The organism is Telluria antibiotica (assembly GCF_011682055.1).
In the GTDB taxonomy this organism is placed as follows: Bacteria; Pseudomonadota; Gammaproteobacteria; order Burkholderiales; family Burkholderiaceae_D; genus Telluria; species Telluria antibiotica.
Window position 1 is genome coordinate 1 of the sequence record NZ_JAAQOM010000030.1, and the last position, 45088, is coordinate 45088.

Consider the following 45088-nt stretch of genomic DNA (forward strand, 5'->3'; position numbering starts at 1 on the left):
GATCAAGGCTCTCAAGAAATTCGGTCTGATCGACCAACCTGCCTGAGTCGCGAGCTGCACAATTTTTGATGGCCTACCCCGGCCAGGCATCCGCACGTCTTTTGGATACGTTCTTTCACGTTACGGAGAATGTCGTGGGGCGCACTCTCCGAGCCCATGACCATGTGATTGCCGTAGGGTGGGCTCCCCGAGCCCACCATTGCGCGGCCACCCGGGCAGACGTATGGACGTCCCGTGCGCCACGTTGTCACTGCCGTCGTTATGATATTGCCATTAAGCCCAATCCCCTCGGCATCTGGGTCATCTTGCCGCGTTAAATGGTCCTTCGGAGACACTTTGTTCTCCAGGTATCAACGGACCTTCTCGCGCGGAAAATGTATTTTTTTTCACAGCCGTTCCAGCTTATGCATTTGCGCATAGAATGACCGCTTTCGGACTCGGAAGCGATCAGTATGGAAGCAGCGACGCGCGACTTTCATCTCCTCGACAGTACAGGCGCCGTCCGCGCCGGCTACCACGTCCATGACTGGTCGTCGTCCCCGCTCGGCCCGCCGGACCAGTGGAGTCCCGCACTGCGCAATGCGGTCAGCCTGATCCTCGAATCCGAATTCCCCATGTACGTTGCATGGGGTCCTCAGCTGGCGCTGCTCTACAACGCCGCCTTCATTCCCCTCCTCGACGGCACGCATCCCGCTGCGCTCGGCCGGCCGCTGGCCCAGGTCTGGCCCGACCGCTGGCCCTGCCTGAAACCGCTCGTCGAGCGTGCGCTCGCCGGCCACGCGACGTACGGCGAGGACGTGCCGAGCCCCGTCGACCGCGACGGCAAGCCGTACGACGCCTGGTTCACGCTCGCGTATTCCCCCGTCCGCGACGAAGCCGGCACCGTGCGCGGCATGCTGTGCGTGACGAGCGAGACGACGCAGCGCGTCCAGCTGGAACGGCGCCACGCCGTGCAACTGCAGGTCGTCGACAGCCTGCGCCGCCTGCACCACCCGTCCGACATCATCGAAAGCGCGTGCACCCTGCTCGGCAAGCACCTGGAACTCGAACGCGCCTGCTATGTTGAAACGGACGAGGCCGACGGCAGCTTCGAAGTCATGCACGACTGGGCCCGCGACGCGGGTACCCCGCTCATCGGCCGGCGCGCCCGCCTCGACGATTTCGGCCCGCAGGCGCTCGCGCTGCTGCGCACGGGCTCGCCGCTGGCCGTGCGCGACGCGATGGCCGACCCGCGCCTGCCCGCGCGCGGGGAGCGCTATGCGGCGGCCGGCGCGCGGGCGATCCTCGTCGTGCCCAAGATCCGGCGCGGCCAGCTCGTGGCGGCCCTCGTCGGCTACGCCACGCAGGCGCGCGACTGGAACGAGGAAGCGCAACGCCTCGCCGCCGACATCGCCGAGCGCAGCTGGGAAGCGCTCGACCGCGTGCGTGCCGAGCAGGCCTTGCGCGACGCCGTGGCACGCCAGACGACGCTCCTCGACATGAACGAGTTCCGCCTGGAAGTGTCCGACCTGCTGCGCCGCCTGAACGACCCGGCGCAGATCTTCACGCAGACGGGCGCCATGCTGGGCCGCTTCCTGCAGGCGAGCCGCGTGCTGTACGGCGACTACGACGCCGACAAGCAGCTCGTCACCTTCCACTCGAACTACACGGACGGCATCGTCGCCGAGTTGAATGGCACGTTCCCCGCCGCCCTGTTCGGCACGGCGAACCTCGCGTCGCTGGGCCAGGCCACGTGGGTGTCGAGCGACCTGCAACGCGACCCGCGCACGAGCGGCGCCGACATCTGGCCGAACTACGGGGCGCTGCAGATCCGGTCCGCCGTCGTCGTGCCGCTGAACCGTAACGGCGCGCTGACCTCGTGCCTGTTCATTCACGACAACCTGCCCCGGCTGTGGAGCGCCGACATCGTGCGCCTCATCGAGGACGTCGCCGAGCGCGCCTGGAGCGCCGTCGAACGCGTGCGCGCGGAGGACGCGCTGCGCCTGGCCGACCGCCGCAAGGACGAGTTCCTCGCGATGCTCGCGCACGAGCTGCGCAACCCGCTGGCGCCGATCTCGGCCGCCGCGCAGCTGTTGACCCTGGGCCCGCCGGACAACGCCCGCATCGAGCGCACGAGCGCCATCATCGCGCGCCAGGTCGCGCACATGACGGGCCTGATCGACGACCTGCTCGACGTCTCGCGCGTCACGCGCGGCCTCGTCGTGCTGGCGCGCGAGCAGGTCGACCTGCGCCGCGTGATCGGCGACGCCGTCGAACAGGTGCGCCCGCTGATCGAGGCACGCCGCCACCAGCTGGCGCTGCACCTGTCGACGGAGCCCGCGATCGTCGAAGGCGATCCGAAACGCCTCGTGCAGGTCGTCGCCAACCTGCTGAACAACGCGGCCAAGTACACGCACGAGGACGGCCGGCTGTCGATCTGGATGGGCATCACGCCGGAGCAGGTGCTCGTCTCCGTGTCCGACAACGGCATCGGCATCTCGGCCGAACTGCTGCCCACCGTGTTCGAGCTGTTCTCGCAGGCCGAGCGCACGCCCGACCGCTCGCAGGGCGGCCTGGGCCTGGGCCTCGCGCTCGTGAAAAGCCTCGTGGAACTGCATGGCGGCATGGTGACGGCGGCAAGCAAGGGCCGCAACCACGGCAGCGAATTCACGATCCGCCTGCCGCGCGTGCACACGGCGGCCGCGCCGGCCGGCGGCGCGGATGCGTCCGGCACGCCGGCGCCCGGCGCCGCGAAGGGATTGTCGCTGATGCTCGTGGACGACAACGTCGACGCCGCCATGACCCTGGGCCTGCTGCTGGAATCGGGCGGCCACCACGTGACGGTGATGCACAACCCGTGCGACGCGTTGCAGCGGGCCGCGGAGGCGCATTACGACGCCTTCCTGCTCGACATCGGCCTGCCCGGCATGAACGGCTACGAACTGGCGCGGCGCCTGCGCAAGCTGCCGGGGTGCGGCGACGCGACGCTCGTCGCGATCACGGGCTATGGCCAGCAATCGGATCAGGCGAGTGCGGCGTATGCGGGGTTCGACAGTTATTTCGTGAAGCCGGTGGATCCGGCTGGCCTGTTCGCGTTATTGGACCGCGTGGCGCAACGATGACGTAACGCCGGCACGTCGCAAACCTCCGCGTGGGCACGGGGTGCCCACCCTACGCAATGTCAAACGCCGTAGGGTGGGCGGCCTCCGCCCACGCGAATGTTCACGTTATTCGGCGACTTCCGGCGCCGCGAATTCGCGCGGCTGGAAGTGTTCGAGGCGCTCGAACACGCCGATCGATTCCACGTGCGACGTGTGCGGGAACATGTTCGCCACGCCGGCCTTCTTCAGCACATAGCCCGCGCGGTGCGTGAGGATGCCCGCGTCGCGCGCCAGCGTCGACGGGCTGCACGACACGTACACGATCCGCTGCGGCATCAGCTCGGGATGCGTCAGGCGCAGTTCCGCGAGCGCGATCGCCAGCGCGACGGCACCGTCGCGCGGCGGGTCGACGAGCATGCGGTCGAACTTGCCGAGCGCGATCAGGTCGTCCTTCGTCACCTCGAACAGATTGCGCGTGTAGAACGTCGTCTTGTCGGCGAGGCCGTTGGCGCGGGCGTTTTCCAGCGCGCGCGTCGTCAGCGCCGTGCTGCCTTCGATACCGACGACTTCCTTCGCCTGCGTCGCCAGCGGCAAGGTGAAATTGCCGAGGCCGCAGAACAGATCGGCCACGCGATCGGTCGGCTGCACGTCGAGCAGCGTGAGCGCCTTGTGCACGAGCAGGCGGTTGATCTGGTGATTGACTTGCGTGAAATCGGTCGGCTTGAAGGGCATCCTGATGCCGAACTCGGGCAGCGTGTAGTACAGCTCCTTTCCCGGCGGGTAGAACGGCGCCGCCGTGTCCGGGCCCTTCGGCTGCAGCCACCACTGGATGTTCCACTCGTCGGCAAACGCTTTTACCAGCACCTCGTCGGCGGGGCTCAAAGGCGCCATGATGCGCAGCACGAGCACGGTCGTCTCTTCGCCGACGGCGATCTCGATCTGCGGCATCTGCTGGTAGATCGACAGCGCGCGCACCAGCTCGCGCAGCGGCACGAGCATGGCGGACAGATGATCCGGCAGGATCTCGCAGCTCGTCATGTCGGCCACGTACGACGAGTGCCGTTCGTGGAAGCCGACCAGCACCGTGCCCTTCTTCGCCACGTAGCGCACGGACAGGCGCGCGCGGTAGCGGTAGTCCCACGTGGGGCCGTACATCGGGCGCATGATGTTCTCGGCCTTCGTCTTCCCGATGTGCCACAGGTTGTCTTCCAGGACGCGCTGCTTCATCGCGACCTGGGCCGACGGCTCGAGGTGCTGCATCGAGCAGCCGCCGCAATGCCAGAAGTGCGGGCACTTCGGCTCGACGCGCATGCTGGACGGCTTCTGCAGGGTGACCATGCGGCCCGATTCCCAGTTCTTCTTCTTGCGCAGCGTCTCGAAGCTGACGCGCTCGCCCGGCAGCGCGCCCTCGACGAAGATCACTTTGCCTGGCGTGCCGTCCTCGTTCTCCAGGTGGCCGACGCCGCGCGCGTCCATGTCGAGGGATTTGATGTTGATGAAGGTTTCTTGCATGGGGATAGAAGAAGCAAAACGGGAAGACCAGACAGCGGGAGACCTATTCAGGCCAGCCGGGCATCATAGCAAGGAATCGCGGACGACGCCACGGGCGGCCATGGCCCGCTTCAGTTTGACGAGGGCTTCCTGCTGGATCTGGCGCACGCGCTCGCGCGTCACGCCCATCTCCTCGGCCAGCGTTTCCAACGTGGCGGGATCGTCATTGTCGAGGCCGAAGCGGCGCATGACGACGAGGCGCTGCTTGTCCGGCAGCTTCTGCAGCCAGTCGCGCACGAGCACCATCATCTCGTGCTGCTCCGCGTGGGTGTCGGGGCTGACGTCGCCCTCGTCCGGCAGCATGTCCATCAGGCTGCTCTGCGGATCGTTGTCGAGGGGCGCGTCGAGCGACGTCGCATGCTCGGACAGCGCAAGGATGTCCTGCACTTCTTCCACGGGCCGGCCGACGAGGCTCGCGATGTCTTCCGCGCTCGCTTCCTTGCCGTCGTGGTGCTGGGCTTCCAGGTGATACTTCGCGCGCAGCACCTGGTTCAGCTCGCGCACCATGTGCACGGGCAGCCGCACGGTGCGGGCCTGGTTCATGATCGCGCGCTCGATGCTCTGGCGGATCCACCACGTGGCGTACGTGGAAAAGCGGAAGCCCCGCTCCGGCTCGAACTTGTCGATGGCGCGCATCAGCCCGATATTGCCCTCTTCGATGAGGTCGAGCAGCACGACGCCGCGGTTGATGTAGTGCTTGGCGATGGAGACGACGAGCCGGAGGTTATGCTCGATCATCTTCTGGCGCGCATTGAAGTCGCCCGCCTTGGCCAGGGTGGCGTGATGCACTTCCTGCTCGGCGCTGAGCAGCGGCTTGGCGCCGATCCGGTTCAGGTAGTGCTGCGTGGTGTCGGTCGAGAGCTCGGCCTGCAGCACGCTCTTGAGTTCGTCGACAGTGTCGGCGACGGTCACCACCGCGCCGTCCGGCAGCATCTCGGCGCGCTCGACGCCGTCGGCCCCGAACTCGCCGTCGTCCAGCGGCTCGTCCGGATTGTCTTCCGGCGTGTCGTGGTCCAGCGGATCGGGGGGCAGCGTCATCGGCTCTCTCTAGCGACTGGGCAGGAACTTGGCCGGATCGACCGGCTTGCCCTGCTGGCGTATCTCGAAATGCAGTTTGACCCCGTCGGCATCCGAATCGCCCATTTCAGCAATCGGCTGGCCCTTGGTCACGTTCTGACCTTCCTTGACCAGGATGGTGCGGTTGTGTGCGTACGCCGACAACAGGCTGTTGCTGTGCTTAACAATCACGAGATTACCATATCCGCGGATGCCGCTGCCCGCGTACATCACCTTCCCGGAGCCGGCCGCCATCACCTGCTGGCCCATCTTGCCCGCGATATCGATGCCCTTGTTCTTGCCTTCGTCAAAGGTGGCGATGATCTTGCCGTCGGACGGCCACATCCAGCTCAGTTTCTCGTCGTCGTTCGCGGTCACGGTCGTGCCCGGCGTGACGCCGGCCGTGACGACCTTCTCCGCCTTCGGATTGTCTTCCTTGGCCAGGTTCGCCTCGCTGTACGGCTTCTTGGCGCCGCTCGGCTCGGTCTTCTTCGGCACGGCCGGCACCTTCTCGACGCCCGGCATCGTGACGGGCGACGTGACGACGCCGTTCGCGGTGCGCTCGGGCTGCGCCACTTTCAGCACTTGCCCGACCTTGATGTCGTCCGGATCGGCCAGGTTGTTCCAGGCGACGAGGTCGCGGTAGTTCTGGCCGTGGTCGAGCGCGATGCGCAGCAGCGTGTCGCCGCGGCGCACGGTGTACGTGCCGCGCGCGTCCGGTTTCGCCTCCTCGACGGCCGGTGCCGGTTGCGGGCGCGGGCGGAACGAGGAAGCGGTCGGGGCCGGTCGGTCGATGACGGGGGCTACGCGGGTCTCGGTACTGCAGGCGGACAGGATGCCGAGACTGAGGATCAACAGGGCTAAGCGGGGTGTGGGTTTCATTCTCTCTTTAATTCTTTACAACATTCTGGCACTCAAGCGGTGCCTGGCCGCAGCGGGACGAAATGACAGGCTTCCAGCGTTTCGCTGGTCCATTCCGCCTTGCCGGTACGGGTAATGCGCTGCAGGTGCTGGACCTGAGCACCGACGGGCGCCACCAGGCGGGCGCCGATGGCCAACTGCTCGAGCAGTGCACGGGGCACCTCGAGACCGGCCGCCGCCAGGATAATGCCGTCGAACGGGGCCACCTGCGGGAGCCCTAGCATACCATCTCCGTACTGCAAGCGCAGATTGGCGATACGCAACGGGCGCAGGTTGGCCTTCGCCAGCTCGTGCAGCGGCTTGATCCGCTCGATGGAATACACTTCCTGTGCCACGCACGACAGCACGGCGGCCTGGTAACCGCAGCCCGTGCCGATCTCGAGCACGCGGCGCAGCGGCTGGCCGCCCTCCTTCAGCAATTCGATCATGCGCGCCACGATGTACGGCTGCGAAATCGTCTGGTTGTGGCCGATCGGCAGCGAGATGTCGACGTACGCCTGCGCCAGCATGCCCGGCTCGACGAACATATGGCGCGGCACGATTTCCAGCGCGCCCAGCACTTGCGCATCCTTGACGCCCTGGCGCGCGGCGCGGGCCGCCATCGCACGGCGCGGCGCTTCCGTCGCGGCGAGGTCGGACCGTGCCACCGTCTGCTGCGGCTGGGCCGGTGCCGGCTTCGCCTGTCCCGGCGCGCCGGGTTGCGCACCGCGCTGGCCGCCCGGCGGCTGCGCCTGGCTGTTGTTGCGCGCATTCTGCGTCGCCGTCTGCGGCGTCGCGACAGGCGCCGGCGGCGTGTTCTTGCGCGTGCTGCCACCCGTCACGGACGACAGCGGCAGGGGAAACTGGCTGCGCTTCTCGCTCATGCCAGGCCTCGCCGCAGTTGGTCGAGCTGGTCGCGATGCGTGAGGTCGACCTGGAGCGGGGTCACCGACACGCAGCCCTTGGCCGTCGCGTAGAAATCCGTGCCTTCGCCGGCATCGCGGCAGGCGCCCGGCGCGCCGATCCAGAAGATCTCGCGCCCGCGCGGGTCTTGTCCGCGGACGACAGGCTCGGACTGGTGACGCCGGCCCAGGCGCGTCGGTGTGAGCGGTCCCATCTGTTCGTACGGCAGGTTCGGGATATTTACATTCAGCAAGAACGGCGAGTCGAGCATCTCGAAGCGGCGGAGCACGATATCGCGCGCCACTCGCGCCGCGGAATCGATTTCAGCCCAGCCCCCATGAACCTGGGAAAAGGCAATCGCGGGGATGCCAAACAGATAACCTTCCGTCGCCGCGGCCACCGTGCCCGAGTACAAGGTGTCGTCGCCCATGTTCTGGCCGTTGTTGATGCCGGAGACGACCAGGTCCGGGCGCGTGTCGAGCATCCCCGTCAATGCGATGTGCACGCAGTCGGTGGGGGTGCCGTTGACAAAATAAAACCCATTGGCAGCCTTCGACACCGACAGCGGGCGGTCCAGCGACAGCGAGTTGGACGCGCCCGAACGGTTGCTGTCGGGGGCGACCACCACGATGTCGGCGACCTTTGCCAGCGCGTCGGCCAGGGCGTTGATGCCGGGGGCGAGATAGCCGTCGTCGTTACTGATAAGGATACGCATGCAGCGATTTTACCTGAAGCAACGACGAGATCGACCTGTCGGAATGCACATTTATTGGCGACCGGCCAGGGCGACCGGCGAGGGCCACCGGCGCGCGCGCAGGGTCAGCCCGTCACCACGGGCTGCCCTTCGGCCGCCTGGATCAGCGCGCCTTCGAGGGACGAGACCTCGTCCAGGGTAAAGGCCAGCAAGGCGTCCTTGTCGCCTTCCGCCAGGTAAACCTGCTTGATCATCGCGGCGCCGCGTCGTCGTAGCGGATGCGCCACACTCGGCCGCAGGATCGTCGAGCGCAGGCTGTCGGCCAGCGCGCGCGCCTCGCGCGGGCTGCGGCTGTCGATCAGTTCCTGGAGGCGCGACAGCTTGTCGTCGAGCGCGTCCGGCGGCGGCTCGCCGGGACGCCGCGACGCCAGGTGACCACGCTTGCCCTCCTCCATGGCGTGCAGGCCCTGCTCCAGCGCGATCACGTGCTGCTCGATGCGGCGCGCCGCTTCCAGCTCGCTTTGTTGCCCTAAATACAATTGCGCGAGCCGGGCCAGTTCGCGCACGAGCGCCGGGGCCTCGGCATCGGCGGCGCGGTCGCGCAACGCGCCGACCGCCTGCACGAGCCGCACCTCGGGCAGCGGGCGCCACGGGAAATGGCCGGGCTCCAGCCATTCGAGCAGCGCCTCGATGGCCCGCTGCGACCCGAGCCGGTCGGACGCGCCGGCGAGCGCTCGCCCGCCGGCCGCCGGCATGCCGACGACGGCGGCCTGCGGCAGCTGCACTTCGTCGAGGTAGCTGTCGAGCACGACGCCGGACAGGCCATAGCACTCGGCCAGCATGCGCTCCAGCGCGGCCTGGTAGCCGGACGGGCCCGCCTGGCCGCGCGCGCCGTCGCCGAAGCGCCAACGCAACCGCGCCTCCCCCGTCCCGTCGACGGGACAAGGCAGCGGATACACGAGCAACGGCCGCTGCTCGTCCTCGTGGCTGCAGCGGTAGTCGAGCGCGCGCGCGACGACGCCCCGCAAGCCGTCGAGGCTGCGGGCGTCCGGTGTGAACAGGCCAACGATCTTGTCGGGCAACAGCGCCGTGCAGACGCTGGCCGCCGCCGAGCGCCCGCTGCGGCAATCGATGAGGACGTGGGCAAAGCGCCGCGCGACGCTGGCCGCGAACGTGCGGAACAGGGCTGGACAGGCGCAGAACAGCGCGTCCCAGTCGAGCCGGTCGACGCGTTCGCCATAGCTGTCGTCGAAGCGGCCGGCGCGCATCAGGTACAGCGGCCGGCTGTCGTCGACGCGCACGATATGGTCGTCCCAGTCGACGGCGTCGAGCACGCGCGCCGCCAGGGCCTCGGCATCGTCGCCCGCTGTGCTGCCTTGCAATTGCTCGCGACAAGTCTCGAACAGCTCGAGCAGGCCGGCGCCGCCATGGCCGTCGTCCGCGCGGGAGAAATAATGGTGGAGCCCTGGCGCTTCCAGGTCCCAGTCGATCATCAGCACCGGCTTCTTCGCATGCGCGCGTCCGGCGAGCAGCCAGGCGGCATGGGCCAGCGCGAGGCTGCGCACGGGGGCGCTGTCGTAGGAGTAAAACGTCGTCACCTCGCCGGCCCTGGCGGCCGGTGCTGCGGTGATGCGGTTGGTTTCCATAAGGCTCCTCATTTTGGGGGGAAGGTAGGTTCCGGTAACTCACGCCATGCGGGTGGGACAGCGGGAAGCACGAATTGGTTGCAGTCGTGCCCCGGCGGCATGGTTTTTTTCTGATACTGGTAATGGGTGACGATGCGCCGGACCATCTTGTCGATGTCCGGCAAGAAATCGGGATTCGACTTGAGGTCGGCCGTGGCCATCGTGAAGCGGGAGAAGTCGACATAGAACGTGGACTCGCTGATCTGCGGCGGCAACCGGTCGGGGTGCTGCGTCATGATGACGGGAATGATCAGCTGGCTGGGCAGCGTGTACCACGTGGCGCGCTCCGCTTCGATGAGGCGCATCGCGGCGTACTCGCGCCGCGTGTAGGCGTGGGCTTCGTACTTGGGCGTGTAGATCAGCACCATGCACGCGCTTTCGCACAGCGCGCGCGCGATCTTGCGGTCGAGGTCGTCACCGCCGCCCAGTTGTTCGGTGTCGATGAACAGTTCGTGTTCGTTGTCGAAATACGGTTCGAGGTAGCAGCGCAGTGCATCGGCCAGCGTGGCCTTGAAGCGCTGCATCAGCTCATGCCGGCCATGGGCATAGCTGAAAAAGCAGCCGTAACGAATCGCCATTGCTCCCCCTTGTAGTCTGCCGTCGGCCAGGCCTACAAGACTCTAAACAACGCACCCATGGTGCATGTTGTGGAAGCGCAGGGGTCCGAGCCCGAGCGCAGGGGTGAGCGCAGGGGGCAGAGCCCGAACTTGCTTTTTGGGGCTCTGACCCCGAATCGAAGCCCGCGATGCGAAACCGGGGGTCAGAGCCCGAATTTGCGTTTTTAGGGCCCTGACCCCGAATTTCCTGACCCCGAATCTCCGAAGCCCGCGGCCCGACGACGTTCGCGGGATCGCAGGCGATCGGTGGGCACGGGGTGCCCACCCTACTTTTGCTTGAAGAACTCGATGACGTCCGCCTGCACGCGCGTGCGACGGAACGGCGGCAGGCTCTGCCAGACGCGGCGGCCGTACGGCTTGCTGATCACACGCGGATCGCACAGCATCAGCACGCCGCGATCCTCGACGTCGCGGATCAGTCGGCCCGCGCCCTGCTTCAGGTTGATGATCGCTTCCGGCAAGGTGTGGTGGACGAAGCCGTTCATGCCCTTCTTTTCCATCACTTCGATGCGCGCCGCGAGCACGGGGTCGTCGGGTGGCGCGAACGGCAGCTTGTCGATGATGACGAGCGACAGCGCCTCGCCGCGCACGTCCACGCCTTCCCAGAAACTCTGGCTGCCCACGAGCACGGCGTTGCCCGCGTTGCGGAACGAGTCCAGCAATTCCGTGCGGCCCCGCTCGCCCTGCACGAACAAGGGAAAGTCGAGGCCGCGCGCGGCGAATTCCTCGCGCAGGCGTTCGGCCACGCGATTGACGGCGCGGATCGTCGTGCACAGGAAGAAGCAGCGCCCGCCCGCCGCTTCGATGACGGGGAGCGCCATGTCGACGACGGCGTCCGTGTAGCCGAACGTGTTCGGTTCCGGCAGGCCCGTCGGCACGTACAGGATGCCCTGCTCCTGATAGTTGAACGGGCTGGGCCAGCTCTGCGCCGGTTCGCCCGTCATGCCCAGCTGGGCACTGAAATGCTTGAAGTCGTTTTTTACCGCCAAGGTCGCGGACGTAAAAATCCAGCTGCGCGGCGTGCCCGCGCGTTGGCCCGCGAAGATCGGCGCGATCGACAGCGGCGTCTTGTGCAACTGCAGCGACGAGGAAAACGCCTCGACCCACAGCACGGCATCGTCGCCCTCGACTTCCTTGCCCTTCTTCGGCTCGGATTTCCACGCCTTGTATTGTTCCAGCAGCTCGACGGCCCGCACGCGGCATTGCTCGATCGTCTCGGCGCGCTCGGCCTGCGCTTCCAGCACGTCGATGAGGCCTGCCAGTTCTTCCTTCAACTTTTCCAGCGCCGGGAAGAATTCCGAGGTGGGCGGAATCTGCGGCAGGGACAGGCGCGTGCTGCCTTCCGGAAACGTCAGGCGCAGGTCGCGCGCCGCCTTCTCGACGACGGTCACGACCTTGGCCCAGTCCACGCCGCCGCGCGCGTGCGCGAGCCCTTCGGCCAGCACGTCGCGGCACAGTTCCAGCACCTGCCCGGTGGACACGGTGGTGCCGAAGAACAAGGTCGCCACTTCCGGCAACTGGTGCGCCTCGTCGAAGATGATCGTGTTCGCGGACGGCAGCAGCTCGGCCATGCCGCCTTCCTTCAGCGCCACGTCGGCAAAGAACAGGTGGTGGTTGACGACGACGACGTCGGCCTGCTGCGCCTCGCGGCGCGCCTTCATCACGAAGCAGTCCTGGTAGTACTGGCACTCCTGGCCGACGCAGTTCTCGCGCGTGGACGTGACGAGGTTCCACACGGACGCCGTTTCCGGGACCTTCGTCAACTCGGCCTTGTCGCCTGACTGGCTCATCTTGACGAAGCGCGAGATCTCGCGCAGGTGCCCCACGTCGTCGCGCGACGTCAGGCGGCCGTTCGACAGCGTGCGTTCCAGGTGATAGTGGCACAAATAGTTGGAACGGCCTTTCAGCAACGCGACGGACACCGGTGCGCGCAGCGCGGCGCGCACGGTCGGGATATCGCGCGAAAACAGCTGGTCCTGCAGGTTCTTGGTACCGGTCGAAATGATCGTCTTGCCACCCCACAGCAGCGCGGGGACGAGGTAGGCGAACGTCTTGCCCGTGCCCGTGCCGGCCTCGGCGATCAGGGTGCCCTGCTCGCTGATGGCGTGCGCGATCGCCTTCGCCATCTCCGTCTGGGACTCGCGCGGCTTGAACGTGCCGACGGCGGGCGCGAGCGGACCGCCGGCGCCGAAGATACGTTCGACCTCGGCGTCGTATTTGCCGACCGGCGCGGTGGGTGCCGGCGCGGCGTCGGGCTCGCCGGCATCGGCGCCGGACTGGGGAAGGTAATCGGTCAAGGTGGACTGCTAGGTGAACTGGGAAACGACAGGGCTAATGCCGGACGAGCTTACGCCGGAACGTCCGGCACCAACTGCATCTTCAGCAGTGTGATATGGTCCTTCAACTGCAGCTTGCGCTTCTTCAGGCGGCGCAGCTGCAACTGGTCGGCATGACCATCGCGGGTCAACATTTCTATGACAGCGTCGAGGTCGCGATGTTCCACGTCGAGTTCAATAATACGGCGCTGGATCTCCTGGACGTCGATCATGGTAGGCAATTCCGAACAGTTAAGCGTAAAGGGGATGGGAACACTGCCCGCTGGCCCGGGGCGCGTCGTCATTACGGCTTGCAACTCCACTGCAAACCGGTGCATAGTTTAAACTACACCGTCGTTGCCGCCAACAAAGTCCGGCAGGGCGGCATCGGAAAGCCACGTTTATGACCTCATACAAGTTAGAAGCGGGAACCGCGCAGCACGTCGGTAACCGCCCACAGCAGAACGACCGGGTCGCCCTGATGACCGGCGCGCGCGCCCCCGGCCACGTGCTGGCCGTGCTGTCCGACGGCATCGCCGGGTCGGTCGGATCGGAACAGGTCCTGCACACGGCCAAGCAGGTGTTCGACGAATTCAAGCCGGGCGACCGCGCCAGCGTGGAGCGCCTGCAGGACCTGCTGCGCGACATCGTGCAGGAAACCCACATCGTCACCAACATGAACGCGGTCACGACGCAAACACAGGCGCACGCCAGCTTCGTCGGCCTCGTGCTGACGCCGCACGGCGACGCCGTCTGGGCCCACGTCGGCGATTCGCGCCTGTACTACTTCCACGGCAGCGAATGCCTCGCGCGCACGAGCGACGCGGCCTATGTCGAGCACCTCGTGTCGAGCGACCGCCTGCCGCTGGACGCCGCGAAGAACCACCGCAAGTCCAAGCTGCTGCTGAACGTCATCGGCAACAGCCGCAAGGAACCGTTCGTCACGTTCGGCCAGCGCACGGACCTGGGCGCGGGCGATTCGTTCCTGCTGTGCTCCGACGGACTTTGGCATTTCTTCACGGATGCGGAACTGGGGTCGGCGATCGCGAAGTCCAGCCCGCGCCAGGCGTCGGAAATGCTGATCAACAAGGCCGGCGAGCGCTCGCGCGGCAAGGGCGGGAATTGCAGCATGGCGATCGTCAAGCTCGTCAAGCCCACTCTCGAGCAGGCGTAACGCCGGCGAGACGCGGCCGGCGCGCGTGGGCACGTGATCGATGCCCACGGCATCAATCACCCCACCCTACGCCTCACTGGATCGTAGGGTGGGCGGCCCTCCGCCCACGCGGACGCCAGCAAACCGCATACGTCGTTATTTTTTGGCCGGATCCGGCGCCGCCTTCGCATCCTCGGCCGCTTTCGCCTCTTTCGCAGCCTTGGCCGCCTTCTCCGCCTTGCGCTCGGCGACCTTGCGCTGGCGCTCCGCCGATTCCGCCTTGCGCGCCTCGTAGTCGCGCACGTTCTGCGCGCGCTTGCCTGCGTCGGCCGCTTCCTGCTGCTGCTCCGCGCGCAGCCGCGCGTCGCGCTGGGCCTTGCGGTCGGCCACGGTCGGCTTGCGCGGCGGCGGTGCCGGCGCGGGTTCCGGAGCGGGCTTCGGTGGCTCCGTAGCCAGCTTTGCTTCCTGTTCCTTGAAGCGGCGGTCCGCTTCCGCCAGGTTGCGGTCGCGTTCCTCGACGACGGCCTGGCGCTTGAAGCGTTCCGCCTGCACCTCGATCGCGCGCTGGGCCGCGAGGCCATTGCGACGGCGTTCCTTGGCTTCGTCCAGGCAGTTATTCACGAAAAACTTGTCGTAGCAGACGCGTTCGCGCTCGGCAAAACGGGCCTCGATCGCCGCGCGCTCGCGGGCCACCGCAGCCAGTTGCTGGTCGGCCTGGGCGACGGACGTCACGGGCGGCGGCGGCACCTCGCGCGGCGCCACGTCCGGGCCGGCGCATGCCGCCAGCAGCGCGGCCGCGAGCAGCGCGGCGCCTGCGCGCACGGTGCGGGTGTCTGTTACGAAATCAGCTTTCATCCGGTTCCTTTGATCGTGTCAGGCCAGCGCGTCGGCGGCGCCGCGGCGCTCGGCCAGCATGTATTCGCGCGACTGCATCTCAATGATACGCGACACCGTGCGATGGAACTCGTTCGACATCGCGCCCTCCGTGTACAGCCGCTCCGGCTCGACCTCGGCCGACATGATCAGCTTGACCTTGTGGTCGTAGAACACGTCGATCAGCCACGTGAAACGGCGCGCCTCCGACGACATCGCGGCCGACATGCGCGGCACGCCCGACAGGATCACCGTGTGGAACTGGCTCGCCAGTTCCAGGTAATCGTTCTGCGAACGCGGCCCGCCGCACAAGGTGGAGAAGTCGAACCAGATGACGCCGCCGGCACGCCGCAGCGCACGGATCTCGCGCTGCTCGATGTGCACGCGCGGGTCTTCGTCCGCGGTGTCGGCGACCTTCGAGTACGTGTCGCGGAGCAGCCGGTCCGCGACCGCGCCCAGTGGCGTATAGTAGGCCTGCACCTGTTCCAGCGCGCGGTGGCGGTAGTCGATGCCGGCGTCCACGTTCATCACGTCCAGCCTGTCCTTGATGAGGGCGATCGTGGGCAGCATGCGGTCGCGGTGCAGGCCGTCCGGGTACAGCTTGTCCGGGTCGTAGTTCGACGTCATCACGAACGACACGCCGTTCTCGAACAGCGCGGACAGCAGGTTGTACATGATCATCGCGTCGGCGACGTCGCTGACGTGGAATTCGTCGAAGCAGATCAGGCGGTATTTCTTGGCGATGCGGCGTGCGACCTCGATCAGCGGGTCTTCCATGCCTTTCAGCTCGTCGAGCTGGCGGTGCACCGCGCGCATGAATTCGTGGAAGTGCAGGCGCGTCTTGCGCACGACCGGCACCACCGAGTAGAAGCTGTCCATGAGGAAGGACTTGCCGCGCCCCACCCCGCCCCACATGTAGACGCCCTGCGGCACGTCGGGACGGTTGATCAGGCGCTTGAACGCGGACGAGCGCCGCGACTTGTACCCGACCCAGTCGTCGTACGCCTCTTGCAAGCGGTCGACGGCGCGCTGCTGCGCGGGATCGGACTTGAATCCGCGCTCGGTCAGCGCGTGCTGGTAGTACTCTTGGACGTTCATGGAAAGCTTCAATAAAAACGGATGGCCGTTAACGTAGGGTGGGCACCCCGTGCCCACCAAAACGTCCGCGTGATGCAAACGCTTGGTGGGCACAGGGTGCCCACCCTACGAGGCGATTGCCTCAGATGCTGCTTAGAAGTTCAGCGACCGCTTGTCGACGGCGAGCGCGGCTTCCTTGGTCGCTTCGGACAGGGACGGGTGGGCGTGGCAGATGCGGGCGATGTCTTCCGCCGATGCGCGGAATTCCATCGCGACGACGGCTTCAGAGATCAGCTCCGACGCGACCGGACCCACGATGTGAACGCCCAGGATTTCGTCGGTCGTCGCGTCGGCCAGGAATTTCACCATGCCCGACGTGTCGCCCAGCGCGCGCGCACGGCCGTTGGCCATGAACGGGAACGTGCCGGCCTTGTAGGCGACGCCTTCCTTCTTGAGCTGCTGCTCCGTCTTGCCGACCCACGCGATTTCCGGCGACGTGTAGATCACCCACGGAATCGTGTTGAAGTTGACGTGGCCGTGCTGGCCGGCGATGCGCTCGGCGACGGCGACACCCTCTTCTTCCGCCTTGTGCGCCAGCATCGGGCCGCGCACGACGTCGCCCACGGCCCAGATGCCCGGGACGTTGGTGCGGCATTCGTCGTCGACGGCCACGAAACCGCGCTCGTCCAGCTGCACGCCGACGGTCTCGATGCCGAGGCCGTTCGTGTTCGGCACGCGGCCGATCGAGACGATCAGGCGGTCGAACGTCGCGCTCTGCGCGGCGCCGGATGCATCGGCGTAGTCGACGGTGACGCCGTTGTCGCCCTTGGTGACGCTGTTGATCTTCACGCCCAGCTGGATGTCCAGGCCCTGCTTCGTGAACAGCTTGTGCGCTTCCTTGGCGATCTGCTCGTCGACCGCGCCCAGGAACGTCGGCAGGCCTTCCAGCACGGTGACCTTGGCGCCGACGCGGCGCCACACGGACCCCATCTCCAGGCCGATCACGCCGGCGCCGATGACGCCCAGCTTGGCCGGGACGGCGTCGATGGTCAGCGCGCCCGTGTTCGACAGGATGACTTTCTCGTCGAACGGTGCACCCGGCAGTTCGCGGGCGTTCGAGCCGGTCGCGATGATCACGTTTTTCGCACTGATCGAATCGGTGGTCGAGCCCGACACGTTGACCGTGTAGCCTTCGCCTGCCTTGCCGGCGAACGTGCCGCGGCCGTGGAAGAACGTGACCTTGTTCTTCTTGAACAGGTAGACGATGCCGTCGTTGTTGGCCTTGACGACGCCCTCTTTACGCTTGAGCATCTGGGGCAGGTTCAGCGACAGGCCGGCGACGTCGATGCCGTGCTCGGCGAACGCGTGACCCGCGTGCTCGAAGTGTTCCGACGATTGCAGCAGTGCTTTCGACGGGATGCAGCCGACGTTCGTGCAGGTGCCGCCCAGTGCCGGGCCGCCCTTGGCGTTCTGCCATTCGTCGATGCAGGCGGTCTTGAAGCCCAGCTGTGCTGCGCGGATCGCGGCCACGTAGCCGCCGGGGCCGCCGCCGATCACGACGACGTCGAATTGTTTTTCAGTGCTCATGAATCGATTCCTTGTTTATCCTGATCGCGGAACGCCGGAGTGCCGTAGGGTGGGCACCCCTGTGCCCACGCGGACGTTCGCGTCGTGCATGCGTCACGCGTGGGCACGGGGTGCCCACCCTACGACGTGACCGCATCGACGCCGATCAGGCGTTCAAATTATTCTTCGGGTACGAAAATCCACAACAACAGGTAAATCACGATGCCGAACCCGAACGTGACGGTGAACAGCGTGAACACGAGCCGCCACACCCACGCATCCACACCCGATATGCGGGCGAGGCCGCCGCACACGCCACCGAGCCAGCGGTCGGTGCGCGAGCGGCGCAGGGTGTTCAGCTCGGAGGCGAAGTCGCCCTCGGCCTTGTTCAGGTTCACCGTCGACGAGGCGCCGGACAACACCTTCGCCTTCGCCTGTTCGTATTCGGCGTCAGTCAGGGCGCCCGCCTGGTGCAGCTCGTGCAGACGCTTGATTTCATCGGAGATCATCATCATTCCCTTCCATCAGACACAGCACGAGCGCGCCAGGCCGGCGCGCCCTTCCCGAAGCGCGTGATTACAGGTCGAGCAGCAGGCGGGCCGGATCTTCCAGCGCGTCCTTCATCGCGACCAGGCCCAGGACGGCTTCGCGGCCGTCGATGATGCGGTGGTCGTACGACATCGCCAGGTAGTTCATCGGACGGATGACGATCTGGCCGTTCTCCACGACGGCGCGGTCCTTGGTTGCGTGCACGCCCAGGATCGCCGACTGCGGCGGGTTGATGATCGGGGTCGACAGCATCGAGCCGAAGGTGCCGCCGTTCGAGATCGAGAACGTACCGCCCGTCAGGTCTTCCAGCGTCAACTTGCCGTCCTTGGCTTTCTGGCCGAATTCACCGATCTTCTTCTCGATCTCGGCGATCGACATCTGGTCGGCGTTGCGCAGGATCGGCACGACGAGGCCGCGCGGCGACCCGACGGCGATACCGATGTCGAAGTAGCCGTGGTAGATGATGTCGTTACCGTCGACCGACGCGTTCAGGATCGGGTACTTCTTCAGCGCGGCGACGGCGGCCTTGACGAAGAACGACATGAAGCCCAGCTTGACGCCGTGTTCCTTCTCGAACTTGTCCTTGTACTTGGCGCGCATTTCCATCACGGGCGCCATGTTGACTTCGTTGAACGTCGTCAGGATGGCGTTGGTCGACTGCGATTGCAGCAGGCGCTCGGCGATACGGGCGCGCAGGCGGCTCATCGGCACGCGCTCTTCCGGACGGTCGCCCAGGTTCACGGCCGGTGCAGCGACTTGCGGCAGGGCTGCCTTCGGCGCGGCTTGCTGCAGCGGTGCCGGTGCGGCCACAGCCGGCTTGTTGGCGACGGCGGCCAAAGCATCGCCCTTGGTCACGCGGCCGTCACGGCCGGTGCCGGTGGCATCGGCGGCCGTCATGTTGTTGTCGGCCAGGATCTTGGCGGCGGCCGGCATGGCGACGTCGCCTTTCGAGCCGGCCGGCGCTCCGGCGGTCGAAGCGCCAGCGGCCGGTGCGGCGGCCGGAGCGGCTTCAGCGGCGGCGGCCGGGGCGGTGGTGACCTGCAGCGGGCTCACGCCGGCCGAGGCTTCGGTATCGATGATGGCGATGACTTCACCCGAGACGACGGTACCGCCGTCGTTCTTGATGATTTGCACGATCACGCCGGCAGCCGGTGCCGGCAGTTCCAGGACCACCTTGTCGGTCTCGATGTCGATCAGGTTCTCGTCGCGCGAGACGGCTTCGCCGACTTTCTTGTGCCACGACAGCAGGGTCGCTTCGGCGACCGATTCCGACAATTGGGGGACCTTGACTTCGATTTGTGCCATTTAAAAAACTCCGTTTTTGTATTCTGTGCAAAAAACCCCGCGCGATCGGCGCGGGGTCAATGAGCGCCGCTTATTTGGTGAGAAGCCGCACGCGCGAGCGTGTGGCGCCTCTCGTCCTCACCCCGTGAGGACGAGTCCTCACTTGGTGAGGACGAACCCTTTCAACTTCGAGAACGCGGTGTCCAGCAGTTCCTTCTGCTGCGCCACGTGCTTGTCGGTGTACCCGACGGCAGGCGACGCGGAAGCCGGACGGCCGGCGTACGCCAGGCGCTGGCCGGTTTCCATGCTTTCGAACACGTTGTGCTGGATCTGGAACCACGGGCCCTGGTTCTGCGGCTCGTCCTGCGTCCACACGACTTCGGTGGCGTTCGGGAACTTCTTCAGTTCGGCCTGGAACGCCTTGTGCGGGAACGGATACAGCTGCTCGATACGGATGATGGCCGTGTCGGTCGTGCCGCGCGTCTTGCGTGCGTTGACGAGGTCGTAGTACACCTTGCCCGAGCAGACGATCACGCGCTTGACCTTGTTGGCGTCGATCTTCTCGTCCAGTTCGCCGATGACGGTCTGGAAGCCGCCCTTGGCCAGGTCGGTCAGCGGCGAGCCGGCGTCCTTGTTACGCAGCAGCGACTTCGGCGTGAAGATGACGAGCGGCTTGCGGAACTGGCGCACCATCTGGCGGCGCAGCAGGTGGAAGATCTGCGCGGCCGTCGTCGGCTGCACGACTTGCATGTTGTGGTCGGCGGACAGCTGCAGGAAGCGCTCGATGCGGGCCGACGAGTGCTCCGGACCCTGGCCTTCATAGCCGTGCGGCAGCATCATGACGAGACCCGACGCGCGGCCCCACTTCACTTCGCCCGACGCGATGAACTGGTCGATCACGACCTGCGCACCGTTCACGAAGTCGCCGAACTGGCCTTCCCAGATCGTCAGCGTGTTCGGCTCGGCGGTCGAGTAGCCGTATTCGAAGCCGAGCACCGCTTCTTCCGACAGCACGGAGTCGATGACGGTGAAGTTGGCCTGGTTGTCCGACACGTTGGCCAGCGGCAGGTAGATGCCCTGGTCCCAGCGCTCGCGGTTCTGGTCGTGCAGCACGGCGTGGCGGTGCACGAACGTGCCGCGGCCGGCGTCCTGGCCCGACAGGCGCACTGCGTAGCCCGAGGCCAGCAGCGATGCGTAGGCAAGGTGTTCGCCCATGCCCCAGTCGAGGTTCAGTTCGCCCTGGCCCATCTTGGAGCGGTCGGCCAGCACTTTCTCGACGAGCGAGTGCAGCTTGAAGTTTTCCGGCACGGTCGTGATGCGCTGGGACAGGCGTTTCAGCTCGGTCAGCGGCACGGCGGTGTCGGCGGCGTCGGTCCACTTCTTGTTCAGGAACGGCGCCCAGTCGACGGCGTACTTGTTCTTGAAGTCGGTCAGGACCGGGTCGACCGTGTGCTTGCCGGCGTCCATCGCGGCGCGGTACTCGGCCACGAGCTGGTCGCCGCCGTCGGCGGCGATGGTGCCTTGCGCGGCCAGCTTGTCCGCGTACAGCTTGCGGGTGCCCGGGTGCTTGGCGATCTTCTTGTACATCAGCGGCTGGGTCAGGGCCGGGGTGTCCTGCTCGTTGTGGCCCAGCTTGCGGTAGCAGATCACGTCGACGACGATGTCTTTATGGAACTCGGTGCGGTAGTCCATCGCCAGTTGCGAGGCCAGCACGACGGCTTCCGGATCGTCCGCGTTCACGTGCAGCACCGGTGCCTCGATCATCTTGACGACGTCGGTGCAGTACAGCGTCGAGCGCGCGTCGCGCGGGTCGGACGTGGTGAAGCCGATCTGGTTGTTGATGACGATGTGGACGGTGCCGCCCGTGCCGTAGCCGCGGGTCTGCGCCAGGTTCAGGGTTTCCATCACGACGCCCTGGCCGGCGAACGCAGCGTCGCCGTGCACGAGGATCGGCAGGACTTCCTTGCCCTGGCGGTCGCCGCGGCGCTCCATGCGCGCCTTGACCGAACCTTCGACGACCGGGTTGACGATTTCCAGGTGCGACGGGTTGAACGCCAGCGACAGGTGGACGGGGCCGCCCGGGGTCGAGATGTCGCTCGAGAAGCCCTGGTGGTATTTGACGTCGCCGGCCGGCAGGTCGTCGGCGTGCTTGCCTTCGAATTCCTCGAACAGGTCGGACGGGGCCTTGCCCAGCGTGTTGACCAGGACGTTCAGGCGGCCGCGGTGGGCCATGCCGATGACGATTTCCTGCACGCCGTGCTCGCCGGCGCGGCGGATCACTTCGTCCATCGAGGCGATGAACGATTCGCCGCCTTCCAGCGAGAAGCGCTTGGCGCCGACGTACTTGGTGTGGAGGTAGCGCTCCAGGCCTTCGGCCGCGGTCAGGCGCTCGAGGATGTGTTTTTTCTTTTCAGCGGTGAAGGTCGGGGTCGAGCGGATCGACTCGAGCTTCTCCTGCAGCCAGCGCTTCTCGGTCGGATCGCTGACGTACATGAATTCTGCGCCGATGGAACGGCAATAGGTGTCGCGCAACATGTTCAGCAGGTCGCGCAGCGAGGCTTCTTCCTGGCCGAAGTAGGTGTTGCTGATGTTGAACTTGGTGTCCAGGTCGGCTTCGGTGAAGCCGTAGAAGGACGGATCCAGTTCCGGGATCGGCGGACGCTCCTGGCGCTGCAGCGGGTCGAGGTTGGCCCAGCGCGAACCGAGGTAGCGGTAGGCGGCGATCAGCTGGGTCACGGCGACGCGCTTGCGGCCGAGCTCGGCGTCCGGCGAGGCGGTCACGGTGCGGATCGGGCCCTGCTTGGCGCGTTCGGCGAACGAAGCGATCACGGACGAGTGATCCACGTCCGGCTTGGCGGTACCGTCGACGGCGGGCATGTGCTGCATCGCGTCGAAATAGGCGCGCCAGTTGTCCGGCACGGAACCCGGGTTGTTCAGGTACGCTTCGTACAACTCTTCCACGTACGGCGCATTACCGCCGAACAGGTACGAGTTGGCGTTATATTGTTGCATCATTCTTGCTCACCTTTCTTCGCGTTTCGCGATTTTAGGGCGGGTTAATCTAACCTTCCGCGACACGGCCTGACCGGTTAGCGGATCGCACTTACTACATATCAAGTTGTGGGGGAAGGACTTTGCAGGCAAATCAATGCGGCCGACCTGCCCAATTGCGCACGGTATTGTAACGCAAGGATAGCGAAGCGACAGGCCCCGGGCCGTGTTTTTCGGGGTTTCCAACGTTTTTATTCAATTTGTCAACAACAACGTGACGGGGCCCGGCGGCCCCGCCGGATGGCGATCATTATCGTTTAGACATTCCCGTCAGCGCCCGGCCGCGGCCACCGTCGTCGCGTCGATCTCGGCGCCCCACGGATCGCGCTGCGCGACGGGCTTGCCGTCCGCCGCGAAATCCATGATGACGTCCTTGTCGCCCGCATAGCGCGGCCATGCCGGCAGGCCGCCGCCGTTCGGATCGCCCTGCTTTGCGAAGTTCACGAGGTAGGCGCTCATCGCGCGGCCCATCGCGACGTCCTTCTTCGTGGCCACGGCACCGTACTTGACGTCGACCGTGGAGAAGAAATACGGGATGTCGCTGGCGTGCTGCGCGCCGGGCTTGCCGATGCTGTCCGCCACGTACGAGAAGCGGTACGCATACACGGGCACGCCGTGCGCGGCGAGGCGCCCGGCCAGGCTGCGCGCGCCCGCGACCATGAATCCGGTCCTGCCGCCGATGTCCGCGCTCGTCGCGCCGATCATCACGGGCACCTTGGCGAACCGCCCGGACGCGAACGCGGCGCCCGTGTCGACCGCGACCTTGCCGTCCGCGAACGGGCCGAAATACGTAGCCGGGTCCTGCGGCGCGCGATTGGCCAGGTTCATGCCGTCGACGACCTGGTCGGCCGGCAGCGCGCGCAGCTTGTCCAGCGCGTGCGGATCGTCCGCGGCGATGCCCTTGGCCGCCGCGAAGTTGGCGCCGATCCGTTCGACGGCCGCCAGGCCCGGGTCGGGCGACGTGCCATCGCCGCCGGACAGCACGACGGCCTTCGCGAACAGGCCCCGCGCCTGCGGCGACGCGAGCAGCGCGTTGACGGACATGCCGCCGGCCGATTCGCCCATGATCGTCACGTTGGCCGCGTCGCCGCCGAACGCCGCCACGTTGCGCTTCACCCAGCGCAGCGCGGCCAGCTGGTCCATATAGCCGTAGTTCCCCAGCGGCTCGCCGGCACCGTTCGCCTGTTGCGTCAGTTGTGGATGGGCGAAGAAGCCGAAGCGGCCCAGCCGGTAATTGAAGCTGACCAGCACCACACCCTGTTTCGCCAGCGCGGCCCCGGCGTACGTCGGCGGCGACGAACCGCCGTTGACGAAGCCGCCGCCGTAGATCCACACGATCACGGGCAGCCTGTGCGCCGCGCGCACGGTCGCCGGGCGCCACACGTTCACGTACAGGCAGTCCTCGGCCGGCGGCGTGCCGAGCGGCGCCGCGTCGCTGGGGAACGGCAGTTGCATGCAGTCGTTGCCGTACGCCTGCGCCTGGCGCACACCGGACCACGCGGCGGCCGGCTGCGGCGCGCGCCAGCGCAACACGCCGACAGGCGGCGCGGCGAACGGGATGCCCTTCCAGCTGGCCACGCCGCCCGCGACGGCGCCCTGCACCTCGCCCGTGTCGATGGCGACGACGGGGCCGCTGGCCGCCTGGGCCGGTGCTGTGGCGAACATCGGCGATAACGCAAACATCAACAGGGGCAGCGCGCGTGGACTGGGCATGGATCGTCTCCTTTTTGGTGGGGGATGGGTGGCCGGGAATGAGGCAAACGTGGGCCGATGCTAAAGAGAGGATGGCAACACGTCAATGGGCGTCCGCGCCGCGCCGGGCTAGCACATGTAATAGTTGATGCGGCGACAACAGGATGTGAGCATGCGTCTTCTCGTCGACTCCCGTTATCCCTGCCATGCTCAAACGCGTATTGACGGCCCTGCTCTTCCTCTCATTCCTCGGCGCGGCCACGGCGGCGCCGAACGACGGCTGGCGCACGGCCTGGGCCACGGCGCCCGATTCGGCCGGACCGGCGCTTGACGCGCAGACCCTGCGCCAGGTCGTGCGCACGACAACCAGCGGCGCGCGCGTGCGCATCCGCCTGTCGAACCTGTTCGGCACGCGGCCGCTGGTCATCGGCGCGGCCCACGTGGGCCTGTCCGCGGGCTGCGCGCGCGTGACGCCCGGCAGCGACCGCGCGCTGACGTTCGGCGGCAAGGCCACCGTCACGATCGCGCCCGGCGCCAGCGCGCTGAGCGACCCCGCCGACATGGCCGTCCGCGCGCTGCAACCGCTCGCCGTCAGCCTGTACCTGCCGCAGAAGGTCGATGTCTCGACGATCCATGGCTTCGCGCTGCAGACGGTGTACATGAAGGTGCCGGGCGACGCGACGGCGGCCGCCGACCTCCCCTCCGCCGCCACGGACGACAGCCGCTACTTCCTCAGCGACGTCGAGGTCGAGGGTCCGCGCCCGGCCCGCACGCTCGCGATCGTCGGCGACTCGATCGCGGACGGCGTCGGTTCGGGCACCGACCACGACGCGCGCTGGCCCGACGCGCTGGCCGCCCGCCTGCAAGCCGACCCGGCACTGACCGGCATCGGCATCGCCAACGGCGGCATCGCGGGCAACCGCGTGCTGCGCGACGGCGCCGACCCGTACATCGGCCCGAGCGCGACGAGCCGCTTCGCGCGCGATGGACTCGACAAGCCGGGCGTGCGCTGGATTCTCGTACACGCGGGCCTGAACGACCTCACGGCCACGAACCTGCTGGCGGCACCAACCGAGCACGTGACGGCCGAGCAGGTCGAAGCCGGCCTGCGCGCGCTGGCGGCGCGTGCGCACGCCCGCGGGGTGCGCATCTGGGCCGGCACGTTGATGCCGCTGGCGGGCGCGAAGCGCTTCCATTCCGCCGACATCGAGCGCGAGCGCCAGGCCGTCAACGCGTGGATCCGCACGTCCGGCGTGTTCGACGCCGTCGTCGACTTCGACGCGGCGCTGCGCGACCCGGCCGACCCGACGCGCCTGAACCCCGCGTACGACAGCGGCGACCACCTGCATCCGAACGAGGAAGGCTACCGCGTGATGGCGCGACAGGTCGACCTGCGCCTGCTGCGCTCCTGACGTTGACCGCGGCCGGCGCGTCCGGCCGCACGTGTCGGTGACACAACAGAAATAGAACGGTCGTGCGAAATGGTGTATGCTTCGGCACCCGCCGACCCCGGCCAGCCTTGGATCGGGGAGCGGATCGAACATCATTATTTGGAGCGAGACCTGATGAACAAGAAACACCTGACCCTGCTCGTCGCCCTGGCCCTGGGCACGTCGCTCGACGCGACCGCCTCCGGCTACCGCTTCGGCTCCCAGAGCGTGTCCGCACAGGGCACGGCGGACGCCAACGGCGCCGAAGCAGCCGACGCATCCACCATCTTCACCAACCCGGCCGGCCTGTCGCGCCTGGACGGCCGCCAGATCATGGGCGGCATCACGGCCGTCGTGCCGCATTCGACGTTCCAGGACGGCGGCTCGACCCGCTTCACCGGCACGTCCACGGGCGGCAAGACGTCGCAGGACTCCTACGCGCCGGGCGTCGTCGCCGGCCCGTCGCTGTACTACAGCCAGAAGATCGACGGCCAGTGGACGGCCGGCCTGGGCGTGTTCGTCCCGTACGGTACCAAGCTCGATTACGACAGCAACTGGTCGGGCCGCTACTCGCTCAACAACATCAAGCTGGAATCCGTGAACGTCAACCCGTCGGTGGCGTTCAAGCTCTCCGAGCAGCACAGCTTCGGCTTCGGCATCGACATCGAATACATGAAGGCGCGCCTGGGCCAGTCCGTGGACGTGCCGGGCTCCATCGCCGCCGCGAAGGCGGCGGGTGCCGGTGCCGCGCTGGTCGGCCAGATCATCGCACTGGGCGGCAACCCGGCCGCGCTGGCGACCGCGGGCGACGCGCACGCGGGCGTGGACGGCAAGGACTGGGGCTATGGTTTCAACGTGGGCTACCTGTACTCGCCCGATGTGAACACGCGCTTCGGCATCGCGTACCGCTCGTCGATCAAGCACGAGTTGAAGGGTGGCGCCGTGTGGGACTTCTCGACGGTCACGAGTGATGCCGTCGTCAACAAGGTGCTGCAAGGCGCCTCCCACCACGCCAACTCGGCGTCGCGCGTGGACGTGAGCACGCCGGAGACGCTGTCGATCAACGCGTTCCACCAGTTCGATCCGAAATGGGCCGGCATGGCCGACGTGACGTGGACGCGCAACTCGCGCCTGCAGGACATCAACATCCAGTTCGTCGGCGCCGGCGTGGGCGACCTCGTGATCCGCCAGCAGTGGAAGAACACCGTGCGCGTGGCGCTCGGCGCGAACTACCAGCTGAACGACACGACGGTCCTGCGCGCGGGTATCGCGCACGACGACGCGCCGATCCAGGGCGACACGCTGCGCCACGCGGCGCTGCCGGACGCGGACCGCCTGCAACTGTCGTTCGGCGCGAACTGGAAGCTGACCCCGGCCTCGTCGCTGGACCTGGCGTACAGCTGGCTGCACTTCAACGACGCGAGCGGCAACTACACGAACAACTGCAACCCGCTGATGACGACCTGCACCGGCAACGGCGAGACGACGCGCGGGACGTGGAAGACGCGCATGCAGTTGATTGGCTTGGCGTACAACTACAAGTTCTGACGCAGACGTCCGCGTGGGCACGGGGTGCCCACCCTACGACAGCCTTGGTAAGGTGGGCTCCCCGAGCCCACGCGTAACGTCGCGTTTCGTTGGCGTTACAACTTGGACGAATCGAACCCGACGCGCACCGCGCCCCAATGCCGGCCGCCGATCTCGAGCGGCATCGACAGATCGTTGATCACCTCCCCGGTATCGCGCAGATAGGTCTGGAACAGGAACGGCTTGCGGTTCGCGGCCAGCTTGGCGCCGACCGGGTCGTCGAAGATGCGCTTGTTGCGGCAGTAGACGAGATCGTGCTCGCGGCACCCCGTCGGCGTCTGCGAGAACTTGCTGTTGTGGGTCGGCGCATAGCCGCGCGTGTCGACGGCCAGCGCGTACGCGCAGCCCGGCAGGTCTTTCAGCACGCGGTCGTACAGCGCCTGCAGGTCGCGCTCTACGGTGCGGTCGTAGCCCGTCGTGAAACGCGGCGGGTCGGAACCCTCGATCCTCCGGTACGCCTGGTCGAAGATGTCGACGCCGCGCGCGAGGTGCCCTTCCAGGCAGCGGCTGACGGCGCCCCGCAGTTGCGTCGTCGCCTCCACGAGGCCATCGAACGGCGTACCGCCCGTGCGGAACTCGGCCAGCACGCCCTGCATTTCCTCTGTCGTCGCGCGCACCTCGTCGACGCGGCGCGACGCGTCGGCCATCGCCTTGCCCGTCTCGGACGCATTCGTCGCCATGTCGCCCACCTGGCGGCCGATGGACTGGCTGATGCTGTCCAGCGACTGCATCGCCACGGCCATCTCGTTGACGGTGCCCGTCATGCGCTCGAAGTCGGCGACGAAGGTCTTGAAGTGGCCGGCCGCCTGTCCAACCTCGCGCGCGGACACGTTCACGCCTTCCAGGATGGCTTGCGTGGCGTCCGTGGTCGACTCGACGAGCGCGAGCATCTCGCTGTTGACGCCCGCGATCTTCGACGTCTCCTCGTTCACCAGTTGCGACAGCCGGCGCACTTCGGCCGCCACGACGGCGAAGCCGCGGCCCGCCGTGCCCGCGCGCGCCGCCTCGATCGCCGCGTTGATGGCCAGGAGGTTCGTCTGGTTGGCGATGCGCTGGATGATGCCGCCGAATTCGCTGATCGAGCGCGCGTGGTGGTCCAGCTGCCCGACGGTGCGCGCGAAGCCGTCGACTCTTTCCTCGATGGCGCGCATGCGCGCTTCCAGGCGCTGCAATTCGTCCATCGACGCGCGCGCCACGGTCAGGTTGCGGCCCGCCGTGTCCGCGATCTCGTCCGTGCCCGCCTTGACGTTCGCCGACAGCGTCGTCACGTCGAGTGCCGACGCGGCCAGCTCCCGCGATGCCTCGTATTGGGCCTTCGCCTTGTCCAGCGACTGGTCGACTTCCTTGCGCAGACGCGCCGCGTTGATCGCCGTACGGATGCTGCCATCGCGCGCATTCAGCACGAGACTGCGTACCCGTGACGTCATGCCCGACCTGCCCGTGGGCGCGAATGCCGAGGCGGACGGTACGAACGTCGCCCTCAACCAATTCAACATGCTGTCTCCCGATTTACCTTATTAGTTCGACCGACGACTTAATTTATGGAAAATATAACTGCATTTTGGATACATGTCATCATTCGGCAAAGTCAATACCCTGTCTAGCCATTTCCTGTAGGCAGCGCTACCACGTCGTATTTACCACACGAAATATCCTAGAATGGCATGATGACCGTCAATCCGCCACTGCCTTGAAACTCTCGATCGGCCACCGCCTGTTCGCATCCGTCCTGCTCGCGATCCTCGCCGTGGCAGCTGCCGCCGTGTTCCTGCTGCGCCAGAACGTGCTGGCCGGCTTCGGCGAGTATGCGGTCGGCATCGAACTGGACCGCCTGGAAGACCTGTCGAACTCGCTCGCGCGCCAGTACCGTGCCCGCGGCGGCTGGGATTTCATACCGGGCGACGCCCGCGCCGACTGGATCGCGCAGGAGCTCGCGCGCCTGCAGCGCCAGCGCGCGGACGGGGTCCCGGTGGCGACGTCGCCCGCGCCGGCGCCCGTCGCGCCGGTCGCCTCGCCGGCGCCACCGGCCCCGCCCGCGCCGCCGGCACCGCCGCCGTTGCCGCCGCTGCCCCCTCCGGACGTGGCCGCGATGCCGCCGGCGCCCCCTGCGGCCGACGTCGACCCCGCTCCGCTGCCGCTGGCACGCCGCATCTCGCTGCTCGACGCGCGCGGCGCCTGGCTCGCCGGCCGCCGTCCCGGCCCGGACGCCGTGCTGGCGCGGCGCGCGCTCGACGTCGGCGGCCGCACGGTCGGCTACCTGACCGTCGCCCGCAGTGCGCGGCCCAGCGACGCGCTCGCGTACGCCTTCCTGCGCCAGCTCACCAGCAGCTTGTGGCAGATCGTCGCGCTCGCGGTGCTGCTCAGCGCCGTTGCCGCCGTGCTGCTGGCGCGCCACTTCCGCAGCCCGATCCGGCAACTGGCCGCGGGCAGCCGTGCGTTGGCCGAGGGCCGCTTCGACCTGCGCCTGGACGCCCGCCGCAGCGACGAACTGGGCGACCTGGCGCGCCACTTCAACGCGCTGGCGGGCCGCCTGGCCGGCGCGGAAGCGGCGCGCCGCCAATGGGTCGCCGACACGTCGCACGAACTGCGCACGCCGCTGGCCGTGCTGCGCGCCCTGCTGGAAGCGCTGCAGGACGGCGTGCGCAGCGCGACGCCGGACACGCTCGACGCCATGCTGCGCCAGGTGCTCGCGCTGAACAAGCTGATCGACGAGTTATATGTGCTGGCCCGCGCGGACGTCGGCGCGCTCGATTGCAGGCCCGTGCCGCTCGACCTGTGGACGCTCGCGCGCGCCGGGGCGCAGGGTTTCGCCGAGCGGTTCGCGCAGGCCGGCCTGCGGCTCGACATCGGCGCCGCGCCCGCGGCGGCCGACGTGCGCGCGGACCCCGACCGCATGCGGCAAGTGCTCGACAACCTGCTCGAAAACAGCCTGCGCTACACGGCGCCGGGTGGCCGCGTGTGCCTGCACGCGCACGCGCATGGCGGCCGCCTCCTCGTGCACCTGGACGACGGTGCGCCGGGCGTGCCGGACGCCGCCCTCGCGCACCTGGGCGAACGCTTCTACCGCGTCGACGCTTCGCGCAGCCGCGCGCACGGCGGCGCCGGGCTCGGACTCGCGCTGTGCCGCCGGCTGCTGGAAGCGCAAGGCGGCACGCTCGCGTTCGCGCACGCGCCGCAAGGTGGCCTGCGTGCCACGATCGCGCTGCCGCTTGCCGGAGATACCGCATGAACGCACGCATCGCCATCGTCGAGGATGAACCGGAGCTGGCGGCGCTCATGGCCGACTACGCACGCGCGGCCGGCTACACGGCCGACGTGCACGGCGACGGCGCCGCCGCGCTGGCCGCGCTGCGCCGGGACCCGCCCGCCCTCGTCGTGCTCGACCTGATGCTGCCGGGCCTCGACGGCTTGTCGCTGTGCCGCGCGCTGCGCGCCGATGCCGACCCCGTGCTGGCCGCGCTGCCCATCGTGATGGTGACGGCGCGCGTGGAAGAAATCGACCGCCTGCTCGGACTCGACGCGGGCGCGGACGACTACCTGTGCAAGCCCTTCAGCCCGCGCGAACTCGTCGCGCGCATCAAGGCGATCCTGCGCCGCGCGGGCCAGTCGGCCCGGCAAGCGCCTGTCGTCGCGATCGACACGGCCGCGCGCCGCATCGCCGTCCACGGCAAGCCGCTCGACCTGACGCCGACGGAATACGGCATCCTGGCCGCGCTGGCGCGCCGTCCCGGCCAGGTGTTCTCGCGCGCCCAGCTGCTGGACCTCGCGCGCGAGGGCAACGCGAGCCTCGACGTGACGGACCGCGCCATCGATAGCCACGTCAAGAACCTCAGGCGCAAGCTCGACGCCGTGCTGCCGGGTGTCGAGGCGATCCACGCGATCTACGGCCTCGGCTACCGCTTCGACCTCTGAGCCTTCATTTTTTCTCCACAATCGGGATGCACGATGCACGCATGGCCCGCCGCGTGGCGCGGGCCGCGACAAGGAGAACGACATGAAGACTGCCATTTTCGGCATCCTGCTGGGCGCCGCCGTCGCGCCCGCGCTGGCGCAGACGACGACGGACGACCACGACCGCGACGCGCGCGTGCACGTGCGCATCCACTGCGAGACGGACACGGGCAAGTGCCCGCCCCCGCCCGCCCCGCCGGCACCGCCAGCCCCACCTGCGCCGCCGGCGCCTCCCGCTCCGCCCCCGATGGACAGCGCCGAGGCAGGCGTGCCACCCGCCCTGCCGGCCTTGCCATCCATGCCTGCCATGCCGGCGGTGCCTGCGCCGCCTCCGCCACCGAAGCTGCCGCCGATCCCGGCCGCGGCGCACGCGGCGTGCGCGAGCAAGCCGGCCGGCAGCGCCCTCACGTGGCGCCTGGGCGAAGGGGAAGTCATGGAAGGTGTCTGCGCCAGGAAGAACGGCAAGACGGTGTTCGTGCTGCGCAGCTATGAGCTGAACGGTTGACCAGCGGGACGGGCGCGCCTCGACTTTCGGGGCGCGAATGGGTATGCTGCGCGCATGTCCGATCCCGTCCCACCCACCACACCCGACCCCGACCCGCGCCCGCTGCCGCCCATCGAACCGGCGCTCGAGGATTGCTGCGGCTCGGGCTGCCCGAACTGCATTTTCGACGTCTACCAGATGCTGCTGGAGAATTACAAGCAGGCGCTGGCCGGGTGGGAAGCCAGGCATCCGGACCAGGCTGGCAAACCTGTCGAGCAATAATCCTCGGCCGTGCCGGTGACTATTAGATAGTTTCCCGGGCGAATCAAAGTGATAACATCATTGCTGGCTTTGGACCATTCGCCTGCGACTGGTTCGATCTCGATGTTTCATCACCTACTTTTCATCCGCCATGCGTCTATCCTTTATCGCCCTGGTCGCGGCCGCGCTGTGCGCCAGCGCCGCCATCGCCTCTCCGACTGCGCCTCAACAAGGCGTCGAGTACGTTACGCTGGGTACACCGCAACCGGTGCAGACCGCCGGGAAAAAAGTCGAGGTCATCGAATTCTTCATGTACCACTGCCCCCATTGCAATGCATTCGAGCCCGACCTCGAACGCTGGGTGAAACAGCAGGGCGACAAGATCAAATTCCGCCGCATGCCTTATCCGTACAGCGGGCCAAACGATCCGGAAGCGCATTTGTTCCTCACGCTGGAAGCGATGGGCAAATCCGAAGAGATGCAACCGAAGGTGTTCAAGGCATTCCACGTCGATCGGCTGCGACTCAACCAGGACGCCGCGATCATCGACTGGGTGAGCAAGAACGGCATCGACCGCGCCAAATTCCTCGACGCCTGGAACTCGTTCGGCGTGCAGACCAAGCTGCGCCGTCTTCCGAAAACCGTCGCCGATTACAAAGTGGAATCCGTTCCGACCGTCGTCATCGACGGGAAATACCAGACCAGCCCGTCGATGGCGCAGGCTGCGGTGCGGGCGACGAGTGAACCGCAGATCTTTGGTGCGACGTTGCAGATCATGGATGCGCTGGTGGTGAAGGCGGCGGCGAAGTAGTGCCGACTTAGGCGAGGGACGTTACCTGGATTTGTTCAACATGCGGCCAAGGCATCCGTTGGAAAAAATGGCGCCATCGTCCGCAACACAAATCACTAATCAAATCCCGACGGCCGGTGGGTCGCTCGGCCTACATGCAGAAATGCGCCTGACCGGCCCGACCACCCGGCCAGATATTTTTCTTTCGGACGAGCCAAACAGCTCCACATCGAACAGGCCCGCGGAATGAACATCGCGCAAACCAATACTCTGCTCTGTTTGCGTGGTCACAGGTCCATTTAGGTCGGCAGCCGCTGTACGGCGCCCTGCTCGCGCGCCTGCGCGAACGCGGCCTGCACGTCGTCATCGGCGGCATCGCGCTGCCGAACGATGCCAGCGCCGGGCTGCACGAAGCGCTCGGCTTTCGCAAGGTCGCGCACTTCTCGGAAGTCGGCAAGAAATTCGGGCGCTGGCTCGACGTGGGTTACTGGGAACTCAAGCTCGGCGCGCATTGAGCATCCGGACAGCCGGCATCAGAACACGACGCCTGCCCCCAGCAGGAACACGTCAGAATCGCGGTGGTAGTCCGTGATCACGCGGTTCCACGTCAGCTGCGCGCGCCACGTGTCGTTGATGCGATAGCGCATGCCGATCGACGCCAGCCCGGCCAGGCGCGTCACGCGCTCCGCTTCGGCGTCGGTGCGATCGAGCTGGTCGCGCACGCCGTACGCGCCGAACCCCAGCTCCAGCACGGTGCGGTCCGTGAACGGGCGCAGCAGCCACACCTGGCTCGAGACGCCGATGCGTTCGGCCACCCCGACCTTGCCCTCGTCCATCAGGATCACGCTCCACTCCGTGTTCGGATTGATCGTGTCGCGGTATTCGATGCCGCAGGCCGTCGCCTTTTCCGACTTGAAGCTGTTCACGATGGAGCGGCCGGCCAGCACGAGGAGCGTCCGATCGCCGCGGTTCGCGTTCTCGCGGCGCTCCCAGTTCGGCACCGTGCCCAGCTCGTAGCCCATGCCGACCATCAGCTCCGTCGTGTCGCGGTCGCGCAGGCCGCTCGTGTGCGACAGGCGCGCTTCCACGTACGCGTGCGAATGCAGGTGATAGATAACGTCGATGCTCGCCAGCTCGCCCCAGCCATGTTCGTTGCGGTAGTCGCTCAGCGAGCCGTTGCCGGTCGTCGTGTCGAAATAATAGTAGGGCCCGACGCCGGCGCCGAACGACCAGCCGCGCGTCGGCACCCGCGTGTGCAGCCACACCTGCGCGCCCAGGCCGTCGCGGTGGTGCAGCCGGGGGTGGCCTTCGTTCAGGTAGTCGGCGCTGAGCGCGAGCCACGGCGTCACGCGCTGCGTGTAGCCGACGTTGACGGCGAACGACGCGTCGCCGTGGTCTTTGTCGACGCGCATCGCGCCGGCCAGCAGGGAGGCGTCCTGTGCGCGAACGACGCCCGCGGCGGATGTCAGGAGCAAGACGGCAAGGAAGGATCGCATGGTCGTGTCCGCGTGTTTTTCTGCGAGTATGCCAAGCTTTCCGATTTCAAGGCGCCTACGACGCGACCAGCGCCCTCCACGCCGGCACGGCCAGCCGCCAGAATTCCGCCAGCGATCCTGCCGGCGGCACGTCCAACCGCAGAAAGCCTGCAGACTCGCGCAGCGCGGCCACGGCGCCCGCCTCGTCGCCGGGCCGCACTGCCAGCGCGCCCGTCTGCTTCGACAGCTTCTCGCCGGCCGCATTGCGCACGACGGGCACGTGCAGGTAGCGCGGCGTGGGCACGCCCAGCAGGCGCTGCAGGAAGATCTGGCGCGGCGTGGAGTCGAGCAGGTCGGCGCCCCGGACGACGTCCGTCACGCCCTGCTCCGCATCGTCGACGACGACCGCCAGCTGGTACGCCCAGTAGCCGTCGGCCCGCTTCAGCACGAAGTCGCCCGATTCACTGGCCAGCCGCTGGGTGACGACACCGGCCATGCGGTCGTGGAACGTGATGACGTCGTCGCCCGCGTCGGGCACGCGCAGGCGCAGGCTGCGCGGACTGCGGCCCGGCGCGAGGCCGTGGCGGCAGGTGCCCGGGTAGATCGCGGCGCCGTCGGGTGCGACGCCGAGGCGCGAATCGGCGATCTCGCGGCGGTTGCAACCGCACGGATAGACGTGGCCGGCCAGGCGGTCATAGGCGGCCGCGTACAAATGCTTGCGGCGGCTCTGCCACACGACCTCGCGGTCGGACGTCATGCCGAGGCGCTGCAGCAGATCGAGGATGTCCTCGGCGGCGCCGGGCACGCTGCGGCCTTCGTCGATGTCTTCGATGCGGATGAGCCACGTGCCGTCGTGGGCGCGCGCATCGAGGTAGCTGGCCAGCGCGGCGACCAGCGAGCCGGCGTGCAGCGGCCCCGTGGGCGATGGGGCGAAGCGGCCGACATACGGCTGGAGGATCGGAACGGCCGGTTGGATACTCACTTCAGTGACAGGTCGACGGATTCGGGAAGTCCGTACCTTAGCACATCGCGACCGGTGCGAACTGCCCGGCCAGGACCTGCGCGGCGACGTCCGGCGCAAGCGGGCGGTAATAAAAATAGCCCTGCACGAGATCACTGCCCATGTCGCGCAGCAAGGCCAACTCGGCTTCGGTCTCCACCCCTTCCGCCACCACGTCCATGCCCAGCGCACGGGCCAGCATCAGGACGACTTCGACGATCTGGCGCTTGTCGTCGAAACAATCGAGCTTGCTGATGAACGAGCGGTCGATCTTCAGCGTGTCGATCGGCAGGCGGCGCAGGTAGCTGAGCGAGGAATAGCCGGTACCAAAATCGTCGAGGCTGACCCGCACGCCGAGGGCTTTCAATTGCGCGAACACGGCGAGTGCCTTCTCGGCATCGGCCATCACGGCGGTTTCGGTCAGTTCGAGCTTGAGGCTGGCGGGCGCGATACCGGTTTCGGCCAGCGCGCGCGTCACCACGTCGATGAAGCCGCCGTCCGCGAACTGGATGGCCGACACGTTCACGCTCATGGTCAGGTGCATGTCGAAGGCCTGCTGCCAGTCGCGCAACTGGCAGCACGCTTCGCGCAGGACCCATGCGCCGATCGGGTCGATCAGGCCGGTTTCTTCGACGATTGGAATGAACCTGGCCGGCGGTACCAGCCCATGCACCGGATGACGCCAGCGCAACAGGGCCTCGAAGCCGCGCACGCGGCCGTCGTGCGGCGCGACGATCGGCTGGTACTCCAGGAACAACTGTTGCCGATGCATGGCGTCGCGCAGGTCCGCCTCCATCTGCAGGCGGTGCACGGCAGCCAGCTGCATGGCCTGGTCGAACATCATCCAGCGCCCACGCCCGGCCTGCTTGGCGTGGTACATCGCGATGTCGGCATCGCGCAAGATATCCTCGACATTGGCATAGCCGGTGGCGCTCAGCGCGACGCCCACGCTGGCCGTCACGAACACACGCTGGCTGGCCACCTCGAACGGTTCGGCCAGCACGCTCATGATGCGTTCGACAACCCGGATCGCGTGCTCGGCGCTGCCAATCTGGTCGAGCAGGATCACGAATTCGTCGCCGCCAAGGCGGGCGACCAGGTGCTCGTGCGCGAACGCAGGATCGCGCGCCACCAGGTCGTCCTGGCGCAGGCAGGCCGTCAGCCGCCGGGCCGTCGCGACGAGCAACTGGTCGCCCGACGGGTGTCCGAGACCGTCGTTGATCGACTTGAAGCGGTCGAGGTCCACGAACAGCACGGCAAAATGATTGCCCGGCTTGCGCTTCAGGCGCTGCAGCAGGTGCCCGATGCGATCCAGGAACAGTCTGCGGTTGCCCAGTTGGGTCAGCGGGTCGTGCAGCGCATTGTGCATGAGCTTGTCCCCCGCGCGACGCCGCTCGAACACGCGGCCAAGCTGGGTGCCCACCTGGGCCATCAGGCGCAGCAGCGATTCCTCCGGCACTTCGCACTTGCGGCTGAAGAACTTCAGGACCGCGACCACCTCGTTGGCGATCATGACCGGGCAGGCGACGAGCGAAGCAAAGCCGGCGCCGACGATCAAAGACAGGCGCGGCAACTCGATCTCGCCGGGGGCATCCGTGGCAACCCACTCCGGCCTGCCGCTCAGCGCGGCCCGCCCCGGCAACCCGGCGCCGAGCGAGAACGTGCCTGCTTCGGTGCGCGTGCGCAATTCCTGATGCGGATCGCTGCCGCCCTGCGCAGCCTCGTCGTACCAGATGGCGGTAGCGTGGAGCCCTTGCTGGTCCTGGTGTCCGGACACGAGCCAGAGATTGCCGAGGGGCCACTCGGCATAACGGCACATGGCTTCGAGCGCACGTTTCATCGCCTCATGCACGTCATCCGCCTCGTTGGCGGCCACGGCGATACTCTCCAGCAGGGAAATTTCCTGCTGGCGCTGGAACAGGTCGCGCAAGCCTTTTTCGGCGATCGCCTCCGCCTCCAGGCGTGCGGCTGCTTCCCTGCGCACACGTCGGCGCAGGCGGGCGATCTCCGCGTCCGCGCCGCCTTCGTCGGGGCCGCTCATTGCGGTTCGAAACGCAAGTGGAAAACGCACCTCGTATCGCCACGATGCATGCACTCGTGCTGCTCGAGTTCGATCCTCTCGCCGAAATGCGTGGCCGCGCCGTGCATGAACCCATCGGCCAGCGCACACAGACGACGCCGCGAGTTGTAGCCGATCTTCAGCAGGCCGGCGACGCTCGTGTCGAAATCGAACACCGGCGTTTGCGCACCTGGATACAGCTTGCATACCTCGGGATGGATGATGCTGTTCAAGCTCAACAGGAAGCTGCGTGCGTTCGCATGGCTGGCGAAGAGCGCTGGATAGCGCTGCGCCAGCATCGGCATGGCCCGCCTGCCGAACCAGCGCAGAACGGTATCCTCGGGTATTTTCAGGGCTTCCGCTGCCGCGCGTACCAGAGCGGCAATCTCGGCGTCGTCATAACTGCCGAGCGACGTGTAGGCACCTTCCAGGTCCGCGGCATCGAGCAATCGATCCCATGCGTCGTCACCAAAGCTGTCGCTGACGGCTTCTTCCAATAAATTAAAAACGATACCTTTCACTTCACTCCTGACTGCCCATGCCGATCCTCGACGTGTTGCAAAACTGATTATTTACGTTGAATTATATTAATAATACCAACGAACTAAATCAATCGGGATTTGCGTTACTACGGGATATCCACGATACCGCTCGGCGTGCATGCCACGCGAACGCCGATCTTCCGCCGCCCAATCAAGAATAGTATTGAGAATGATTCGCGTTTACGCTATCCTATCTTTCCGTTATTGATAAGGCAAGATATGAACGCGATACCAAAGCGACACGACACCGCGCACGGCACCGATCATCCATTCGATGCCGTGGCCACGGAACTAGCCTGGTCCGAAGCGCGCCGGCGCAGCCTGCAGAGAACGTTGCAGGCCCTGTTCCGCGAACACATCCTGAACCGGGACCAATTGATCACGGAGGGCGCGGTGTCGTGGCTCCCGCTCTGGTCGCAACAGGGCATGCTGCGTTTCGACGGCCTGGCCATCGGCCGCATCGGCGATTGCCGGCTGGCGGGATGCGTGTCGTACTACGCTACCGGGGAGCGCCCGCAGCCGGTCACGCATGCGGCGGTGCTGCTGGCCTGCGTGGCGCCTTCCCTGCCGGACAGGGGACGGGGCGCGGATCTGCAACGCCTCGTCCACGAACTCGACAACAGCCTTGCCAACGATGTGCTGTGCCTGGGCTACCGTCGGACGTGGGCGCAGGCCCTGCGCGCGCAGCTGGGCGCGGCCGACGCCCGTTTCATCGCGGCGCTGCGCCAGTCCGGCCATCCCAATCCCGCCCTGCTGCTGGAACAATGGGGCACGCTGGGCCACCCGTGGCATCCGACGTTCAAGACCAAGCTCGGCCTGTCGCCGGACGAGGTCCTGGCGCTGTCGCCGGAATTCCAGCCGACGCTGTCCGTGCCGCTGGCCGCGCTGCGCGCCGACAAGGCCCGCGTGACGTTCGCGGACGGCACGGGCGACTACGCCACGTGGTTCGCGCGGCACTTCCCGCAGGCGGCGCAGCGCTGGACAGCCGGGCTCGTTGCACTTGGCGAGGCACCGGATGACTGGTTGCCGCTTCCCCTCCATCCGTTCCAGGCCAGCCGCGTAATCCCGCAGAAGTTCGCCGCCGAGATCGCGCAGGGCGACCTGGTCCTGTTCGACGACATCGCCCTCGACGCGACGCCGACCATGTCGTTCCGCACCGTCGTCCCGAACGGCTCGCCGGTGCTGCCGCACCTGAAGCTGCCGGTGTCGCTGCGCCTGACCAGCGTCCAGCGGACAGTCTCTCCGAAGTCCACCGTGATGGGCCCGCGCATCACGCGCCTGCTCGCCACCGTGCTCGACCTCGAGGGTGGCTTCGGCGGCACGCTCGACGTCGTGCGCGAGGAAGTGGGCCTGCACTACATCGACCCGCACGGCGGCGACGACCGCGCGCGCCACCTCGCGATCCTGTACCGCGACAACCCGATGGCCAAGGCCGGCGCCACGCGCTTTCCCGTACCCGTCGGCGCCCTGTTCGCGGAATCGCCGTTCAGCGGCCGGCCGCTGGCGACGGAGCTCGTCGCACTGGCCTACGGCGACCATGCCAACGGCGCCGTCGCCTACTTCGAACAGCATGCGCGCACCGTGCTGACGGCGCTGCTGTCCGCCTACCTCGTGTACGGCATCGCGTTCGAGGCGCACCAGCAGAACAGCTTCATCGTGCTCGATGGGGTCTATGCGCCCGTGCAGCTGCTGGCGCGCGACTTCGGCGACCTGCGCATCCACGGTCCCACGCTGTCCCGCGCCGGCCTCGTGATCGAGCCTTACCGCGCCGGCTTCACCGTGTACGACGACGATGCGCCCGTGCGCGACAAGCTCCTGCACGCCGTGCTGCTGTGCCATCTGGCCGAACTGGCGCTGCTGCTGGCGCGCGCGTACGGCCATCCCGAGCGCTATTTCTGGGACGTGCTGCGGCGCGAAATCGACCGCGTGTTTTCCTCGCTGCGTCCACGCGTCGACGCGCGCCGCTGGCACGCCGAACGCGCGGCGCTGCTGGAACACGACTGGCCCGCGAAAGCCTTCCTGCGCATGCGCATGTCCGACACGCAGGACGACGTGCACGGCACGATGGGCAATCCGCTCGCATGACGACGACGCGCTGGCTGTTCGCGCTGCAGCTCGTGGCGATGGGCGCCATGGAGATGAGCGGCCCGTTCTGGCCCCTGCATTTGCGCCGCCTGGGTGGCCTGTCGCCTGCGACGCTCGCGTGGGTCAGCGCCGTCGCGTACGCGGGCCCCATGCTCATGGCGATGTGCACGACACCGTGGTGGGGCCGGCTGGGTGACCGCATCGGCCACAAGCCCATGCTGCTGCGCGCCCTGTTCGCGCTGGCCGCCACGCAGTGGTGGATCGCCGCGACGGACAGCGTGGCCGTCGTGCTGGCGGTGCGCCTGCTGCAGGGCGCCCTCGCGGGCTTCATCGCGGCCGCCCAGGCCTACGGCGCGCGGCTCGTCACGCGCGCTGCGCGCGGCGCGCTGATGGCGCAGCTGCAGGCCGCGACCGCGATCGGCTCCGTCGCCGGCGCCGTGCTCGGCGGCTGGCTGTTCGATACACGCGGCTTCGCCAGCGTGAACGTATGGGCTGGCGCGGCCTGCCTGCTGTGCGCGGCGGTGGCCGCCTTCGTGCTGCCGCCCGTCGCCCCGCTGCCTGCCGTTGCCCCATCCGGCACGCGTGCGCGTCCGGCGGTGCTGCACGGCACGGTGCTCGGCCTGCTGCTCGGCATCGTCCTGGTCCAGGCGGGGAAGATGATGCCGCAGACGTTCTTCGGCCTCTACGCCGCCGAGGTGCTGCACGTATCGAACCGTGTGACGGGCCTGTGCTACGCCGGCACCGCGCTGGGCCTGTGCGCGGCCGCGCCGTTCTGGGCGCGCCGCTTCGCGCGCCTGTCGCATGCGCGCGTGCTTGCCCAGGTCGAGTGGATTTGCTGGGCGTGCGTCGCCGTCGTCGCGGTGCAGGCCCTCGCCACGAACATCGTCCTGTTCGTGGCCGCGCGCGTGCTGTGGGGCGTGTGCCTCGCCGCGCTGCTGCCCGTCTTTTATGGCCTGCTGTCGCGCGAAACGGCGGACGACGAGCAGGGCCGCGTCCTCGGCGCCGGCAATGCGGCCGCGAAGGCGGGCGCGCTGCTCGGCGCCGGCGCGGGCGGACTTGCCCTCGCATGGGTACCTCTCGACGCCATGTTCTGGACCGTCGCGCTGCTGTACGCACTCGCCGCCATCGGCCTGCGCGTCATCCGCACCCACTCGAATTTTTTCCAACAACTCCAAACACCAACAGGGATTTCATGAATTTCGCACTCCGCCCTTTACCCTACCTCGTCGCCCTCGCCTGCAGCCTCGCCGCGCAGGCCCATGCCGAAGAACCGGCGATGCCGGAGGTGGTCGTCAAGGACAAGAAAATCGACACCCGCTCGTACGAAGTCACGGACAGCACGACGGCCACCAAGATCAACGTGCCGCTGCGCGACGTCCCGCAGACGGTGAACGTGGTGCCGGCCGTCGTGCTGCACGACCAGAACGCGCTGTCGCTGCAGGACGCGCTGCAGAACGTGCCGGGCCTGTCGTTTTCCGTCGGCGACGGCCAGCGCGACCAGGTGACGATCCGCGGCTTCTCCGCCATCAGCGACCAGTTCGTGGACGGCGTGCGCGACGACGCGATGTACTTCCGCGACCTGTCCAACATCGAGCGCGTCGAAGTGCTGAAAGGCCCGGCGTCCGTGCTGTACGGGCGCGGCTCGGCCGGTGGCCTCGTCAACCGCGTCACGAAGAAGCCGCTGGCCGATCCGCTGCTGGAGGCGGGTGTCACGGTCGGCTCGCGCGGCCAGCGCCGGGGCGAGTTCGACGTCGGCACGGCAAGCAGCGACAAGGACGCCCTGTTCCGCCTGACGGGCGCCGTCGAGGACTCGACCGGATTCCGCGACCGCTACTTCCTGCGCCGCCAGGCGCTCGCGCCGTCGGGCACGTTCAAGCTGACCGGGGCCACGACCTTGACCTTGCAAGCCGACTACCTGCACGACAAGCGCCTCGCCGACCAGGGCGTGCCGAGCTACCACGGCCGCCCCGTCGACGTCCCGACCGACACCTATTTCGGCGCCGCGAACGGCAGCGAGCGCGCATTCGTCCAGAGCGACGTGAAAAGCGCGACCGCGACGCTCGACCACGCGTTCTCGCCGGACCTGAAACTGCACACGGTGCTGCGCGCCTACGACTTCGCGCTCGACCGCAACTACACGTCGATCGGCACCATCAAGGACGGCGCGCATCCCACGGTCTCCATCGGCCAGACCCACCGCCTGCGCGACGAGGACGGCCGCTACCTGCAGAACGAGTTGGCGCAGACGGTCGACTGGGGCACGACGAACCACAAGCTGCTGTACGGCCTGGAACTCGGGCGCCAGAACAAGCGCGAGGTGCTGCGCTCGAAGGGCAACGTGGCGACCTATGATCTGTTCCACCCCGTGCTCGTCGACCTGCCCGTGCTGCCGGATGCCGTCACCCCGAGCGCCGACAACCGGAACCGCGTCGACATCGCCGGCCTGTACGTGCAGGACCTCGTGGCGCTCACGCCCGAGTGGAAGGTGCTGGCCGGCGTGCGCCACGACCACCTGAAGCAGGACCGCGACGACCGCACGGCGAAGAACCTCGACCTGCACCGCGTCGACGACACGTGGTCGCCGCGCCTCGGCGCCGTGTACCAGCCGACGAATCGCGTGGCCGTGTACGCGTCGTGGAACCGGTCGTTCCAGCCCATCGCCGATTCGTTCACGTTCCGCGCCAACAGCGACACGTTGAAGCCCACGCAGACCGTCAACAAGGAAGCGGGCGTGAAGCTCGACCTGTCGGCGCGTGCCAGCCTGACGGCCGCGCTGTTCGACATGACGCAGTCGAACATCCAGGTCGCCGATCCAGCCAACACCAACTTCTCGCTTCCGGTCGGCCGCCAGCGCACGCGCGGGCTCGAAGTGAGCTTCTCGGGCGAACTGGCGCCCGGCTGGGACGCCATCGCCGGCTACGCGAACATGCGCGGCACGATCGAGGATTCGACGGAGCTGACGTCGGCCGGCAAGCCGTTCGAAGGCAACACGGCCGCGCTGACGCCGCGCCACACGTTCAACGCCTGGATCAAGCACCGCCTGGACGGTGCGTTCTACGTCGCGGCCGGCGCGCGCGCGGAGTCAAGCCGCTACGCGTCGCCGGACGACCTGACCACGCTGCCGGGCTACGGCGTGCTGCAGCTGGGCGCCGGCTACGAAGGCCGCAACGTCGACGTGACGGTCACCGTGCGCAACGTCGCGAACCGGACGTATTTCGTCTCCGCGCACAGCGGCGCCAACGACTACAACATGCCGGGCGAACCGCGCACGGTGCTGGTCAGCGCGCGCTACCGCTTCTGACGGCCGCGCGATGGTAAGCGGTTCCCTCCGCGCCCTGTTCCGGCGCGTGCACCTGGCCGTGGCGTTCGTCTTCGGCGGCCTGTTCGCGCTGTCCGGCCTCACCGGCTGCGCCCTCGCGTGGATGCATGAACTCGACGGCATGCTGAACCCCGCCCTGTTCCTGGCGACGACGCGCGCGTCCCTGCAGCCGGCCGACGTCGGACGCATCGTCGACCGGCTGGCCGCCGATCCCGCGTACGGCCGCCCCACGCAACTGGCGCTGCCGGAGGGCGCCGGCGAAGTGGCCGTCGCATGGTACCGCCTGCCGCCGCCGGCCGGACGCGGACCGTTCACGACGGACCGCTCGCGCCAGGTCATGATCGACCCGGCCACCCTCGCCGTCACGGGCGAGCGCGTATGGGGCGAGCCGGGCCTGTCCCGGCCCTTCTTGATGCCCACGCTGTTCCACCTGCACCGCTACCTGCTCGCGGGCGACGTGGGCAAGACCGTCATCGCTGTCTCGGGCCTCGCCTTGTTGTCGATGACGGTGCTGGGCGTCGTGCTGTGGTGGCCCAGGGCGACCGTCGCCGCCTGGCGCAAGGCGCTCACCGTCGCGCACCGGGGCTCGTGGCCGCGTTTCAATTACAGCTTTCACCGCGCGGCCGGCGCCGTCGTCGCGCCCGTGCTCGCGGTGCTGGGCTTTTCGGGCTGCCTGTTCAACGAACCGCAATGGATCACGCCTGTCGTGGCCAGCATCGCGGCCGTGTCGCCCAAGGACAAGCCCAAGCCCGATGCGGCGGCGGGCCTGCGCCCCATCGGTGCGGCACAGGCGGCGCAGGCGGCCGCCGTCGCGTTCCCGACCGCGCGCGTGTCGCGCGTCGTGCTGCCGGCGCGGGCGGGCCTGCCGTACGAAGTCCGCCTGCGCCAGCCGGGCGAAGTGCGCCAGGGCGACGGCAATACCCGCGTCACGGTCGACGGGTCGACGGGCCGCGTCCTGCGCGTGCGCGACCCGCTGCGCGCACGCGCGGGCGACGCCTTCCTCGACTGGCAATTCCCGCTGCACACGGGCGAGGCGTTCGGCACGGCCGGGCGGATCGTCATCACCATCGTCGGCATCGCACCGACCGCGTTCCTCGTGACGGGGCTGGCCATGTGGTGGCAGCGCAGGCAGGCTAGGCGCCGCGCGCAGTCGGCGTGTTTATGTCAAACTTCCGAGGTCTGCCACTGACCATCGACCGCCATGTGCGTCAACTACCGCCCTCCGCTGCCCGAACAACTCGACATGGTGCTCGGCACCCTCGTCGACCTCTACCGCGACTGGGACTGGCCCACCGAGACGTGGAAGGATTACACCGCGCCGATCGTACGCGCCGGCGAGCACGGCGAGCGCACCTTGCAACTGGCGAGCTACGGCATGGTGCCCCGCCGGCACATCCCGGCCGGCGTCAAGCCGTTCGACACGATGAACGCGCGCGCCGAATCGCTGGGCGAGAAGCGCTCGTTCGCGCCGGCCTGGCGCCGCGCCCAGCTGTGCGCCGTGCCGATGACCTGTTTCTACGAACCCTGCTACGAAAGCGGCCGCGCCGAGCGCTTCGGCATCGGCATGCAGGACGACAGCGTGTTCTTCGTCGCGGGCCTGTGGCGCGAATGGCCGGAGGCCGACGGGACGGTCGGCGCGTCGTTCACGCAGATCACGATCAACGCGGACGATCATCCGCTGATGCGGCGCTTCCACAAGCCGGACGACGAAAAGCGGGCGCTCGTCGTGCTGCCGCCTGGCGACGTCGACGCGTGGCTGCACTGCCGCGATCCGGAGCTGGCGCGCAGTTTTTTGCGCGCGTATCCGGCCGAGGCGATGAAGGCGTGGGCGGCGCCGAAAACGCCCGTCGTGAAGGCGCAGCCGGAACAGCAGAGCCTTTGGTAGGGTGGGCGGCCCTCCGCCCACGCGAACGTGTGCGTAGCGCAGGCTTTCGCGTGGGCACGGGGTGCCCACCCTAACGGTCATTGCAGAGCGGCCGCCCCGGGGCATGAAAGAATACAGGGTGGAAGGCTGGCGATAGAGGTCGAGCATTAATCGTGGAGGTAAATCCCCGACCCT

At 67.5% G+C, this 45088-nt stretch carries 35 protein-coding genes and 1 pseudogene; 15 read left to right on the forward strand and 21 right to left on the reverse strand.

What is annotated here, in order from left to right; translation table 11 throughout:
* The first annotated feature begins 452 nt into the window (after positions 1 to 452).
* Positions 453 to 3101, forward strand: coding sequence for a hybrid sensor histidine kinase/response regulator (locus HAV22_RS30030; RefSeq protein ID WP_166865282.1), 2649 nt, complete (start codon positions 453 to 455; stop codon positions 3099 to 3101).
* A 105-nt stretch (positions 3102 to 3206) separates the two neighbouring features.
* Here HAV22_RS30030 and rlmD read toward each other — a convergent pair whose 3' ends face one another.
* From rlmD to HAV22_RS30075, 9 genes are all read right to left on the reverse strand, one after another.
* Positions 3207 to 4592, reverse strand: a complete 1386-nt coding sequence (rlmD, locus tag HAV22_RS30035) for a 23S rRNA (uracil(1939)-C(5))-methyltransferase RlmD (RefSeq protein ID WP_166865285.1) — start codon at positions 4590 to 4592, stop codon at positions 3207 to 3209.
* Between the two features lie 63 nt (positions 4593 to 4655).
* Positions 4656 to 5669, reverse strand: a complete 1014-nt coding sequence (rpoS, locus tag HAV22_RS30040; protein WP_166865287.1) for an RNA polymerase sigma factor RpoS — start codon at positions 5667 to 5669, stop codon at positions 4656 to 4658.
* 9 nt (positions 5670 to 5678) lie between these two features.
* Positions 5679 to 6569, reverse strand: coding sequence for a peptidoglycan DD-metalloendopeptidase family protein (locus tag HAV22_RS30045; protein WP_166865290.1), 891 nt, complete (start codon positions 6567 to 6569; stop codon positions 5679 to 5681).
* 32 nt (positions 6570 to 6601) lie between these two features.
* The gene (locus tag HAV22_RS30050; protein ID WP_166865292.1) at positions 6602 to 7471 is read right to left on the reverse strand and encodes a protein-L-isoaspartate(D-aspartate) O-methyltransferase; all 870 of its coding nucleotides are present in this window, start codon (positions 7469 to 7471) and stop codon (positions 6602 to 6604) included.
* A complete protein-coding gene (gene surE, locus HAV22_RS30055; protein WP_166865296.1) occupies positions 7468 to 8205 on the reverse strand; it encodes a 5'/3'-nucleotidase SurE in 738 nt (245 codons plus the stop codon). The genes HAV22_RS30050 and surE overlap by 4 nt, the downstream gene beginning before the upstream one ends.
* Positions 8206 to 8309: 104 nt before the next feature.
* Entirely contained in the window at positions 8310 to 9830 is a 1521-nt protein-coding gene (locus HAV22_RS30060; RefSeq protein ID WP_166865299.1) for a hypothetical protein, read from the reverse strand.
* Positions 9831 to 9838: 8 nt separating this feature from the next.
* Positions 9839 to 10447 carry a toll/interleukin-1 receptor domain-containing protein gene (locus tag HAV22_RS30065; protein WP_166865302.1) on the reverse strand — a complete coding sequence of 203 codons (609 nt, stop codon included), beginning with the start codon at positions 10445 to 10447 and terminating at the stop codon, positions 9839 to 9841.
* Positions 10448 to 10752: 305 nt separating this feature from the next.
* The gene (gene yoaA, locus HAV22_RS30070) at positions 10753 to 12783 is read right to left on the reverse strand and encodes a DNA repair helicase YoaA (RefSeq protein ID WP_166865305.1); all 2031 of its coding nucleotides are present in this window, start codon (positions 12781 to 12783) and stop codon (positions 10753 to 10755) included.
* 50 nt (positions 12784 to 12833) lie between these two features.
* Positions 12834 to 13034 carry a YdcH family protein gene (locus HAV22_RS30075; RefSeq protein WP_166865309.1) on the reverse strand — a complete coding sequence of 67 codons (201 nt, stop codon included), beginning with the start codon at positions 13032 to 13034 and terminating at the stop codon, positions 12834 to 12836.
* A gap of 170 nt (positions 13035 to 13204) precedes the next feature.
* Here HAV22_RS30075 and HAV22_RS30080 point away from each other — a divergent pair, with 170 nt between their 5' ends.
* Positions 13205 to 13975, forward strand: coding sequence for a PP2C family protein-serine/threonine phosphatase (locus tag HAV22_RS30080; RefSeq protein ID WP_166865312.1), 771 nt, complete (start codon positions 13205 to 13207; stop codon positions 13973 to 13975).
* A 135-nt stretch (positions 13976 to 14110) separates the two neighbouring features.
* Here the strand turns inward: HAV22_RS30080 and HAV22_RS30085 are convergent, their stop codons facing one another.
* The 7 genes from HAV22_RS30085 to HAV22_RS30115 form a co-directional block, all read right to left on the reverse strand.
* Entirely contained in the window at positions 14111 to 14809 is a 699-nt protein-coding gene (locus HAV22_RS30085; RefSeq protein ID WP_208296441.1) for a hypothetical protein, read from the reverse strand.
* Positions 14810 to 14827: 18 nt separating this feature from the next.
* The gene (gene zapE / locus HAV22_RS30090) at positions 14828 to 15925 is read right to left on the reverse strand and encodes a cell division protein ZapE (RefSeq protein WP_166865315.1); all 1098 of its coding nucleotides are present in this window, start codon (positions 15923 to 15925) and stop codon (positions 14828 to 14830) included.
* A 132-nt stretch (positions 15926 to 16057) separates the two neighbouring features.
* Positions 16058 to 17491 carry a dihydrolipoyl dehydrogenase gene (lpdA, locus tag HAV22_RS30095; protein ID WP_166865318.1) on the reverse strand — a complete coding sequence of 478 codons (1434 nt, stop codon included), beginning with the start codon at positions 17489 to 17491 and terminating at the stop codon, positions 16058 to 16060.
* A 158-nt stretch (positions 17492 to 17649) separates the two neighbouring features.
* Positions 17650 to 17982 (reverse strand): PspC domain-containing protein, encoded by a 333-nt coding sequence (locus HAV22_RS30100; protein WP_166865371.1) that lies wholly within the window; start codon positions 17980 to 17982, stop codon positions 17650 to 17652.
* A gap of 64 nt (positions 17983 to 18046) precedes the next feature.
* Positions 18047 to 19324: a 2-oxoglutarate dehydrogenase complex dihydrolipoyllysine-residue succinyltransferase gene (odhB, locus tag HAV22_RS30105; protein ID WP_166865321.1), complete on the reverse strand. Its 1278-nt coding sequence runs from the start codon at positions 19322 to 19324 to the stop codon at positions 18047 to 18049.
* Positions 19325 to 19462: 138 nt separating this feature from the next.
* Positions 19463 to 22318, reverse strand: coding sequence for a 2-oxoglutarate dehydrogenase E1 component (locus tag HAV22_RS30110; protein ID WP_166865324.1), 2856 nt, complete (start codon positions 22316 to 22318; stop codon positions 19463 to 19465).
* 306 nt (positions 22319 to 22624) lie between these two features.
* The gene (locus HAV22_RS30115; protein ID WP_229421506.1) at positions 22625 to 24067 is read right to left on the reverse strand and encodes a carboxylesterase/lipase family protein; all 1443 of its coding nucleotides are present in this window, start codon (positions 24065 to 24067) and stop codon (positions 22625 to 22627) included.
* 185 nt (positions 24068 to 24252) lie between these two features.
* Here HAV22_RS30115 and HAV22_RS30120 point away from each other — a divergent pair, with 185 nt between their 5' ends.
* A complete protein-coding gene (locus HAV22_RS30120) occupies positions 24253 to 25458 on the forward strand; it encodes an SGNH/GDSL hydrolase family protein (RefSeq protein WP_166865327.1) in 1206 nt (401 codons plus the stop codon).
* Positions 25459 to 25611: 153 nt separating this feature from the next.
* Complete coding sequence (locus HAV22_RS30125; RefSeq protein ID WP_166865330.1) at positions 25612 to 27024, forward strand: OmpP1/FadL family transporter; 1413 nt, start codon at positions 25612 to 25614, stop codon at positions 27022 to 27024.
* A gap of 95 nt (positions 27025 to 27119) precedes the next feature.
* On the opposite strand, the gene HAV22_RS30130 is transcribed toward HAV22_RS30125, so the two are convergent.
* Positions 27120 to 28559 (reverse strand): methyl-accepting chemotaxis protein, encoded by a 1440-nt coding sequence (locus HAV22_RS30130; protein ID WP_166865333.1) that lies wholly within the window; start codon positions 28557 to 28559, stop codon positions 27120 to 27122.
* 194 nt (positions 28560 to 28753) lie between these two features.
* Here HAV22_RS30130 and HAV22_RS30135 point away from each other — a divergent pair, with 194 nt between their 5' ends.
* The 6 genes and pseudogenes from HAV22_RS30135 to HAV22_RS30160 all read left to right on the forward strand — a co-directional run.
* Complete coding sequence (locus HAV22_RS30135) at positions 28754 to 30292, forward strand: ATP-binding protein (protein ID WP_166865336.1); 1539 nt, start codon at positions 28754 to 28756, stop codon at positions 30290 to 30292.
* Complete coding sequence (locus HAV22_RS30140) at positions 30289 to 30975, forward strand: response regulator (RefSeq protein ID WP_166865339.1); 687 nt, start codon at positions 30289 to 30291, stop codon at positions 30973 to 30975. The genes HAV22_RS30135 and HAV22_RS30140 overlap by 4 nt, the downstream gene beginning before the upstream one ends.
* An 82-nt stretch (positions 30976 to 31057) precedes the next feature.
* Positions 31058 to 31519 carry a hypothetical protein gene (locus HAV22_RS30950; RefSeq protein ID WP_208296442.1) on the forward strand — a complete coding sequence of 154 codons (462 nt, stop codon included), beginning with the start codon at positions 31058 to 31060 and terminating at the stop codon, positions 31517 to 31519.
* Positions 31520 to 31573: 54 nt separating this feature from the next.
* Positions 31574 to 31780, forward strand: coding sequence for an oxidoreductase-like domain-containing protein (locus tag HAV22_RS30150; RefSeq protein ID WP_166865342.1), 207 nt, complete (start codon positions 31574 to 31576; stop codon positions 31778 to 31780).
* A gap of 130 nt (positions 31781 to 31910) precedes the next feature.
* A complete protein-coding gene (locus HAV22_RS30155; RefSeq protein WP_166865345.1) occupies positions 31911 to 32570 on the forward strand; it encodes a thiol:disulfide interchange protein DsbA/DsbL in 660 nt (219 codons plus the stop codon).
* A gap of 293 nt (positions 32571 to 32863) precedes the next feature.
* Positions 32864 to 33064: pseudogene (locus HAV22_RS30160) on the forward strand (GNAT family N-acetyltransferase); the annotation flags it as partial.
* Positions 33065 to 33082: 18 nt separating this feature from the next.
* On the opposite strand, the gene HAV22_RS30165 reads toward HAV22_RS30160, so the two are convergent.
* The 4 genes from HAV22_RS30165 to HAV22_RS30180 are packed head-to-tail and all read right to left on the reverse strand — an operon-like array spanning position 33083 to position 37604.
* Positions 33083 to 34045 carry a hypothetical protein gene (locus HAV22_RS30165; protein WP_166865348.1) on the reverse strand — a complete coding sequence of 321 codons (963 nt, stop codon included), beginning with the start codon at positions 34043 to 34045 and terminating at the stop codon, positions 33083 to 33085.
* Between the two features lie 55 nt (positions 34046 to 34100).
* Positions 34101 to 35006: a tRNA glutamyl-Q(34) synthetase GluQRS gene (gene gluQRS / locus HAV22_RS30170; protein ID WP_371869782.1), complete on the reverse strand. Its 906-nt coding sequence runs from the start codon at positions 35004 to 35006 to the stop codon at positions 34101 to 34103.
* Positions 35007 to 35043: 37 nt separating this feature from the next.
* Complete coding sequence (locus tag HAV22_RS30175; protein WP_166865351.1) at positions 35044 to 37065, reverse strand: GGDEF domain-containing protein; 2022 nt, start codon at positions 37063 to 37065, stop codon at positions 35044 to 35046.
* Entirely contained in the window at positions 37062 to 37604 is a 543-nt protein-coding gene (locus HAV22_RS30180) for a heme NO-binding domain-containing protein (RefSeq protein WP_166865353.1), read from the reverse strand. Before HAV22_RS30180 ends, HAV22_RS30175 begins: the two co-directional genes overlap by 4 nt.
* Before the next feature lie 240 nt (positions 37605 to 37844).
* On the opposite strand from HAV22_RS30180, the gene HAV22_RS30185 reads away from it, so the two are divergent.
* Genes HAV22_RS30185 through HAV22_RS30205 form a run of 5 tightly spaced genes read left to right on the forward strand, consistent with a single transcriptional unit; the run spans position 37845 to position 44914 of the window.
* Positions 37845 to 39710 carry an IucA/IucC family protein gene (locus HAV22_RS30185; RefSeq protein ID WP_166865356.1) on the forward strand — a complete coding sequence of 622 codons (1866 nt, stop codon included), beginning with the start codon at positions 37845 to 37847 and terminating at the stop codon, positions 39708 to 39710.
* A complete protein-coding gene (locus HAV22_RS30190; RefSeq protein ID WP_166865363.1) occupies positions 39707 to 40906 on the forward strand; it encodes an MFS transporter in 1200 nt (399 codons plus the stop codon). Before HAV22_RS30185 ends, HAV22_RS30190 begins: the two co-directional genes overlap by 4 nt.
* Positions 40903 to 43011 (forward strand): TonB-dependent receptor, encoded by a 2109-nt coding sequence (locus HAV22_RS30195; RefSeq protein WP_166865364.1) that lies wholly within the window; start codon positions 40903 to 40905, stop codon positions 43009 to 43011. The genes HAV22_RS30190 and HAV22_RS30195 overlap by 4 nt, the downstream gene beginning before the upstream one ends.
* 10 nt (positions 43012 to 43021) lie before the next feature.
* Positions 43022 to 44218 carry a PepSY-associated TM helix domain-containing protein gene (locus tag HAV22_RS30200; protein ID WP_166865365.1) on the forward strand — a complete coding sequence of 399 codons (1197 nt, stop codon included), beginning with the start codon at positions 43022 to 43024 and terminating at the stop codon, positions 44216 to 44218.
* Positions 44219 to 44230: 12 nt separating this feature from the next.
* The gene (locus HAV22_RS30205) at positions 44231 to 44914 is read left to right on the forward strand and encodes an SOS response-associated peptidase (RefSeq protein WP_166865367.1); all 684 of its coding nucleotides are present in this window, start codon (positions 44231 to 44233) and stop codon (positions 44912 to 44914) included.
* Positions 44915 to 45088 lie beyond the last annotated feature (174 nt).

Excerpts from the sequence above, each read along its gene's own strand:
- HAV22_RS30030 (WP_166865282.1), top strand. The coding sequence starts at position 453 with ATGGAAGCAGCGACGCGCGACTTTCATCTCCTCGACAGTACAGGCGCC.
- rlmD (WP_166865285.1), bottom strand. The coding sequence starts at position 4,592 with ATGCAAGAAACCTTCATCAACATCAAATCCCTCGACATGGACGCGCGC.
- rpoS (WP_166865287.1), bottom strand. The coding sequence starts at position 5,669 with ATGACGCTGCCCCCCGATCCGCTGGACCACGACACGCCGGAAGACAAT.
- HAV22_RS30045 (WP_166865290.1), bottom strand. The coding sequence starts at position 6,569 with ATGAAACCCACACCCCGCTTAGCCCTGTTGATCCTCAGTCTCGGCATC.
- HAV22_RS30050 (WP_166865292.1), bottom strand. The coding sequence starts at position 7,471 with ATGAGCGAGAAGCGCAGCCAGTTTCCCCTGCCGCTGTCGTCCGTGACG.
- surE (WP_166865296.1), bottom strand. The coding sequence starts at position 8,205 with ATGCGTATCCTTATCAGTAACGACGACGGCTATCTCGCCCCCGGCATC.
- HAV22_RS30060 (WP_166865299.1), bottom strand. The coding sequence starts at position 9,830 with ATGGAAACCAACCGCATCACCGCAGCACCGGCCGCCAGGGCCGGCGAG.
- HAV22_RS30065 (WP_166865302.1), bottom strand. The coding sequence starts at position 10,447 with ATGGCGATTCGTTACGGCTGCTTTTTCAGCTATGCCCATGGCCGGCAT.
- HAV22_RS30075 (WP_166865309.1), bottom strand. The coding sequence starts at position 13,034 with ATGATCGACGTCCAGGAGATCCAGCGCCGTATTATTGAACTCGACGTG.
- HAV22_RS30080 (WP_166865312.1), top strand. The coding sequence starts at position 13,205 with ATGACCTCATACAAGTTAGAAGCGGGAACCGCGCAGCACGTCGGTAAC.
- HAV22_RS30085 (WP_208296441.1), bottom strand. The coding sequence starts at position 14,809 with ATGAAAGCTGATTTCGTAACAGACACCCGCACCGTGCGCGCAGGCGCC.
- zapE (WP_166865315.1), bottom strand. The coding sequence starts at position 15,925 with ATGAACGTCCAAGAGTACTACCAGCACGCGCTGACCGAGCGCGGATTC.
- lpdA (WP_166865318.1), bottom strand. The coding sequence starts at position 17,491 with ATGAGCACTGAAAAACAATTCGACGTCGTCGTGATCGGCGGCGGCCCC.
- HAV22_RS30100 (WP_166865371.1), bottom strand. The coding sequence starts at position 17,982 with ATGATGATCTCCGATGAAATCAAGCGTCTGCACGAGCTGCACCAGGCG.
- odhB (WP_166865321.1), bottom strand. The coding sequence starts at position 19,324 with ATGGCACAAATCGAAGTCAAGGTCCCCCAATTGTCGGAATCGGTCGCC.
- HAV22_RS30110 (WP_166865324.1), bottom strand. The coding sequence starts at position 22,318 with ATGATGCAACAATATAACGCCAACTCGTACCTGTTCGGCGGTAATGCG.
- HAV22_RS30115 (WP_229421506.1), bottom strand. The coding sequence starts at position 24,067 with ATGCCCAGTCCACGCGCGCTGCCCCTGTTGATGTTTGCGTTATCGCCG.
- HAV22_RS30120 (WP_166865327.1), top strand. The coding sequence starts at position 24,253 with ATGCTCAAACGCGTATTGACGGCCCTGCTCTTCCTCTCATTCCTCGGC.
- HAV22_RS30125 (WP_166865330.1), top strand. The coding sequence starts at position 25,612 with ATGAACAAGAAACACCTGACCCTGCTCGTCGCCCTGGCCCTGGGCACG.
- HAV22_RS30130 (WP_166865333.1), bottom strand. The coding sequence starts at position 28,559 with ATGTTGAATTGGTTGAGGGCGACGTTCGTACCGTCCGCCTCGGCATTC.
- HAV22_RS30140 (WP_166865339.1), top strand. The coding sequence starts at position 30,289 with ATGAACGCACGCATCGCCATCGTCGAGGATGAACCGGAGCTGGCGGCG.
- HAV22_RS30950 (WP_208296442.1), top strand. The coding sequence starts at position 31,058 with ATGAAGACTGCCATTTTCGGCATCCTGCTGGGCGCCGCCGTCGCGCCC.
- HAV22_RS30150 (WP_166865342.1), top strand. The coding sequence starts at position 31,574 with ATGTCCGATCCCGTCCCACCCACCACACCCGACCCCGACCCGCGCCCG.
- HAV22_RS30155 (WP_166865345.1), top strand. The coding sequence starts at position 31,911 with ATGCGTCTATCCTTTATCGCCCTGGTCGCGGCCGCGCTGTGCGCCAGC.
- HAV22_RS30165 (WP_166865348.1), bottom strand. The coding sequence starts at position 34,045 with ATGCGATCCTTCCTTGCCGTCTTGCTCCTGACATCCGCCGCGGGCGTC.
- HAV22_RS30175 (WP_166865351.1), bottom strand. The coding sequence starts at position 37,065 with ATGAGCGGCCCCGACGAAGGCGGCGCGGACGCGGAGATCGCCCGCCTG.
- HAV22_RS30185 (WP_166865356.1), top strand. The coding sequence starts at position 37,845 with ATGAACGCGATACCAAAGCGACACGACACCGCGCACGGCACCGATCAT.
- HAV22_RS30190 (WP_166865363.1), top strand. The coding sequence starts at position 39,707 with ATGACGACGACGCGCTGGCTGTTCGCGCTGCAGCTCGTGGCGATGGGC.
- HAV22_RS30195 (WP_166865364.1), top strand. The coding sequence starts at position 40,903 with ATGAATTTCGCACTCCGCCCTTTACCCTACCTCGTCGCCCTCGCCTGC.
- HAV22_RS30200 (WP_166865365.1), top strand. The coding sequence starts at position 43,022 with ATGGTAAGCGGTTCCCTCCGCGCCCTGTTCCGGCGCGTGCACCTGGCC.
- HAV22_RS30205 (WP_166865367.1), top strand. The coding sequence starts at position 44,231 with ATGTGCGTCAACTACCGCCCTCCGCTGCCCGAACAACTCGACATGGTG.